Here is a 44,323-nt window from a genome sequence, read left to right as displayed (position 1 = left end):
GTAAGGCTGTTTCTTAATAATTTCCGATCTAAAGACACTGAGATTCTTTAAAAGGAGATAATCACCATTGATCATTGGACTATAATCCTTAATGGAAATGTCTCCACAGGAACAAAACCGTTTGGAAACAGCTACAGTAACTGTCGCTGATCGCGCGGTGGCTTTAGCCACAAAAAGACAACTGTGCCTCAAGCAGATAAGTTTCCGTTTTGGAAAATTTTATCAAATTGACGCTAGCCATCGTGTCAATGCGAGCGATTTGCGCTGTTTGCCACAATTTTAATAGGACTTAAGGACGTACTACGATTTTCTCTCCCAAGACAAAGCATTGAAGCAATGTTTCGGCTACGCTCAACACAAGTCTCAAGCCCTTGATTTAACGCCCTTGAGTGCCTAAGTCCTGTTTAAGTTAAGGTACGATCGACAGTGGAGTTATGTGAGCGAGCTCGAAGAACTGTATCCGGCTTCCGACACCCCACTACGACGAAGGGGTCGATCGCACTAATCGCCTGTCACGCAGCATCTTGGAGCATGGAGAGCACCATCTCGCTCTCGAAGCTGCCAAGAATTCACCGGAAATGCAGCAAAATATTATTCAACTGCAACCACTTGCAGCTAAAGGGTTTAACCAACACCTGACAAGATATTGACGGACAAGAAAGGACTTGCATTTCTAGTAAACTCTCACCCATTTAAACAGTTAACAGTTAACTTTTGACTGTTGACTTTCCCACTCCCTCACTCTCCCCGCTTTCCCCCTCTCGTCTTCTCCCCCTCCCCCGCTCTGCCATAACGAACAATTTATCGGCGTAGCAGCTTAATTTGTCTGGGCTTAACTCTCAGCAAAAATTAAATTTTATATATAAAACTTGACGTACAGCCATAAAAAATGTTATATGAGCTTTTTCCTGGAAGACAAATCGATTTTTTTGCTATATTGACCTGCAATAAAGATAATAGTTTTGATCAGATGAGGAGTTGAACGGAAATGAAAAACTTGAGTTACTGGAACAAACCCGCTGCATTGCTGGGCGCGATCGCGATCGCAGCCGGAAGTGTGCAAGCAAATGCGATCGGCGTTGCCGCCCCATCAACATCCACTGCCAGTCAGGATGCTGAAAATAGTTCATTTGAAGATAGCGCCACCTTTCAAATAGCCCAAGCTGGCAACATTTGTCGCAAAGTCACTCCCAAAGAAGGTTTGACCGTTCGCCAGAACCCAGACCCCAAATCCCCTAGAGTTGGCGGTGTACCAATTAACACTCAGGTAACGGTGTCCCAAGGCGCTACTTCTGTTAAAGCTTCCGACGGCCGCCTCTGGATTCCAATTACCGCTCCCGTAAAAGGGTATGTAGCTACCGGATACCCCAACAACGAAAGTAATTTAGGTTCGTGCACAATTAGTCAAACTCCTTCCCCAAGTCCGGCACCAGCACCTACGCCAGCGCCTGCACCAGCACCGGCACCAGCACCAGCGCCTGCACCAGCACCAGCAGCTACGCCAGCACCAGCAGCTACGCCAGCACCAGCAGCTACGCCAGCACCAGCACCGGCACCAGCGCCAGCACCCGCACCCGCACCAGCAGCTACGCCAGCACCAGCACCAGCACCAGCACCAGCACCAGCACCAGCGCCAGCACCAGAGCCAGCGCCCGCACCTGCACCAGCACCAGCAACGGGCCCAGTAAGTCTGTGCCGCCAAGTAGAACCTCGCGTAGCGCCGAGGGGTCTAGCTATCCGCACCGAGCCTTCCAAGACTTCTGCGGTTAAAGGTGGTGTACCGGCTAACGGTCAAGTAACGCTTGTGCCGAATTTCCAGTTAGTGAAAGATAAGAATGGAGAAGACCGCAATTGGGTTGAGATTTCAGCCCCTGTGGCCGGATTCATCTCGGCGGGAAATTTGATCATGTGCAAGTAAACTTGTGAGTTCGATCGCTCTTTTTGACTAAAAGAGCGATCGACACCAAAAATAGTTTTAAGATTGTCGCGCAGCCAGGGAACAACGCCGATCCCAGACTGCTTCTGGGACTTACGAATCAATAACTTATTTCTATCGGGAAGCAGCGGTAGCGAATCTTTCTGTGCCTCTGTTTTTCGTGAGTGGCGTCAAGTCCTAGGTTGGTTCCTCGCAAGGCACGCGGGATGAATAAATTTAAGCAAAAAGCCGATCGACCCTTCTACCTACACAGGCCGCTTGCCCAATCTTGGTGTCCGCGATTTGGTTGACACTTCGATTGTCGGCCAATCCAGACAATTTCCCACTTATTTTGCCTGAGTCTGAGTTCGATTCGGTGCCGCATTGCAGCCACCGAATCGTCAGCTAAACCGACGACGGTTTGGACAATTACGGCTGTTTCTCGCGTGGGATATTCAACTGAAATTTGGTCGCTTTTTCTGCCTTCAGATTCTTGGTCACTGCTAAAGAGTTTTGCGGCGATATCTTTAGGATTGGAGACGGTAATTTTGCGATCGGTAAGGAACTGTTTAGCGTTAATTGCTTCGTAGTTCGAGCGGGCGGCGGGCTGCCCCATTGCTGCGATGGGAATTTGGATGCAGGTGAAAACAGCTAGGAAAAAGAGCGATCGCTTCACCATTGATTTGTTCATGAGGCTTCAGATTGTGCGAGAAATTTTTGTCTCCTTGATGCGAAAGCCGCCAAATCTGCCTCGGTGAATTGAGTTTGCTGCCATGAGGGACGCGACATTAGTCGATCGCACCAAGCTTTAATTTTAGGATAGCCGTCTAGGGACACATCAACCCAAGATAGCAAGGGCACGACGGTGCCGGCAACGCACTCGGCAAAGGTAACAGTGTTGCTAGCGAAAAAAGGGCGATCGTCTAACAAGCCTTCAAAGAATTTCAACACTGTATCGACTTTTTCCTTAGCCTTTGCGATTTCCTGCGGTTGGGGAGTTCCCCATCCCATTTTTTCACTGCTTAGGGGGTAAAGTGCCGGCGCAAGTTCGTTAACCGTGACCATTTCTACCATCCTCACAACTGCCAAATCTTTCGGTTCTTTTGGCAGCATTGCCGGTTCGGGATACTTCGTTTCTAGATAGTCAAGAATTGCGATAGACTCGACGACAGTGAAGTCATCATCGACCAAAACAGGGATGCGGTGAAAAGGATTCATTGCGACAAACTCAGGCTGCAAGTGATCGCCGTCCAAGTGGATTTCTACTAATTCAAAGTCGAGGTTTTTTTCTAAGAGGGCGGTCCACACGCGGCGGGAGGTGGCGGAAATGGGAGTGTGGTAAAGTTTCATGGTTGCTGCGGTGGTTGTTGAAACGTCTTAAAAACTAAATAAAAATTCCCTTAATTCCTTAATATCTGCCGAATTTGGCTGCTGCTAATTGTGATGGTGGCTGACATTTGCCTGATCTCTGCTCACTTTACGATTAATCAGTATATCATCATCATCCACACAAACTTTTCAAGCTCCTTTAATTGGCTAATTATTGGCTAATAGTGACTTCCTGACGCACAGACGAGGTAATCGCCTCTACTAGAAATAATCGCTCACTAAGTGACAACTCCCTGGTTAATTTAACTAATTCTTGAAACGATATTTTTTGGGATTTTTCTGAAATTTTATCATTCTGAGCTGGCGAAGAAACCTCACCATAACTTAAAGTTTTGACTGAAGTATTCTGCTCTAAAGTTGTCGTCATGTCTGCGTGGAGAAGCTCTAAAAATTTAATATCGTTCCCTAGCTCGGCAGCCTCATCCTCCTCTACATCTTCTACTTGCAAACGTTCTTGATAAGTAAGTCGGTGGGAAAGTTTACAACTAACAAAAAATTAAGTAACCAGCTCGGAGCTAAATTTAATTCGTTTTGTACGATAGTTTCCTTTTTTCCCTCTAGCTTCTACTCCATTAATTACGGCATAAGCGAGCTCTAATTCATCCTCAAACATTTGTCCTGCTAGCTCGTCTTTTTTGATATGTTGCCACTCCAATTCTATCGGATTCATTTCTGAACAATATTTGGGTAAAAATAAGATATATAGACCCTGGCTTTCCCATTTCGACCATAATTGTTGAACTTCCTGACATTTATGTATCGGGCCATTATCCTGTACTATTACTCGGATTCGTTTACTCTCAGAGGCTTCTAGGGCTTCTGATTCCATCATTCTGATATAAGCTTTTCGATCGACACCGCCAATTACCAAACCGTAAACAAAGCTGATTTCATGTTGCAGAAGCCCTACAATACTTAATCTACGACCACGCCTCTTCGTTTGTTCGAGCCTTTTTTGTTGACCTCGTTTATAATAAGTGTAACCAGGTTCGCTCCACGCACAAAATCCTGATTCATCTAAATATTTTAAGTCGATTTCTCCCGCAGCAGCAGCCAGTTCCAGCATATCTAAGTCGGCTTGTTTAACTTGGCGTGCTACGATTTCTTGTTTTCCTTTGTGGCTCTTCCTCGCTCGTTTCCAAATAAACCCTTTTTTTTTAGTATTCGTCTTAATCGATCCGGACTTAGTTTAATAGAACGCTCTTTTTCTAATTTCTGGGCTAATTGAACGCTGTTGTAAGTACGTGGTTCATTTTTGAGGCATTCTGTTAAAAACTCTATGTCTTCTTCTTTCCACTTCGGTTTTCCCCCTCTACCTGGTAATTCCCAAAGCCCTTCCATACCTAAATGCAGCCATTTATGTAAAACCTCTCTCACAGTTTGTGGAGTCCAATTAAAATGAGCCGCTATTTTTTCAACGTACCAGCCATGTGCATTTAATCTAATTATTTCTGCTCGGTCTTTGACTTTTTGTGGAACATCCGTAGTTCTCAGTTTTAATAGGGTTTTATCTTGCTCTTGACTGAGAAATACCCTTAATCTAGCGCCCATATATTGAGTTATTTCAGTAGACGTATTCTCTATGTTTACTTATTTTAACATAGTGTGGTTTTTTCTCGCCGACTTACTTAGGCATTGATTTGATGTTCAATGGCTTCTATAATAAACCTTAAATCTTTAAATGATAGATTCATGTTAGCTTACTATCCTATAAATCACCTCTACAGGTAGTATGAGGGATCGATTTCAGAGTCATCGTCAGAGGTACGTTCGGCACGAATCTCGTCCATAATTTCTTGAAAATCTGGATCTTCTTTAAACACACCCGCAAATTGCATCCAGGTGGGTTCTGAAGCCTGAATCGGTACTTCCCAGGAAATAGCTTCCATATGCTTAAGTCTTTCTAACAACGTGGTTTGAAGTTGGGTAATGGCTTCTTCCCGAGTTGCTGCTTCAACTCGACAGTGCGGAAACTCGAAAACAGAAGCAGAAACCTGTCCTGATGAGAGAGTTTCTAACAGGAGTGTCACTTTCAATTGGCTAGATGGTTGGGATTGCAATACATTTAAGCTTGTTACCATGTTTCAATCACGATTTTTAAGTGCTGTCTTGATTGTATCGCAGAAAAAAAATCCCTCACCATTTCACGCAAGGGGCGATCGCTATGAACCCAAAGTCACACTAAATCCCGATGGATGAATGTTGGGTTTTATCCCCCAACGCAGCATACGAAAAAGCAGCAATGCCTTCGGCGGGATTCCCCAACGCACTACAGCGTCCAATCTTCGATCGAGAGTCCGGGAACTTGACAAAAGTCTCGTTGGTTGCGAGTGATCACCGTAGCACCGACGGATAAGGCAATGGCTGCAATCCGCATATCTTTTTGCAGGCGATTTTTCCGCAGGGGCGGGTGATCCTTTAACAGTTTCTTGAGACAAGTATCAGCTTCCGGTGTAAAGTCCAGTACCTCAATAGTTTGGAGATATTTTACAGTTGTCCAAAGTTTAGAATAGAGTCCAGGTAAGTTATGCACCAGGGACGGATCGTTAATCTTGCCAACCCAGCCATTGAAGAGTTCTTGAACCGTGACAATAGTGACGGAAATCTCATGTTTTGCTGCGTTGGTAATAACTTGAGGACTATTCTGGAGAATGAGTGAAACGTGATCGGTATCCAGAATACATTTTTTAGAGAGGGAGACGGTTTTTTGCGACATTTTAATCCTCAGAATTAACTGTCACCCAGAGTTAGGTTTTTGGATATCACCTCGTTATAAAGCCGTAAAAACCCAAAAAGCCGAGGCGGTTATCCGCCCGGCTAGGGTTCAGTATTTTATTTAATTATTGGTTTGGTTCGATCTTAAAACAGAAGTTTTAAGATGTCAAGAGTTTCCTGGGTTCTCAATATGTGGAATTATTGAGGAGCGGAATGATAAGAAACTATCACGTTCCGTTCTGTAACAATTATCAAAATAACAGGGCAGGCCCTAAAGCCCGCCCCATCAAACGATCGACTTAGTAATCGAAGTCGCCGCCGCCCATGCCGCCGCCAGCGCCAGCAGCAGCGCCATCCTTCGGTTCAGGCTTGTCAACGACGATGCACTCGGTTGTCAGCACCATACCAGCAATAGATGCTGCATTTTGCAGAGCAGAACGAGTCACCTTCGCAGGGTCAACGATACCAGCTTCAAACATATCGACAAACTCATTTGTCGCTGCGTTGAAACCAACGTTGAACGGCTTTTCTTTGACGCGCTCAGCAATGACAGCGCCATTCAAACCAGCATTTTCAGCAATCCGCTTCAGAGGAGCAGCCAGAGCCCGTGCCACAATCAAAGCACCGGTCAATTCTTCGCCCTTGAGAGTGCTGTTAGCCCACTCTTCCAATTGAGGAGTCAGGTGAGCCAAAGTTGTACCGCCGCCAGGAACAATTCCTTCTTCGACAGCAGCTTTGGTTGCGTTAATCGCATCTTCAAGACGCAGTTTGCGATCCTTCATTTCTGTTTCGGTAGCTGCGCCGACTTTGATGACTGCGACGCCGCCAGCCAATTTGGCCAAACGTTCTTGCAGCTTTTCTTTGTCGTAGGAAGATTCGGTTTCGTCCATTTGACGGCGAATTTGTTCGCAGCGGGACTTGACGGCGGCTTCGTTACCTTCGGCAACAATTGTGGTGCTGTCTTTGGTGATGGTGATGCGGCGAGCTTTGCCGATCATGTCGAGCTTGGTGTTTTCCAGTTTCAAACCGGCATCTTCGGTGATTAGTTGACCGCCGGTCAATACGGCGATATCTTCTAACATGGCTTTGCGTCGATCGCCAAAACCGGGTGCTTTAACAGCAGTCACGTTCAACACACCGCGCAGTTTGTTGACAACGAGGGTAGCTAGAGCTTCTTTCTCAATGTCTTCTGCAATGATCAACAGCGGGCGGCCGGAACGAGCTACTTGTTCGAGCACAGGTACTAAATCTTGTACCAGAGCGATTTTCTTGTCTGTCAGCAAGATGAACGGTTCTTCTAGAATCGCTTCCATCCGCTCAGTGTCGGTGACGAAGTAGGGAGAAATGTAGCCTTTGTCGAAGCGCATCCCTTCGGTGATTTCCAATTCGGTGGTCATAGACTTCCCTTCTTCCAGGGAAATCACGCCTTCTTTGCCCACCTTGTCCATTGCGTTGGCAATCATTTGGCCGACTTCATCGTCGTTACCAGCAGAGATGGAGCCGACTTGAGCGATGGCTTTGGAATCTTCTACTTGTTTGGCGTGTTCGGCAATTTTTTCTACCAAAAACGTGGTTGCTTTGTCAACACCGCGTTTGAGGGCGATCGCATTTGCGCCGGCTGCTACGTTACGCAGACCTTCTTTGACCATTGCGTGAGCCAAAACGGTAGCAGTTGTGGTACCGTCGCCTGCTGCGTCGTTGGTTTTGGAAGCTGCTTGACGGATCAGGGCAACGCCTGTATTTTCTACATGGTCTTCTAGTTCGATTTCTTTGGCGATGGTAACACCGTCATTGACGATCTGAGGAGCTCCAAATTTCTTTTCGAGAACCACGTTACGGCCTTTGGGGCCGAGGGTTACGGCCACTGCTTCGGCCAAAATGTCCATACCGCGTTCGAGGGCGCGACGTGCATTTTCGTTGTAGATGATACGCTTAGCCATAGTTTTTGGGGATTTGAGGGTTTGAGATTTTGGATTGGGGATGATGGATTTTAGTCATTTGCCCCCGTGTCATTAGTTGTTTGGCGGCGTTCGCTTTAAACTAATGACTGATGACTGATGACTAATGACTGATGACTAATGATTAATTAGTTAACGATCGCCAGAATGTCTTTTTCGGCTAGCAAGACGTATTCATCGGTGCCGAGTTTGATGTCGGTGCCGGCGTACTTCGAGTAGAGAACTTTGTCTCCGACTTTGACTTCCATTTCAATGCGGGTGCCGTCGTCATTACGCTTGCCAGGGCCCACGGCCGCGACTTCGCCTACTTGGGGCTTTTCCTTAGCTGTGTCGGGCAGAAGGATGCCGCCGGCGGTTTTTTCTTCGCTAGCGCTTACTTTTACGAACACGCGCTCGCCTAACGGTTTAACGGTAGAAACACTCAGTGATACTGCTGCCATAAATAAATCTCCAGATTACAGATTGTCGTCAGTCGTCAGGGGTCACGATGAAAGCAACAGCGGACTACTTACAACTGACATATTAGCACTCTCGACTCCTGAGTGCTAATTTAGCTTTAGTCAGGGGCGATCGCAACTTAGTTGTCAGTACGGGTTCCCGAACCGAGCATGAGTTGGAGGGAAGGAGAGGGGCAGAGAGTGGGGGCTATGGTGATGACTTTCGACCGCTAAACAATTACTGTTGACGAATGAATAAAATGACAGAAAATAACGATGAATATTGCAGCCAAGGCTTGAGCGCTTGCGTCCAAAGCCTGGGAATCGCTCAAATCGAGCGGCATATTTTTATCTGTGCCGACCAAACCGTGCCCAAGTGCTGCGATCGCCAAACGAGTCTGGTGGCGTGGAATTACTTAAAAAAACGCTTGCAAGAATTGGGGTTGGACAAGCCAAGTGCCGATCGACCAGCCTGCGTCTTTCGCACCAAAGCCAATTGCCTGCGAGTGTGCGCGTCTGGCCCGATTATGGTAGTCTATCCAGACGGAGTGTGGTACCGCGACGTTACTCCCCCGGTCATTGAGAGAATTATTCAGGAACATCTCCTCAACTCAAAGATCGTTCAAGAATACGCTTTCTTGACTCATCCTTTGCCTGTGCCTGCTGAGGCGGAGCAAAACGTCTAATTATAGCGCTGTTAAAGTACATGGGTATAATTAAAGGTTAAATTTAAGGTTAAGGGTGAGAATTTGAGACAGTTTGGCGTCGGGGCGATCGCACCTGCTACAGCTCAAAAAAACTGTAGTTAGGTGATTGTCTTCGTGCAGCTTCCCGTGTTCCTGGTGTTTCTCAAAAGGTACAGCCAAAAAAATCGATCGGAGGAACTGTGAAATTTTGTGCAAAAATTTCTCAGTGGCAGACACTAAGCAGGTTGCCAAACTACACTAGAAACAGTTAAATACGTAAGTAGGGAGTCTGCTTAAATTTCTCTATATCAGAAGTATCATTTAAAACCGGGGCATTAACCTGAAATTGAACCGATCGAGATTAAAGATATTTAACTTGCGCTCTGTTAGGGAATCTCCAATCAAGGCTGATCTTGACAGGGCGATCGTCCATTACAGGTTTGGGCTGCATTCGAGGTCGTAAGACACTCACAAACAGCCGTCAATTATAGGTTGGAAAGCGGTAATACCCGCCCCGCTTTCCCTCACCGCCATCCCTTCAGTCGATCGTCGTCCTCCACTCCCAGCCGGGTGGCGGGGGACTGACCGAAAAAACAGAAGTGAAAACAAGCAAGTGTGCGGGATACTTTAGCGGGAATAAACATGACAAAGGACAATAATTCAGGAGAGCAAAAACGGCTGATGCTGGTTGACGACGACCCCAACTTGATCTTGCTAGTCAAGGATTACTTGGAGTTTCGGGGTTACAACGTCATTACAGCAGAAAACGGCAGAGACGCTCTGGAAAAACTAGAACAAGAAGTTCCCGACTTGATTATCTGCGATGTGATGATGCCGGAAATGGACGGCTACACTTTAGTCAAACACATCAGAGAAGACCCTCGCACTAACTGGATTCCGGTTCTTTTCTTGTCCGCAAAAGGTCAAAGTTCAGACCGAGTAAAAGGCTTGAGCACTGGGGCTGACGTTTATATAGTCAAGCCTTTTGAACCAGAAGAACTGGTAGCCCAAGTGGAATCTTCTCTGAAAGCAGCATCCCGCTTGATTCGCCACTCAAATCCCGGTATGGAGAGTGGCCCAAAAATTAAGGCGCGCCGCAATGTGGAATTGACTCCCACTGAGTTAAAGGTGGTACAGTTGCTAGCGCAGGGTATGGCAAACCGCCAGATCGCAGACCTGATGAATGTCAGCCAGCGGACTATCGAAAGCCACGTCAGCAATATGCTGGGCAAAACAGGTCTGCACAACCGGACAGAGTTAGCTCGCTGGGCTCTTGAAAGCAAAAAGGCTTGAGCCGAGGTAGTCTGCGCTATGAAATCAGGGGAGCAAAATCTACTGCTATGCGCTTCGGTATGCCTGCTTGGCGGTACGGCCCTGCGGCGGTAGTTTGAAGGCGCCATTAACCTTGACACGCCAGCCGGTATTGAGTTACTAGGCGTATAGTTTGTGAGGGCCCCTCGCTCAAATGCAAGCAGGGTTAAAAGAACCCTCTGGCGGTAGAGCCGAAAATATGAAATACTGGGGAGATGGAGTTTTCTGAAGTCTAATCTATTGCCTCAGTTAGCTCCATGTTGCTAAAATGTGATATTTAGATTAACTTCTTTCTACAATTATTAGGTCTAAGTTTCTATGACAAACTTAATGAACCGCCTTTCTATTTTTGTGGACGGGAACAATATGTTCTACGCTCAACAAAAGAACGGTTGGTTTTTTGATCCTCGCAGGGTGCTCGAATATTTCAAAACTTCGCAGCCGAATGTCATCTTGATCAATGCTTTCTGGTATACGGGTTTGAAAGACCCCCAAGATCAAAGGGGATTTCGAGATGCTTTGATCAGTCTAGGTTACACGGTTCGCACTAAAATTCTTAAGGAATATTACGACGATGCTTCGGGCAGATATTCTCAAAAGGCTAATTTAGACATAGAAATTGTGGTTGATATGTTTAATACCGTGGATCAATACGACCAAGTTGTGCTGTTTAGCGGGGATGGGGATTTTGAGCGGGCGATCGAGCTACTGCGATCGAAAAATACTCATATTACTGTGGTATCAACCGAAGGAATGATTGCTAGAGAGTTACGAAATGCTACAGATAGGTATATAGACCTAAATGAAATTAGGGAACATATCGAGAAGATGGATTATTAGTCAGTAGTTATTAGTCATTAGTCAGCAGTCATTAGTCAGTAGTTATGGGTTATGGGTTATTAATTATTCGTTATTGGCGCGAGACAGGGGACTGGTGACTGGGGGCTAAAAACCCAGAAAAACGGACAAGTAAAAATCAGGAAAACACTTTTTTAGAGCTATGAAAACTAAACCAAGTCAAGACCGGATTATTATTTTCGATACGACTTTGCGGGACGGAGAACAATCTCCGGGTGCATCTCTGAATGTGGATGAAAAGCTGACTATTGCCCGCCAGTTAGCGAGATTGGGCGTGGATGTGATAGAAGCGGGTTTCCCTTTCACCAGCACGGGAGATTTCGAGGCAGTCCAAAAAATAGCCCGATCGGTTGGCACAGAAAATGGGCCGACAATTTGCGGTTTAGCGAGGGCGAGAAAGGAGGATATTAAAACAGCAGCCGAGGCTCTCAAACCCGCCGTAAATTCGCGAATTCATACGTTTCTGGCTACGTCCGATATTCACTTGGAGTATAAGCTGAAAAAGACGCGGGCTGAGGTTCTGGAAATTGTGCCGGAAATGGTGGCTTACGCTAAGTCTTTTGTGGATGATGTGGAGTTTTCGCCGGAAGATGCTTGTCGATCGGAACCGGAGTTTTTGTATCAGGTTCTGGAACGGGCGATCGCAGCCGGTGCGACTACTGTTAATATTCCCGATACTGTCGGCTACACGACTCCGAGCGAGTTTGGGGCTTTGATTCGGGGAATTAAGGAAAATGTGCCGAATATCGATCGGGCAATTATTTCGGTGCACGGTCACAATGACTTAGGATTGGCTGTTGCTAACTTTTTGGAAGCTGTGAAAAATGGCGCTAGACAGTTAGAATGCACGATTAACGGGATTGGCGAACGGGCGGGAAATGCGGCTCTGGAAGAGTTGGTAATGGCGCTTTACGTGCGGCGTCAATATTATAATCCGTTCTTGGGCAAGCCTGCAGATTCTGAGGAACCGCTGACAAATATTGACTCGCGCCAAATTTACAAAACCTCGCGCTTGGTTTCTACTTTGACGGGGATGTTGGTGCAGCCAAATAAGGCGATTGTCGGGGCAAATGCTTTCGCTCACGAGTCGGGAATTCACCAAGATGGAGTGCTGAAAAATAAGCGGACATACGAGATTATGGACGCTGAGTCGATCGGCTTGACAGAAAATCAAATCGTCTTGGGCAAATTGTCGGGCCGCCACGCATTTCACACTCGCTTGAAAGAGTTGGGTTTTGAAATGGCCGACGATGAGCTAAATAAGGCTTTTGTCAAGTTTAAAGATTTAGCGGACAAGAAAAAAGAGATTACTGATTGGGATTTAGAGGCGATCGCCAATAACGAAGTGCACCAAGCCCCGGAACTTTTCCGCTTAGAATTGGTGCAAGTTTCCTGCGGCGACAAATCTCGCCCGACAGCAACTGTCACGGTGCGGAATCCGGCGGGCGAAGAATTGACCGATGCTGCGATCGGCACTGGGCCTGTGGATGCGATTTACAGGGCTATTAACCGGGTGGTAAACGTACCCAACGAGTTAATCGAGTTTTCTGTACAATCGGTGACAGCGGGCATAGATGCGATCGGGGAAGTAACAATTCGCTTGCGCCACGAAGGCAAAGTATTTTCCGGTCACTCAGCAAATACCGACATTATCGTAGCGTCTGCTGAAGCATACATCAGCGCTTTAAATCGCCTGTATCAGGCATTGCAGCATAGTGCTGAAAAATCCTCCGAAAAACCAACTACGATCGGAAATCAAGTTGTTGCAAAAGCACAGCGCTGATAAATTTATTGTCAGCCATTTTTCTTGAAACAAACCGCAGACGAACCTAGATCGAAGCAGATAAATCTCAATTAATCTGCCTTGATCCGGGTTTATCTGCGGTTTAAAATTACTTTTTTTTACTCATAACCAACTCTTAAAAAATGCAAGACGAAACTTTAAAAAAAGAGCGACAATTCCACGATGCTTGGGCATCCACAATCGATATTGACGGCATTCGAGTCAATGATTACTTTGAAGCTTGCACCGCCCCAGAAAATAGATTTATCGTCCAGCAAATGGGCGATATTACGGGTAAACGCCTGTTAGATTTAGGCTGCGGCGCGGGAGAAAATAGCGTTTATTTTGCTAAAAAAGGCGCAGATTGTGTGGCTGCCGACTATTCCCAGGGCATGGTAGACGTTGCTCTGAAATTGGCAGAGAAAAACGGCGTCAAAATAGAGGGCTGCACGGTGAATGCAATGGCCCTGGATTTCCTGGATAATAGTTTTGATATTGTTTACGCGTCTAATTTGCTGCACCATTTGCCGGAACCAGAAAAGGCAATTCGCGAAATGCACCGCGTGCTAAAGCCTGGGGGAAAAGCTTGTTTTTGGGACCCGATGAAGCACAATCCGGTGATTAATGTTTACCGCAGAATGGCGACTGAGGTGCGGACGGAGGATGAAAGTCCTTTGGATATTAATATTGTGAAACTTGTTCAATCTTTGTTTTCGGAGACGGCTTATGATACGTTTTGGCTGACATCACTTTGGATTTTTTTGCGTTTTTATTTAATCGAAAAGGTGCATCCCAATGAGGAGCGTTATTGGAAAAAGATTATCATTGAACAAGAGAGATTGAAACCGGAATATTCTCGGTTAGAAGGGTGGGATGGCTTTTTGAAGAAGTTGCCTTTGATGAAGCGCTTGGCTTGGAATTTGGCTGTGGTGGCAACGAAGTAATTAAAAGAAGTACAATAAGTCAAAGCATTTAATTAAAAGGCTAATTATGCCAGAAACTATTACTGCTATCTACGAAAATGGGGTTTTTCGTCCCCTGAGTCCTTTGTCATTGAATGATGGGGAAACTGTGCAGATTCAACTCTGGCCAGATGATCCAAAAAAGCAGGCAGAATTGGCAATCCAGTTTTTAGTTGACCGAGGATTGGTGACTCCACTACCTAACGTTCCCCATAACGTCGAGGCTGTCACCGATGAAGAGGTGTATGAATTGGCTAAAAGGTTAGGGGCAAAACCGGGCAAGCCTCTATCAGAAATGATTATCGAGGATCGCGGCCCGTGGTAAACATTTATTTTTTGGATAGCAGCGCCCTCATCAAAAGATATGTGGTTGAAATGGGCAGCCCTTGGATAAAAACGCTCACGGATTCCCAGACGGGTAACTCGCTGCTTCTCGTCCGCATCACCTGGGTGGAAGTTCTTAGTGCTTTTGCACGCAGACAACGTGAAGGCGGTATAACTGCTGCGGAAGTTGCTGCACTTATTGCAAAGTTTCGCTCTGAATTCAATAGTCGGTATAGAGTTATCGAAGTGGATCTGGGACTGGTTGAAAGGGCGGGTGAATTGATTGTTCAATATCCACTGCGGGCTTATGATGCTGTGCAATTAGCGGCTGCTTTGCGGGTTCAATCTGTTTTAACATCAATGCCAGAAACTCGGCTGATTTTTGTTTCGGCGGACAACAGATTGCTGGATATTGCTCAGTTGGCAGGGTTGGCGATTGACAATCCTAATAATTATCCGTAATCAAGCTGTGTGTAGTCAGGAATGCAAGTCCTCATAAAAATCAGAGGACTAAAGTCATTACTAGCAAATAATTTTAGTGCGATCGTTATTTATAGAATTTCTTTCAAAGTTTTAACTAATATTTGATTTTGTTCCTCCGTACCTACACTAATCCGCAATTTGTCTTCTAATCGCGGCTGATTGAAGTATCGAATCAATATTCCCCGTACTTTCAGTGTTTGATAAATCCTTTCTGCATCGCCGTTTGGTGGCCTAACTAACAAAAAGTTGGTTTGCGAGGACCAAACGTCAAAGCCTAATTCCTGGAAACTAACGGCTAGTTTTGCTCGCGAAGCCTTAATCTTTTCGGCGTTGGCTGTTTTGTGGTCTTGATCTGCGATCGCACCCGCCGCCACTGCATAGGCTAAAGCGTCCACATTATAGCTGTCTTTGATTTTATTTAATTCTGCCAGTAGCGCCGGATTTGCTATGGCAAAACCCAACCTCAATCCTGCTAGGGAATAACCTTTGGAAAGCGTTCTCAAGACTATAACATTACTGTACTTTTTTGTCAAGTGCAAAGCATTTTCTTCGGCGAAATCTACATAAGCTTCGTCGATAACAAGAATGCCCGATAACTCTTTAGCCAGTTTCTCCAAATCTGCAACAGATATGGCTGTTCCCGATGGACTGTTGGGCGAAGCTATAAATGTCACTGCACCCTGGGCTGCTATTAACAAATCGACTGGTAACTTGTAGTCATCTGGATAAGGAACTTCGACAAATTGTGCATCTTGAATTTCTGCCAAAGTGCGGTATAAGACGTAGGTAGGCGCGGGACAAACAATCTGTTTTCCAGATTCGCCCACAGCGCGAACTATCAAGTTTAATAAATCGTCACTGCCGTTACCTACCGCAATCCAATCGTCAGGTACTCCTAACACTTTACTAGCCGCGATGCGGAAACTTTTTCCAGTTGGATCTGGATAGCGCCGCAGCATTTCTTCGTCTATTTGCTGAAGCAGTTTTAAGGCTTGGGGAGAAGGCGGATAGGGATTTTCATTAGAATTTAGTTTAATAATTTTTGTGCCTAGCGGTGGCTGTTCCCCCGGCACATAGCCCGACATTTCGTGGATGCTTTTGCGAAAGTAATTCATCTATTAATTGAGTTTTGTGGAAGGGGCATCTTGCCCGTTCTTGATAATGGTGCAAGATATCAAGTTAAACAAATTATATCAAACAATTAGTGACTATCCGCGTTATACCCAAATCAATTAACTTTTGCATATCCGCTCGATCGTCCACCGTCCAGGCCACAATGTCAACTCCCTGACTCCGGCTTTCTTGAATTAGTGCGGGGTTTTCCAGCAACACGCCATACAGACTGCTAATCAAATTATCCTGATGCGCCACAGCTTGAGCAAATTGAGCTTTGTATGCTTCTAGATTAGCAACAATGTGCCCGATCGCCAAATCGCCAGATAGCCGCCGCACTTGTTCCAGAAATCCATCGTTAAAGGAGGTAATAACGCATTTGTGTTGGATTTCTTCGCTCTTCAAAGTATTGACAAAATCCGCGACCTCTGCATCAGACCACTCGCAGTGCGGCTTGACATCAAAGTAAAGAAATTTGTCAACATTTTTGAAGATAGCTAATGATTCTTTTAAGGTAGGAATTTTTTCTTGTGAAAATTCATGGCTAAACCATTTTCCCGCATTAAGTGTCTGCAATTCAGACAGAGTTTTTTCCCTAACTTTGCCAGAAACTCCAGTGATTCTATCTAATGTTGCGTCGTGAAAAATCACTGGTACGTTGTCGGCGGATAGCTGGATGTCAAATTCTATCGAATGAGCTCCACGGGCGATCGCCAGTTCAAAAGCTGCTAAAGTATTCTCCGGGGCGATCGCCGAAAATCCCCGATGTGCGATAATTTCTAAATTCACTGTCTTGTGCCCTCTAAAAAATCTGCCACAGTTTGATTAAAAGTTTCTGGTTCAGTCAAAAAAGACCAGTGATTCCCCGGTACTTTTGCAACAGTAAGATTTTTTAAGTATCTCTTGTATGGCTGCATTTGCCAATCCATGCGATTTACGCCTTTTTCCGGCTGTACAAACAAAGTCGGGATATCAATATTTTCAGTTAAACCCGCAACTTTCATCACTTGGGCAAATATCTGATTTCTGGCTGCAATCGTAAATTTACTGCCCCAATTTCCGTCGAATTTTTGTTCGATTTGGTGTTGGAATACCCTTTGCTGCACGTCACTCCAATCTGCGTATTCTCCCGATTGTTTGGCTGCTGCTTCTGCTTGGGCTAAAGTCACAAACGGGCCCACACATTTGAGACAGTCTAATTTTCGGTAAACAATTGGCAAGGTGAGTTTCATCACGGCGGGCAGTTTGGTGATGAAAATGGGGTCTACTAAAATCATACTGCAAAAGCGATCCGGATTTTGCCTCGCCCAAATCGGTGCTAGTTTTCCCGTCCAAGAATGTCCTAAAATGTGGGCGTCAGGCCAATTGAGATGTGCCATCAAAGCTTCTAAATCTGCGATCGCACTTTCAAAAGTATAGCCTGTTTTTGGTTTGCTACTTTCTCCGTGACCACGCATATCTGGCGCTACAATATGATAGCGGTTGGACAAGTAATCGCCCAAGTTAGTCCAGACACACCCACTATCTGCTAAACCGTGCAGCAGCAGCAAACGCGGAACTTTTTCTTTCCCTGTTTCTGGCGGCCATTCTAGGTAAGAAAGCTCGATTTCTGGTAAGTGCAAAGTATTACGAGTTGGCATAATTAGGGTAATTTATACTTGCAGAAAACTTATTTCACCTCATTTATACTATTTTTATGAACAGGCAAGATGCCTGTTCCACAAACAGTGAATTTTCTTCTATTGTTTTCATAAACAGGGAATATCCCTGTTTCACAAAGAATAAATCTTCTTGTGGGGTGGGGTGGACTTCTAGCCCGCCCTTCTGACTTAACCTTGGCCCTTCAAACTCAACAAGATAAACTGAGTTTTCTGCGCTTCATCAAAATTGTCATCGCTGACCAAAACTAGACTCTGGCTGCCATCTGGCAAGCGGGGACCGAGGGTCATTCCCTCTAAATTATATAGCGGAATTCCGAGTTGGCTCAAGTCTAGCAGTAACTTTTTCCTAACAGGTTCGACCATTGCCACTCGCCCTTTAAAACTCTGGATTCTCGAAGTATCTGTAGCCGCCCCAACTGCTACTTGATAAATCCTAGCGCTGTATCCCGACAGCCCAAAAGAACGTTCTAAACTCAGAATCTGACCGCCACCTACAGTTACTAATTCTGTTAAACCGTTCAAAATAGTCATGGGAACTTGGTCTAGTGTGTAAAGATTTTCGGAGACTAATTGCGGCGTTTTATCGACGATGATATAATGTAAAAGACGGAGTTTGCTTGCCTGTTCGGGGTCTAAATCTTGCATTAACGGCGCTTCCGTAGCTGCGAACAAACGAAACGGATCGAGACCGCCCGGACTAAAGGTTTCTGGGTCGATGGTTAAAGATTCAAAACCTAAATTGTCCACCACTCCTTGCTGCTGTTTTTCATCGCTGGCATCGGGAATATAGCGCTTGGGTATCGGTAAATTTCCCCGCATTTGCCCTGTTTTGAGGTCAAATTCTCCGAGAAAAGGAGGGATGCCAACATGAGTAACGCCCTCGCTGGCGACAAATACTGAATTGCGGGGAGAAAGGGCGATGCCTTCGGGATTGATGGAACCCCAAGAGAAGCTTTCACCGTCTGCTTTTTTGAGGGATGTAACGCCTTCAATGGTAACTTTTTTCAGGCGAATATTGGCTGGATCGCTTGATGTGAGGTCGAGTCTGAGACTGTAAAATCTGGCTTCTCCGTTTTCGCTGGGGTCGTCGGAAAGAGCGTAAAAACGATAAGCTTTGGAAGTGACTGCGCTAATACCTTTGGGGTCGTAGGTAATTCCTGATAAACCGCCGACTGGTGCTCCTTCAAAATTCATTTTTGGCAATTGGTACTCGCCCAAAAATTCTAGGGACATTTCTGGAAAAGAGCGGTCTCTAGCAACTGCGGGAGGGGGGGCGCAAGCTGTGCAAACAGTCAAGAGAATTAGGGCTAGACTGAATAAGCGTAAAATGCGTTGGCGAAGCCCTCGAAGAGGATCGCCCAGCGTCTTTAAATGCCTATAATTGCTCAGCACGGTAATTTTTATTTTGTTGCTCTTGTGGAACAGTTTGCTTTTGTGCCATCTTTGTGACATAATTTATACCGTTTTGTAGATATGCAAAACTTGATGTTTCGAGAAGGAATGCCGAATCGCGGCAACCAAATTTTGAGAATGAGAAGTTCTTTACCAATTGGGTGCTTGCTTTTCCTGTGGCTGTGTGCTGGTTCTATTGCTAGCGCCCAAACTAATCCACCAGCCCTCGATCAATTTTCTCCTAATCCTCTAGAAATTACCACACCCGATCCCCTAACTCCCGCTAATGAATCTTTGAGCAGCACTCAGCGGGACGAACTGACAGCGGCTTTGGAGGAGTTAAACTTAGAAGCAGCGGCTAAACTGCAAGCTGGAGACGGCGCGGGTGCTTTTGAAATTTGGTTCCGAGAATTGCGGCTGCGGAGGTATCTGGGCCCGGCGGCGGAAATTGCTGCTTTGAGTCGGGTGGGAAGTGTTGCTTGGAGTAACGGTAAAAACCTCGAACTACAGCTTATTACCAAACGGTTGCAAGGAATTCAAAAAGAAGTCAAATCACAAGTACCACTTAATACTGAGTTGCTCCCCGCCTTCGCTGCGGCTTTTCAGCAGGTGCGCGCTAAAGGCCCGACTGTAGAAATTTACCAAGAAATTCTCGAAAATGCGCGCCAAAACCAAGATATATTGGCTGAAGGTCAGATTTTGAAGGCGATCGGGCTAATTCACATCAATTGGTTGAGTTACGATAAAGCTGCTCCCGTGTATGAGGAATTGGCAACTTTAATTCAGGAAAACCGCGCTTTATTTGCTGCTAATTCTGCTGTGGAAAATTCTGCGGTTGTTGCGGGAAACGGTGCGCCGCCACAACCTGTAACTCCTCCAACTGAGGTAGATACTCTGAGACAGTTGGCCTACGTTTACCAGCAGTCGAAACAACCCCTAAAGGCGATCGCAGCCAGGGAAAAACTAGCATCAGTGTATGTCAACCTGCAAAATCCCAGCGCTATACCACCGCTCAAAATTGCGATCGCCAGCGATTACCAGACCATAGGTCAAATCAATTTAGCAGCTCAATACTATCAGGAAGCCTACAATTTAGCCGTCCCCATTCAACAGTATGCCCAAGCTAGCGAAGCTTTGGATAAATTAGCTTTACTTTATCGATCGCAAAAGCAGTGGGAGCCGACTTTGCGGATTTATCAAATGCAGTTGCTGTTAGAAGAGCGGGCTTACAATTTCTACGGATTGATGAACACTTATGACAATATCGGTCAAGTTTATCAAGAGATGAAGGCTTACGATAAAGCTTTAGAATCCTATCAAAAAGGGTTAGACGTGGCTAAAAGATTGGGACACAGACAAGAGTATTTTGCTAAGAAAATTCAAAAAGTTAACAAGCAATTGCAAAGGACTTCGTAGTTGTCAGCCGGCAATAATGACAAATTGCAATGTGAGTGATTTAAAAGCAGTAAGGTGTGCATTGCACGCCTTACAAAACTACTTTTGACTCGTAGGTTTCTCGCGAGATAGAGTAATATAGTACATCAGTTTCGTAATAGCGAGCATTTTTTTCATATTTCATGCCAACTTTCTGTATCACCCGCTGCGAGGCGATATTTTCTGGTCGGGCGATCGCAACTATTCTCTCCCGATTTAATATTTGAAATCCATAATTTAGACTAGCAAAAGATGCTTCAGTCCCCAATCCTTGATTCCAATAAACTTTGTCGAGGGTATAGCCTAGCTCAACTTCCGGTGTCTTGTCCAGAAAACATAGTCCGCAGCGACCAATCATTTTACGGTCTATTTTATGTACTACAGCCCACATTCCGAAGTTGTTTTCTTCCCAATGTTTGAGCATGGTATGAATGGCGATTTCTGTTTCTTCTCTAGTTTTAACTCCTCTCAAGTATTTCATTATTTCTCCATTACTGTAAATACGGTACAGCTCATCTAAGTCGTCGGGCGTAAATTGTCTCAGATATAATCGGGCTGTCTCTATTTCTTGCATGATTAATATAATTAATACCACTAGATTATGATACCAGTTTTGATAAGTCTTGCTAAAAAAATAGTGGTGGGATTTCCTTGCTCAACTCAACTCAACTACTTCTGACTGGTAGATTTTTCGCGAGATTGAATAATATACTCGATCGGAATGGTCGAGGTTATGCTGGTATCTCATCCCCACTTTTTCCATTACCCGCCGCGAGGATCTGTTTTCGGTATGTGCAACAGATCCAATTTTTTCGAGTTTCAATACTTCAAATCCATACTTGAGGCTAGCCGCTGCAACTTCCGATGCTAAACCTTTCCCCCAATACGCTTTTGCTAACACGTAACCGACTTCTACTTCAGGTGTTTTGCCTAAGAAGCGAAGCCCCCCGTCGCCGATCAATTGGTTATTTTCTTTATTGACAATAGCCCACAAACCGAAAGCGTGTTTTTCCCAATCTGCGATTATCTGAAATAAATCTGCTGCTGTTTCTTCTCTATTTCTGACGCCTTCGCTCAAATACTTCATCACTTCTGAATCGCTGTAGATGCGGTACAGCTCATCTAAGTCGTCTGGCCTAAATTGTCTCAGATACAATCTGGCTGTCTCTATCTCTTGCATGATGACAGTATAACCTTTAACATTAGATTATAGTACCACTTTGGCGGGCTACAAACATTTTAGTTGGGTTTCGTTCCTCAACCCAACCTACTGTTACAAGAAAACACTCTTTGTGAAACAGGCATCTTGCCTGTTACTGATATTGGTGTCAAATATTGATTCTCTTTGTTACAATTATTAACTAGATATATTGTACAGTTTTTGCCATCAATGACTCTTTCCTCACCAGTAGCAGACACCAAAAACAAATCCGGCCAGGAAACAGACTGGCGGTTATTCATGAGGTTGGCATCTTACGCAACCCGCAGCAAACGCTTGCTGATTATTTCGATCGCACTATTAGTACCGCTAGCAGTCTCAGGAGCAATTCAACCGATTCTCATCGGACAGGCAATTTCGGTAATTCGCGCGGAACCTACCTACGAGTTCTTGCGGGGAGTGCCTTTATCTGCTGCATTGAATATTTTGGCAGTTTTGCTCATGCTAACCATAACACTTAGATTAGCACTGCAATCAGTTCAAGGCTATTTAGTCACGAAAGTAGGGCAAATAATTACTACAGATATTAGAAATGATTTGTTCGCCCACGTCACATCGCTAGCAGTGAGATTTTTCGATCGCACTCCTGTCGGTAAACTGATGACTCGCCTCACCAGCGATGTAGAAGCTTTGGGAGAGGTTTTTTCTTCAGGGGCGATCGGCATTGTCAGCGATTTATTTTCAATTTTAGTAATTGCCATTTTCATGTTTACCATGCAGTGGCAACTAGCTTTAATGTTGGTGCTGATGATGATACCAATTACCGCAGTCATAGTTTATTTCCAGTACCAATATCGCATAGCCAATTACAATACCAGAGAAGAACTTTCCGAACTCAACGCACAACTGCAAGAAAACCTGACTGGTATTGGCGTAGTGCAGCTATTCCGCCGCGAAAGGTTCAATTCACAATTGTTTCGTGTCACCAATAAACGCTACATTAAAGCAGTTGACAAAACTATATTTTACGACTCAGCCGTATCTGCGACATTAGAATGGATTGCTTTAGTGGCGATCGCCGGGGTTTTGTGGATGGGAGGCCAAAGAGTTTTAGCCGGTAATCTTAACTTCGGTACTCTCTCGGCATTCATTTTATTTGCTCAGCGTCTCTTCGATCCGCTGCGGCAATTTGCTGAGAAATTTACTGCAATTCAAGCCGGATTTACCGCTGTCGAGCGCATTACCGATATTCTCAACGAACCGATCGAAATTAAAGATCCAACTAGCGCGAAGAAGGAAGGGCACAACACGGATTTTGACACGGATACATGGATGTTTGAAGGGAGAGGGAAGAAGGAAGAAGGAAGAGGGAAGAAGGAAGAAGGAAGAAGGGCAGGTTATTCACCATTGTTGATAACTGGACATCCAGAGGCAACGGCTTACAACTTGTCTCCGGTCGATCGAGAATTGGCAGATAATCATCAAAATCCAGCAAGTTCAGAATATCGTTTAGTGCCTAAAAATCCCCAATCACCCCCCGCCAACCCCACCTTGCTAAGGGGAGGAGAAAATGCCAAATCGCAGAATTCAGAATCGGGAGAAATCCAATTTGACAACGTGTGGTTTGCTTACAAACAAGACGAATATGTGCTGCAAAACCTCAATTTCACCATCAAATCCGGCGAAAAAGTAGCATTAGTTGGCCCCACCGGTGCGGGCAAAAGTTCAATTATCCGTCTCCTGTGCCGCCTTTACGAACCTAGCCGAGGACGGATTCTGGTTAATCATGTCGATATTCGGGATTTGCCTCAAGCAGAGTTACGCAGGCACATAGGCGTGATTATCCAAGATGGCTTTTTATTTGCTGGTGACGTGAAGAGCAATATCAGCCTGGGAGAAAGTTACTCGATTGAGGAAATTCAAGCAGCAGCAGAAAAGACAAATGTTGCCCGTTTAATCGAACAGTTGCCTCAAGGTTATGATACGCAATTGCGGGAACGGGGAACCAATCTTTCGGGGGGACAAAAGCAATTATTAGCGTTTGCTCGCGCCGCTATTCGCAATCCCAGTATCTTAGTTCTAGACGAGGCAACTGCCAGTTTGGATGTGGGGACGGAAGCTTTAATTCAAGAAGCTCTAGAGCGTTTGATGGCGGACAGAACGGCGATAATTATTGCCCACAGGCTATCGACTATCCGAAATGTCGATCGTATTTTAGTGCTCAAACGCGGGCAGTTAGTAGAATCTGGCAGCCACGAAGAATTGTTGCAGCTAGAAGGTTTGTATGCCAGTTTGTACAATTTGCAAATGCTGGGAAGTTAATATCTGAAGGAAGGCACGACACGGATTTTGACAGGGATACACGGATGAATTATCGATAAGAGGGAAAATTTTCGGAATACCCAGATACCCGACTTATTCAAGAAGTCGGGTATCTAAAAGAATCTAAAATCTAAAATCTAAAATCTAAAATCTAAAATCGGCTCACTTGCCCGAAATCATTTTTCCCAGGGTTTCCGGCAAGTGAATTATATGTTGAAACAACTGGTTGGGCCCGATACCAAACAATAACTGCATGGCCAGCACAATTGCTGCTAAACCAATCGCTGTCCCGATGCTGGCTTTCAACACTTTAAAAGCCCAATTAAAGACTAGCCAAGATACAAGTAAGGAAGCAATTAAGATAATTAGTTCTATTGGCATATAACATTTTTAACTCTATTTTAACTCTACATAACTTACGAATCAATACCACAGCAACCGGGTTTTTTATCTGTGTTGAATGCCGGGATGCAGTATTTCCGTAAACACCGGGTTTCTGCGTCCAAGATTACTTTACTTCTTACTTTAAGCAATACTGCCGCGCTTCCGTGTTTCCTTATAAGAAATTCCGACATTTTTTAAGCCTGCTTTAATCATTTGCTGCTCTAACAAAGCGAAAAAGCGACTTCGATCGCCCCCCGTGACTACCGCTTGATTGTGAGCTTCTGCTAGCGTCACCGGATACCCGCCGCCTTTGTGTACTTGAGCCAGCATCATTCCGAATGCTAAATCTAGCTGTGCTGTATCTTGTGCTACCCATTCCGGTACTTCTATTCTAGCAATTTCTGTGCCAACGTGAACGTAACAGAAATAGACGGAATTAAGACCATACAAATCTAAAATTCGAGCTTGGGATTTCCACAAAGGGCTTCTTTGTCCCGGTGACAGGATGGTTGCCCACAATATGGCATCCCGCAATGGTTCAAATTCTTGACAAGGTGCTTTTTCGGCGAAAGAAATTGTGGCGGCAAATCCGACATTTGGGCAATTTGTCATGCAGTCTGGTACTTCGTGGGTGCAAGCTTCAAACCGTAAAAAAGATAAGCTTTCGGTGCTGCGAGAAGCGCTTAAGTATCCTAACAGCGGAATTCCTGCTAAACGCAACTTGTCCCAAGATTCTAAAATTGGCAGCAAAATTTGATCGCGCGCTTCACTTGGTAACTGTTCCAAAAACCAATAAATCAGGGAACCGTCTACCATTGCTAAAGCTGGCGCGGGCAATTTATTGTCGTTAACTTTGGCCCAATTGCAGCCCATTTCTGCTAAGGCAATTGCTTCGGAAACTGCTCGCCGATATCCCATCCATTCTTCGGTTCTAATTCCCCACTGTCGCGAACCGTACAAGTCTTCGGGTTTGTAGAAAACCTCGGGTACGCTGTCTAAAACTGGGTGGCGGCTTTGCCCGTAGTGCAGCATGACTGTGCCGACGTTTAGCAGGTAGCAGTAGGCTATTTCGTGATGGTTGGGGGAAATTTGCGATCCGTCTGTGGCAAAGACTGTGTGGGCTGCGGGGGGTGCGGTGATGTAGGTACGATCGGACAATGGCTCGATCGGCGTGGCAGCATTGAATAAAGTGCGATCGCGCCAATTCTCTTGCAATTCCACCAATTTTTCCTGTTCCGCTGCAGCTTTTACCAGCAAATTCTGAGCCACTTCCAAACGCTGGCGAGCTGCGTGAGCTTCCACATTCAAATGTTGGCTCATTCCCTGCATTGCCTTGGCTGCTTTAGTTAAATCGAGCATGGGTTTTAAGTCTCAATATTAGAAAGCTTTCAATCTGATAAATTATCAAAATACTTTTCAATTTTTTGGTACCGAAGCTTGTTTTTTTGTCATACACGCAGTTTGATCAACTAAAATACTTCCTACCAGCCCGCAGAAATAGTAAAAAAACCCGGTTTTTGAGGTCAAGAGTACCTGCAATAGTCTAAAAAAAAACACATTTTTTTTTTTCGATCGCCTTCCTTTTTTGAGGATTTCCTGTTATATTTATCTTATAATGGGATGGTGGCAAAAATAATATTTTTGCCACCATCCCATTATATTAAAATACCATGTCTACCCCGCAAAAGTCAACACAAAAGATGTAAAATTTTGTGATTTTTTTCGACTCTGAAAAGCGAAAAAAAATCCCACCCGTCAACAAATCTAACCTCAACAGTCGCTCGGCAGCCAATCTGCAAAATCTCCGGCAAACTGCGACAGAGAAAGCAATTGAACTGGTGGATTTTGAGCCACAGATTCCCGTTCTGGCAAAGTATTGTAACCCCAATCAGCCAAAAATAACCTCACCTGAGATAAATCCGGCTGCTGCTTCACCGATAGCAAGGTTTTTAACCTGTCTTCCACAAACCAAATAGTTGAATCTTTGCCAGACGCGGCCAAAAATTCCCGCAAAATTTGGTGCTTAGGCTTGTTGTATTCCTTGCCAAAAATTAACTCTGACGGCATTTGTACGCCTGCTAGCTGCAAAAGTTCCCGCACAAAACGGCCTTCCTTCGTAGTGACGATCGCCACTTTCACCGAACTCTCCTGCAAGGAGTGCAAGCGATCGGCAACCCCTGGATAAAAGCGGTGCAAAGACAGCCACCCCGATAAATCCTCAGCAATCCAATTATCGCGCAATCCGTCTAACATAGCGCCGACAGACTGCGCTTTCAAATTATTCTCGGTCAACAAATACGGTACTATATTGGGCCAATCTAGCAAAATTTGCTCTGGGGAAATTCCTGTCAGTAGTGCGCGGATCAGCAGTGGCATTTCCCAACCAGTTTCAATGGCGGGCCGCACTCGGTAAAAACTCAAAGCTAAATCTGGATCGGGCACTGTTTCGACTGGTTTCCAGATTTGACAGTAGGTACGCCAAGCGGTTTGGAAATATTCGATTAGTCCGTCACAAATCACACCGTCAAAATCAAGAGCTAGAATTGTCGGAAAATTATTAGCCATCAATCGATTTTAGATTTTAGATTTTAGATTTTGGATTGAAGAATTGAAGAATTTGAGAATTGAACAAAGCGATATCACTGATGAATCCGGGGACTGGTTATCGGATACTATTTTTTGGTTGTGCCAGGATAAAGACGGGGACTTGTACCCTGGCTGCTTTCGGTCACTGGATTGAAGAATTGACTATGCAAACACTCAGCAGTGATTGGTCAAGAGTCGTTATTCAAAAGACTGAACTAGCGGTTGATCGGCAATCGATTCTAGTCCTTGGGACTGCAACAATTGCGTCCACTCGGCCGTCAGTCGCGAATCATCGGGGGCGAGGTTCCGCATTTGGGCGAGAGTCGCAAGAGTCTCGTACCAAATCCCATTCTTAGCATAAGCAATCACCTTAGCCATAGGGTCGGGATTTGCCAAATCCTTCTTGAGATTTGCCTGGGGTTCAATTCGCTGCATCCATCCTTTAACAATATAATCTCCTGAACGCTCCAGAGGATCGCAGGCTAGTGCAAACGACCACACATATCGCTTACCAACCTCAATATTTTTTGTCTGGTCTTTCTCAGAAAGGCTAACTCCAACAATGCCGGCTTTGTCATTTTTTAAAGTAGTTTCATAAACTACTTCGGATTCATCTTCGTTTAGCAAAATAAACTCTACTTGAGCCGCCGGTTGAGAAACATATACAAACAATGTTGGCGACTCTGTGAGCGTTAAGCCAATATTGCTTTCAGGTATTAAGGGAGTAATGAATAAACCATCCCGTAACTTACAGCCTCGATGCGTCCCTCCTTGTCGGTTGTCGGGGGCTGTTACATCGGGAGGTTTGAAATTAACATTCTGACTCAGCAGAATGGGTGCAGGCACAGCCTGCATCGGTGTAAGCAAACTGGGGAGAGTAACGGCGATCGCCAATACAGTCATCGCCAATGCAGTAAAATGTATAAAACGTTTCATTTTTCCACCAACTTGTATAAATATTTATAGAGCGTATCTCTCATGTTAACCCGGAGTTTTAACCCCGGGTGCGATCGAGTAAATGGGTTAATTTTCACATCGCCATCGGCAGACCGACCAAACTTCAAGAAATAGCGAGATTTAAAGAGGCGCAACCAGTGGTTGAGCTGCAACTGATTCTAGTCCTTGGGACTGCAATAATTGCGTCCACTTGGCTGTCAGCTTCACATCCCCCGGTGTCTGGCGCCGCATTTGGGCTAAAGTAGCGAGAGTTTCGTACCAAATCCCATTTTGAGCATAAACGTTGAGCCTAGTCATCGGGTCGGGATTTGCCAAATCCCTCTTGAGAGTTGCCTGCGGTTCAATTCGCTGCACGAACCCTTTAACAACTAAATCAGCAGATCGGTCTTCTGGGTCGCAAACCATCGAAAACGACCATACGTATCGCTTGCCAACTTCAAGGGATTTGTTGTTGTCCACTGTAGCCGGAATACTAACTCCAACAATCCCGGATTTGTCAACTTTAAATGTTTTTTCGTAGACCACTTTGTCTTCCTTTTCGTTGAGCAAATTAAACTCTATTTCGGGCGAGGTGTTAGGAATATAGACAAAAATTGTGGGAGAATCTGTTAGGGTTAAACCGATATTAGTTGGAGGCACTAAAGGAGTAATAGATAAACCCGCTGGACAAAGCTTGTTGCCGCGATGTGTTCCTCCTTGTCGGTTGCCGGGGGCTGTTACGTCGGGAGGCTTGAAATTAACATTTTGACTCAGCAGAAGCGGCTGGGATTGTGCGCGCATTGGTGCAAGTGAACTGGGTACGGTAGCTGCGATCGCAGATACGGCGATCGCAAGTGTAGCCCGATGTAGAAAGCGTTTCATTTTGTTGTACCTTTCACTATAATTGCAAACACAGGCATTCGCTGATGGCGACAAATATTTTGGAGATGCTAGTCGAGGGCGCAGATACACAATTTAAACCTTGACATATCATCAATAACATTAATTAATTCGAGCGGCAAGTGGATTCTCTGTCGGAAAAATCAGGTTGCCTAGATCGCAAGTATCATTGGATACAGTTGCTCGCCAGCTACTGTAAATTATTGTAACAAAGTGGTGGGAGTTTCCGAGTGTTCTAAGATGGAGGAAGTCTCCAGCAGGCGGGAAATGTGAAACAACTGCTGTTCCAGAAACGAGTCAAACTTTTATGCTGGGATAATGAGTAAAATATCTAACAAAATTCGATCGGCAGTGACTCAAGGGAGTCAAATGTATAAACCATCACTAGCATTGGCTAAGTCTGTATTAATTGCCAGCGCGGCAGTAACATTATCCTTGATGGGAGCCCGACAGCTAGGAATACTCGAACCATTAGAATTAAGCGCTTATGACCAAATGGTGAGGTGGCGTCCCGAAGAACAGCCAGACTCGCGTTTGCTAGTTGTGGGGATTACCGAAGCAGACATTCAGAAACTGAAACAGTGGCCGATATCTGATCGCAAAATAGCTGAAATCTTACAAAAACTAGAAAAAATGCAGCCAGCCGTAATCGGTTTAGATGTGCTGCGAGACGTACCTTTAGGAGACGGGCGCGAGGAATTAACTCAAATTTTACAAAAAAGCGATCGAATGATCGGGGTATGTTTAGTCACCGACGGAAGCCCGGACAATCCCGGTTCTCCGCCTGCGCCAGGGCTGCCACAAAACCGGGTGGGATTTGCAGATTTCGGAGTCGATCCGGGTGGCATACTCCGCAGGGCTTTATTATTTATGAAACCGCCGACAATTGAGGGCTACTCCTCGGCCCAAAAACATCTTTGCAATGACAATTCTCAAGTTTTAGCTTCCTTCAACCTCCAGCTAGCACTCCGCTACCTGCAAGGGCAAAAAATCTCTCCTCAACTTGCACCAGATCAATCTTTATGGCTGGGGAAAACCCAATTAAAACAACTAGAAAGTAATGACGGAGGATACAACAAGGTCGATGCCAGGGGATATCAAATATTAATTAATTATCGTTCCAGGCGGCAAGTCGCAAACCAAGTCAGAATTACGGATGTTTTAGAAGGGAAAGTTGACCCAAATTTAGTTAAAGATAAAATAGTTCTCATCGGTTATACCACAGAAACCGTTAAAGATTTATTTTATACTCCTTACAGTGGGCGGCAACAAAAAAATCAATTCATGCCTGGTATCGTGGCACACGCACAAGTAGTCAGCCAAATTTTGAGTGCAGTCTTAGACAACAGACCGATGTTTTGGTTTTGGCCGGAATGGGCAGAAATCCTGTGGATTTCGGCATGGTCAATTGTCGGAGGAACCTTGGCATCGCGGATGGCTCACCCAGCGAAGTTGACGGTTACATTCGGAGCAGTGCTGTCCGGGTGCTGCGCGATTAGTTTTGGGATTTTTCTCTTGGGAGGGTGGGTGCCTGTGGCAGCGCCAGCCTTAGCATTAATCTTAACTGGCGGTAGCATTGTATCAGCAGATAGATTTAATAAAGCCGGATACGGGAAAGCAATTAGCGATCGAGTTAAACAAGTCTTCAAAATCGAAATAGACCAAGCCAAAAAAGAACAGCAAGTCGCAGAAATCACAGAATCTGATTTCTTTAAAGAATTGCAGCAAAAGAGAGATAAACTGAGGATTAGCAAACAAGAAACCTCTGAAAAAACACCTTCCGAACCCCAAGAAATAACTGCCAGTACCCCAGAGCTTCCCAAGGCCGAAAGTCAGACAGACGACTACTTAGCTCAGTTGCAGGAAAAAGCCAAACAGCAGAAGCAGCGAGCCCCCGTGACTGAATCGGAAAGCAGCTCACCAACGGGTGCGATCGATGCGGGCGGCGGTGCTAGTTCAGCCGAAACCAAACCGGATGACGAGTTCAGCGATTTGCAAGCCAAAGCCAAACAGATGCGGCAGCGCAGGGGCGCACAAAAGAGCATAAAAGATGAAAAAATTGATATTTTAACAGATAAGGAGAATTTGGGCGACAAGGAAGAATGACAGACAACTCGACTGCATCATCGAGAATTGCATCATAATGGGTTCTCGCCGTTTCTTACCCTAATACGCAGATCATGTCCAAAATCATCTCTGTCCACTCTTACCGGGGCGGAACTGGCAAATCGAACACCACAGCAAACCTGGCATCTATTATCGCTCGCGGCGGAAATCGGGTCGCCATTGTGGACACAGACATTCAATCACCAGGGATTCACGTGCTGTTCGGTTTCAGCGAGAGCAACATGGATCACTGCCTGAACGATTACCTGTGGGGCCGGTGTCCGATCGCGGATACGGCCTACAATGTGAGTTCCCTGCTGCCAAAATTAGCCAGTAACGGCAACCTCTACCTGATTCCTTCGAGCATTAAAGCAGGGGAGATAGCGCGAGTTTTGCGGGAAGGCTATGATGTGGGACTGCTTACCGACGGCTTTCAAGAACTGATCGAGGTTTTGAACTTAGACTACCTATTTATCGACACGCACCCGGGGCTCAACGAAGAAACCCTCCTCAGCATCACCATTTCCGACATCCTGCTGCTGATTCTGCGTCCGGATCAGCAAGATTTTCAGGGAACGGCTGTCACGGTAGATGTGGCCCGCAAATTAGAAGTTCCTAAGATTTTAATGACGATCAACAAAGCCCCAGAATCCCTGGATTTCGACGATTTGAAGCAGCAAGTAGAGAGTATTTACAAGATCCCAGTGGCAGGGGTACTGCCACACAGCGACAAGATGATGCTGCTCGCCAGCAAGGGAGTGTTTGCGCTGCACTTCCCTAACGACCCTCTAACTCAGGTTGTGGAAGGGATTGCGAAACAGATTGTGGGATAATTTGTGCAGCGAATGTCGATCGCCCGCCCAGGAGTGAGTTTCGATCTCAATTCCTGCGGAGCGATGTCCTCCTGCGTATCCGGCTGCCTGCGGCTGAGGAACTTTCTCGGTGACAATATTTGGTTAAAGAGTCAGGAGAACAGCGACAAAATGAGATACAAATAGATTATGAGAATTTGTTAAAAAACTTTAGGAGGAGAACTCATGGATTTTGACTTCCGCATACTAATAGTATTGATGCCCGTATTGTTGGCGGGCGGCTGGGCTGCTTACAACGTCGGCGCTATAGCTCTCAAACAAGTGCAGAAATTGTTGAACAAGCAAGCTTAAACTCAGCCTCTTTTGAGGTAATTTCGCAGCCGGCTGTTTTTTGAGATACAAAACAGCCGGCTGATTTGTGCATTGGCTCTGCTTAAGTGATGGCTGATTTTTGGTGGGCAATTTACGACTGCAGAGAGATGGGGCGAAAACAAAAGAAAAGTTAAATTGAAAAATTAAGCAAAAACCGGGTGCGCTCAACCAAAATACTTTGTTCCAGCAAACGAGCCTGGGTAAAAAAACCTAGCTGTGAAAGCAGGGCGATCGTGTAACTCCGGATTTTGATGTTTTGGACTCTACTAAAGAGTTGTGAGTAGAGTGCCATAAAAATATTTTGCAAGCACGTTCTGGCAGAAAATATGAGACAATCACAAAAGTATTTGCCCTGACAATTACCCTCAAAACTGCGAAGTTTAACTTGTAGGGAATATCGGTCAAATTGTCAATGTTAAATTCCTATATCTTTAGATAGATTATGCTTTTTCCCCGATCGAGCGGCATATTACTTCACCCCACATCCTTTCCCAGTCGATTTGGCATTGGGGACTTGGGAATGGAAGCATATCGGTTTATTGACTTTTTAGTAGAGAGTGACCAGCAATACTGGCAGATATTGCCGCTGGGCCCGACAGGATACGGCAATTCTCCTTATTCGTGCTATTCAGCAATGGCGGGAAATCCGCTGCTGATCAACCCAGAACTGCTGCGGAACGATCAATTGCTCGCAGATGAAGACTTCGCTAATTTGCCAGAATTTCCGTTGGATTATGTAGACTTCGAGGGGGCGATCGCCCTGAAAGTGTCTTTGCTCAAAAAAGCTTGCGAAAACTTCAAAGCCAAAGCATCGCCGGTTCAGCAAAGAGATTTCTCAGCTTTTTGCGAAAGCAAAGAGAGTTGGCTGGAAGATTATGCCTTCTTTATGGCACTAAAAGACAACTTTGGCGGTGTTAGCTGGAACAATTGGGAACCAGAAATTGCCCGTCGAGAACCAGAATCGGTAGAAAAGTGGCGCCAGCAGCTAAATGCTGAGATTTATTACTACAAATACGTCCAGTTTGAGTTTTTTCGCCAGTGGACGGAGTTGAAACGCTATGCCAACCAACGCAACATTCAAATTATTGGTGACATTCCGATTTATGTAGCTCACGACAGCGCGGATGTGTGGTCGAATCCCAACTTATTCTGCTTGGATGAAGCCAGCGGAGAACCAGCTTTAATGGCGGGAGTTCCCCCTGATTACTTCAGCAATACAGGTCAATTGTGGGGGAACCCGGTATACAATTGGGAGAAGTTGCAAGCAACTAATTTCGAGTGGTGGGTGCAGCGTTTTGAAGCGATTTTCTCTTATGTAGATGTGACTCGGATCGACCACTTTCGAGGATTTGACGCTTACTGGGCGGTGAAGCGCGGGCAAGAAACTGCGATCGAGGGAGAGTGGATTAAAGCGCCGGGAACAGCTTTGTTGGATCTAATTAACGAGAAGTTTGGCAACTTGCCGATTATCGCTGAGGATTTAGGGGTAATTACTCCAGAAGTGGAAGCTTTGCGCGATCGATACGAGTTTCCAGGAATGAAGATTTTGCAGTTTGCTTTTGGCGCTGGTCCGGGCGATCCTTTTTTGCCTTTCAATTACGATCGCAACTCCGTAGTCTACACCGGCACCCACGACAACGACACGACTGTCGGCTGGTTCAATCAACTGCAAAACTACGAAAGAGATGAGGTTTTGCGTTATTTTGGCTGCATCGATCCCCAAGGAATTCACTGGTCTTTAATCCGCATGGGTTGGATTTCTATTGCTAATATGGCAATTGTGCCGTTTCAAGATTTGTTGGGTTTGGGTACAGACGCGCGGATGAATTTTCCGGGGAAACCACAGGGAAATTGGGGCTGGCGGTATCGGCCCGAAGCTGTGAATTGGGAAGTGCGCGATCAGCTCAAAAGCATGACTTACATCTCCGGCCGCGCTCCTAATAAACATTGATCGTCGGTAAGGGGTAATTGGTAGTTGTTAATGGGTAATATCAAATCTGTTAGCATCGGAATTATTCCTATCTCTCTACTCTTGATCTGCGTGAATCAGCGTCAATCCCTTGTCATCGGCGGCCCGATAAATTATCTTTCTTTACCGCAGATGAGGGCAGATTAACACAGATTAACGCAGATGAATTAGATCAATTCCGGTTGCACCATTCATCCGTGATTGTTGACTGTTGACGGGATTTGACTATTCCGATGCAACCGGAATTTATCTAAGGGGTAATTGTTAATTGGTAATTGGTAATTGGTAATGAGTGAATCAAGACGGACATTCTAATTAAAAGCTGTGGACTGCCCGCTATTCCCGATTACCCATTAACAATTACCAATTAATACTCAACCTTCATTCTTGGGCGGTGCTGAAGGCTTGAGTTCGTTTGCTTTAAAAACAACTTCTTTGGCGACTCCAGGATCTCCGAGTTGTTCGGCTTGTCCGTTATTAACAGCAATCATTACCCCGCCGGCGTTACCTGCTACCACTACCAATTGCTTTTGAGCTTCCCACGTGCGAACAGTCCCGGTCGGCAAAATTCCCTCAAACTCTGTTTTGCCATCAACTTCAACCTGCATCCAGGATTCTGCTTTAAAAGTGACGCTAACCATCACTGGTTTATTGCCAGATTGATTTAAATTTTGACCGGTTCTTGCTGCTTCCACAGCGGTGTAACTATCCGGTTTCTGATTTTTTGAGGATCTCGATGCCTCAGCAGCTAAACGGGCTTGTTCTTTCTGCCCAAGGGCTAGTTCTTCGGCTCCCGCACCGTTTTTTGCGGTAACAGAACCGCTCATCAACTGAGATAAGACATTGACAGAACAGATAATTAGAAATGTGTAAAAGAGGTACAGGTGCATCGGCCGCAACTGAGGCCCATCTTGCCAGGATAGCTTGGTTCTCGATCGGGGGGACGGTTCGATCGGGAAAAATTCAGCAAACTGAGTTGAGTCCAAACCCATTGCTTCAGCGTAGCGCTTGATCAAACCCTGAGTGTAGACGGGTTCGGGAAGTTGGTCTAGTTGACCGTCCTCGATGGCTTGGAGCAGATTCCGCCGAATCATTGTTACCACGGCTACTTTGTCCAAACAAATCGACTGCTGTTCGCGGTACTGACGGAGTTGAGTTCCAATTTCCGCTAGCTTCTTCTGAGCTGTTTCTGGCTCTTGGGAGTGCAGTTTCTGCTTAGTGGTTTTGAAGAATAAAAACAATAAATTCTTTGTCATATGCTGTGCTCCGGGGAATTTACTGGCACGCTTATTGATGTTAGGTTGACTAGATTCCATAAATAAATAATTTCCGCATCTTCTAGGGGTCGGCAGCAGCCTGGTGGCAATATTGGCGCACCGGGCCGCTGCAATTGAATCGGGCCGATGGCTGTGCGGTGCAGGCGCACCACGGGATATCCCAACTGTTCGGCTGTTCGCCGAATCTGTCGGTTTCTGCCTTCTGATAGAATGATTTCTAACAGAGTTTGGTCTCGCGCGCGATCGAGAACTCTAACTTTTGCGGGCAAGGTCTTTCTGCCTGACAAGACAATGCCCTGACGCCACGTTTGTAGTATGGGTTCCGGGGGATCGCCAAGTACCCAAACCTGATAAGTTTTGGCGATCGAGTGACGTGGATGGGTCAAAGAAAATGTTAGCTTACCATCATTGGTGAGCAAGAGGGCGCCGGTGGAATCTGCATCTAAGCGTCCTACGGGGTGGATGCCTTGACCCGATCGCAATTTGGGCGGCAGCAGGTCGAGAACTGTCGATCGGGCTCTGGGATCGCTGCAAGTAGAAACTACCCCTGCCGGTTTGTTGAGCAACATATAGATCTCTGCCGGTCGATCCGTTGGTTTCACCGGGACTCCATCGACTTGGATGAGATCGCGCTCCGGATTCGCTTTTTGTCCTAAATGAACAATATTGCCATTAACTCGGACTCGTCCAGCTACAATCATCTGTTCTGCAAGACGGCGAGAGGCAATGCCCCACTGGGCGAGGATTTTTTGCAGCCTTTCATCAGACATGACGGGAGGGTGGAAACCCCCAACTCGCGAGCGGTGGGGGAGGAAACACGACACGGTTAATTGCTTAACCTTACTACTAAGGCTCAATTCCTGGTTGGGAATAAATTATAATGCTGACCAATCATTACAGCACGCCCGGTAAAAGTGCAGATTGTCCTGATGGCATGACCCTGAATGTTGTGCAAAAACTACGAGGAAAAGACTCGCGGTAGGCACAGGCTTGCACCGTTGCTGTGCGGCTGCTTTGAGAGGTGTGGGTTTGACCTGACCCTAAACCAACACTACCATAAATCCCGTACTGCTGGTTAAATTTATACGCTCGATCGCGAATTTTTCATCGGGATCGCACAACTCGTGAACTAAGGAGAGATCCCGAGGGGAAAAGGATGAGAATTTTTCTGCTTCTGGCATTGCTGATTCGAGATGTCTGCTTGCTTCTTTCATTAATCGGACTTGAGTTCATCAACCCGGTTTCTACGGCAAATCACAGGTTGACAGCGGTATATCTGTGCAGAAATCGGGTTTTTGAGGCCAGATGTGCAAGTTCTAGTTAAATTTCTGTGCTTGAATATTAAGGTTTATATTCTGAAAGTGTGTATGACTGTCGATCGAAACTCTCTTCAATTTGACAATTTAGATAGCGCTGCTGGCTCTGGTGGGACTGTTAATCTCGGCGAGCAGCGGGAGAAACCTTCGCCGAGTCAAGGCAGCCGGATCGCGAGCGCGGTGCTGTCTCCGGCGGTGCAGTTGTGGCTGCGATCGCAAGTTCAGCAGGTGGACGAGTTGAAGGTGAAAATTGAGGGGAGCGATCGACAAATCTTCAGCGGTGCGATCCCCAAAGTCACGGCTGCTGCTCGCGGTGCTGTGTATAAAGGACTACACCTAACTGAAGTTGCCATAGAGGGCTGTGGCATTCGCATCAACCTCGGTCAAGCTCTCAAAGGCCAACCCCTGCGCCTCCTGGAATCCGTTCCCGTGACAGGCGTTTTGAGGCTCAGCCAAGCGGATTTGAATGCGTCCCTGAAAGCGCCTTTGCTTGGCTTAGCTTTGAGCGAATTTTTGCTGCCCATGCTGCCACTGACAGATAGGGAACAGTCGCTGAAGTTGCAAAATTCGCAGATTGCAATTGAGGCGGGTTTGTTGATGCTTTCGGCTGCAATTTTGCGCGCTGGCGGTAGGCAAATTCCTTTTGTATTGCGGACTGGTTTGCGGATAGCCAGCAGTCGCGAATTGATGTTTGAAGCACCAAAAATTGAAATGGATGGAGAATTAAAGAGCAGTGATTTCAATGGTTTTAAAATTGATTTTGGGCCGGAAGTTGAGATAGAAGAGTTGATTTTGAGTCCGGGGGAGATTGTTTGTCGGGGGGGAATTAGAGTTTTACCTTAGTTAGTTGACAGTTGACAGTTGACTTTAACCTGATTCCTCGGCAGATCCTGGGAATACATAGCCCATGCCCCATGCCCAATTCCCCATGCCCAATTCCCCATGCCCAATTCCCAATTCCCAATTACCGATTAATTAAAAAAGAGTCGATCGCGGGCAACAGTAAAGTGACAAAATAGTAGACTAACGGTGCGGTAAAAACATAACTGTCGGTGCGATCGAGAATGCCGCCGTGACCGGGGATCAACTGTCCCGAATCCTTAACGCCGGCGTCTCGCTTCATCATCGACTCAGTTAAATCTCCCAACAGGCTAGCAACCCCAATCAACAGACCAAAAGCAGCCCCAGTATACGGCCACTCCGGCCAGTGTAAATACCAAGACCCAGCGACGGCCACGGCGATGCTGCCACAAACTCCAAATACGGCACCTTCAACGGTTTTTTTGGGACTGATGTGGGACAGGCTAGTGCGGCCGAAGAATTTGCCGACAAAATAAGCCCCAATGTCAGCGGCCCAGATGCAGAAGAAAGCCAGCAGCAGCGAAGTCAATCCTAAAGATATGTGGCTGGAATTTGTCCAAGACGGGGACGGGTAAATGTTAACCGGCAAATTGCTTGCTACTGCTTGCGAAAGTTGGGTTGTAGCAAGATTGCCTGGATCGAGGCCGACTCGCAGCCGTACCCAATAGCTGGGCAAATAACCGCCGTAGAACAATCCTAAAACTGAAGCGGCAATATCGGCGATCGTCGATAATTTAGGTTGGAACAGTAGGTAAAAACAGATGAAGGTTCCAGCGAGGGGAAACATCGCATCTACGAGTTGCGGTGCAAGGGCCGCCGTAATTAGCAGAACTTGACTGACAACTAAGGTAGTTTTGGCAGCGGGTGCAATGCCTTTAGCCCTGGCTAATTGAAAATATTCCAATTGACCTAGGTAAACGATGATCCCGAAGCCGACGGTGAAGTACCATCCGCCCAAAATAATCATTCCCAAAGCAAGGGCGATCGCAACTATTCCACTCAGGATACGAGACCAAGGCATAAAATGAATTTCTCTTGCAGACGGCGGTGGGTAATTCGATTTTAGATTTTAGATGTGAGATTTGAGATTCTAGATTTACTCCACAGATGAATCTGGGAGATTGAACTAGGGTCTAAAATTTTGGGTTGTTCACGACGATTGTCGGCGGCTTGTATCCGTTTTTGGGCGGTGTCATTCGACGCAAGGATGCAAGGATGCAAGGATGTAAGGATTGTTAGGGTACGGTTTTCTCCCTTGCACAGCCAAGCCCAATACCCAACTGGCGATGATCCAAAATCTCAACTCAGGGGGTCAATCCAGCTATGGTCGCCCTTATTCTAAGTATGAAGGTTAATTGAACGTAAAAAAGGTTAAGAATTACATTTAGGAATGGGCATAGGGCCTAAAAGCATGGGACATGGGGCATTGGAGGCAGACCCTGGAAGGGGATGGGTAACAAATAACCAATAACAACTGTCAACTGTCAACTGTCAACTGTCAACTAACTTCTAATCCAGCTTTTCGCCGCTGAGAATAAATATGGGATTGACGGCGGCAAAGGTTTGACTCAGGCCGCGAGTCTCCAAGCGGTTGACGGCGGACTGGACTACTTCAATGTTGCGGACTTGCAATTCGGCGAACCCTTCGGAAAGGGCGTAAAGATTCTCTAAATTCGAGGCTGTGGCGACCACTCTACCGTGGGGTTGCAAGTAGCGCCAGACTTCTTGGAGAATGGCTTTAATGGGGCGACCTCCTTCGATGCAGACTCGGTGGGGGGGTTGGGGCAGGTTTTCCAGGCATTCCGGGGCACTGCCTTCTATGACTTCTACGTTGTTGAGATCGAATCGATCGCAATTTCTGCGAATCAAGCTTGCTACTTCTTCGTCCCTTTCGACGGCAATAATCCGACCTTTGGGACACAGCAAACCTGTTTCTACGGCGATCGTACCAGTACCTGCACCGATGTCCCACACCACTGAGTCTGCTTGCAGCCGCAGGTGGGAGATTAACAGCAGCCGGACTTCTCGCTTACTCATGGGAATGCCCGGTAAACGTTCAAATAAGTCATCCGGGATGCCTGGAGTGACGTAGGGCCAAAGCATAGTTATATTTTTGATTTTTGATTTTTGATTGAAGCAATACGGCAGTTGGAACTCGCGGAAGAATGTAGAAATTCTCCCTATTTCCCCCAAGCCTTAATATTTACTGTCGCACAACCTTGAGAGTTTGGAGGCCGGGATCGCTGCAACCTGTGATTTTTCCGCCGGCGGCCAGGATTTGTTGCAGGTAGTCAACGGCTGCTGGGGTAATGATTTCACCGGGCATCAGGACTGGTATTCCTGGGGGATAGGGACAGATGAGTTCGGCGCACAGGCGATCGACTGCTTTGCCTGCAGGTAGTGTTTCCGCTGGGAAAAAGAAGGCCTCGCGGGGGGAGAGTGGGGGAGGGGAAAATCGGGGGAAGGAGAGAATCTCGTCTTCTTTCTGACTTCTTCCATCTAAGTGAGATGTTGCACGATTTTCAAGAACAGGCAAGATGCCTGTTCCACAAAGAGTGAATTTGATTGTGGGGTGGGCATCTTGCCCGCCCATCAAAGACTTATTGACAATCCTGTCAGATGTGACTTTTAAAAGAGTAAAAGCTTTAACTAGATTGTCAATATCTGATTCTGTATTTCCCAAGCTGATAATAAATGTTAGATGTTGAGGCATGGGAAGTTCTGCGGTGACTGCGAGTTCCGAGTGCAGAATTTCATCGGCGGCAAATCCTGTGATTCCTAAATCTGATACTTTTACTGTTAGCCTGGTGCGGTCTAATGCTGCAAAACCCGGTGTATTTAACGGTTCTAAAACTGATAAGCCGGGAATTTGACTGATGTGCGAGCGCGCTTTTTCTGCTAGCTGTAAAGTTTGCGCCATTAATTCTTTGCCGTGGAGTGCTATTTGTTGGCGGGCTGCGTCTAGGGATGCTAATAGTATATAACTCGGACTGGTAGATTGTACTAGCTGCAATGCTCTATTTAATTTTTGGATATCTATGCGATCGCCCTTTACGTGCAGCATCGATGCTTGTGTCATTGCACCGAGGGTTTTGTGGATTGATTGTACTGTTAAATCTGCGCCGGCTGATAGTGCCGGTTCTGGCAAGTTTGGATGAAAGTTAAAGTGCGCGCCGTGGGCTTCGTCTACTAATAACGGTATGTTGTATTGATGGGTAATTTGGGCGATCGCCCGCAAATCCCCGCAGACGCCGTGATAGGTTGGGTAAACTATCATTACTGCTTTCGCGTCGGGATGTTGTTCTAATGCTGCGGCTGTGGCTTCTGGGGTGATGCTGTTGGCAATATCCCAATCCGGGTTGTACTCTGGATTGACAAAAATTGGAATTGCACCGGATAAAATTAAACCAGAAATCGCCGATGAGTGGATATTTCGAGGCAAGATAATTTTATCTCCTGGGCCGCAAGTTGCTAAGATAGCGGCGATAATTCCGCCAGTCGAACCGTTAGCCAAAAACCGAGTTGATTGGGCTCCAAATGCTGCTGCGGCCAAGTATTGAGCTTCGGCAATTGCACTTTCTGGGTTAAAGAGATTGTCTAACTCCGGCAATTCCGGCAAATCCGATCGAAATACTGCCGCACCGAATAAGTCAACTAGCGGCCCTGAGATTCCTTGTCCGCGTTTATGTCCGGGGGCGTAGAATGGGGCGTGCGGATGATTTGTGCGATCGCGCAAGGCATCTAATAGAGGCGTTTGTTGTTGAGAGTTTGCTGCTGACACGCTTAATCCTGATTTGATTATTTGGAATTATAGCAACCGCCAAGGTTTCACTGGAGGTTATTAATTGCTGAAACCATTGCTGGCAATTCCGCGATCGCATCGACGGCTGCCTTTTTCCTTGCAATCGCCCACAAGCAACACTGTCTCAATTTTAAACTTCTCTAAAATGACTGAATATCGACTGCTTAAGTATGATACTCAAACAGTTGAAAATTCGGGCTACTGCTTTAGTTATGGTTTGTCTAGGGGTTGTGGTTTCAGTTAAAGCACAAAATCATACCACAGTCTGCAGCTATTTCTCAGCGAAGACCGGCTTTCGAGTCAATACAACGTGTTCGATAATATCGGCCGCTTTCTTAACTCCGCGCGATCGCGTCTTGGAGGGCGATCGCCCTTTGTTTATACGAGGCTTCTGTTGTACCTTGGCGATCGCATTGCATTGGCGTTATTGTTAAACTGATCGGCAAGTAAACTAAGTAAGTCGGCGCCAAAAAACGCCTCTATGTAAACGAGGGCCAAGTCTCCAAATGCTCTCTACTGGCTAACTTAAACCTGTTTACATAGTGTTACATTATTCGGTTTAATCTTGCCTACCTACTTATAAGATGCTAGGACTTACTCACCAAAACGAAGTTTCAAGGGTTTGAGACCTACTCCTGGCCGAGAGAGATGCCTGAAAACCTCATGGTCTCGTTCCTGTTTGGTCTGGGTGCGTAAGTCCTAGATACTACTCATGAAGTACCTCTGGCAAGCCAGGTTAATTACACTCTAATTTAAGCGATTGCCTGACCTATGATGAATCTTTTAACTGTCTCTCGTATATAGTCAGGATTCTTTAACTTTTCAAGCTCGATTTTGAAGAAAACTTCTTGAGTCGCTTGTTTTTTGTATGTTCTGAATGCCTCTTGAAGACGCTGCTTTTCTTCAAGTTGAGCTCCTGTTGCCAAGAAATGATTCACAGTAGCTAGCATTGAAACTGTAGTAGTTATAGCAGCAATAGCGGCGGGGATATCGATCACTCCTGTGGGAGGTATGAATGACTGTACGAACAGAAAAACATTAGAATAAATTGCCTCACTTGCAAAAGAAGGTAGCAACGAAATAGCAGCTTTAGGAGCAAGTGCTTTGCCATTGTAAAGATAGTAAAGCGAAGCAATTGCAGAAACCTGGGTTGCTAGAATAAAAGCTGCACTGCCTGGGAGAAAAACTTGACTTGAAACAGCGACTAAGGCACTTGCTATTATCTTGATTGCATAGGATTGCTTCTCAGTCATATGTCGGGCAAGTAAAATATTCTTTCCCTGTCCCTGCAAAAAACTCTCTATGTCTATTCTAAGTTCATCCACACCTCGTACATCTAGTGGCTCATCAGATTTAGTTTCGGGATCGTAACCAAACGCACAGACTGGATAAATTTTGTCAATATGAAGAGCCGTCTTCCATTGCTCTTTGATACCTTCTAAAGTAGAGGGAGTATTCCTATCCCACTGATCGATCTTGTTCAGAACTACAAATATACGACTACAGCTTGGGCGAAGATCGTCAATGTATTTTTTTTGGGTTCCATCTGAAGAGCCAGTAACAACTAATACTCCTACATCAATGTTTTCTAGAAATTCTTTTGTAACTTGGCTATTTTCAGAACGAACATCATCAAGACCGGGTGAATCTATAAGTCTGACACGATCGTCCAAGTGGAATTTTTTTAGCTTAGTCGTAACTCCTGACTTCCCACCGACTGCTGCGAGAATATCTGCCCGATCTCTCTTTAAAAAAGCATTAATTAATGAACTTTTACCGGAGCTAACTTTTCCAATAAAAGCCATATTTAATGTTTTAGAAAAATCGGGATATTTTTCTTCAGTCAAGCTTTCTACCTTTTTGAAAAAACTTTCGTCATCCCAAGCAGAATCGTATGCAGTAGATACATCGTTTGCCATACCAACCTCGTTGAATTTGGGTTCTATAAAACTACTGTACGGGGTTCAACCCAAGAAAGGGTCTAACTCATAGTTGAGTTTTCAGCCTATAAAAAAGCTCTGGCATTAGCTAGCCCTAAAGGGGGGAAACAACCTGAACTTTTGGGTAGGTGTCGTCCTGGACTACAGGCTGGCAAATGCTTCGCTGAATGGCGGATGAAAAGAATTACTGATCCGCAATTTCAAGGTTTATTCAGAGTAAGCGGTGGCGATCGCTCGTCTTGGCTACAGCTTACTGTTGTGAAGGAGGAAATTTTGGGGCGATCGCTTGTTGCTAGGAAGAGAGCGCTCTTTTTTTATACGACTATGGGGTTAGCCCCAAAGCGATCGCATCTCGCAGTTGAGTCGGTTATTCCTTGTGCTATCTTGAAAGCCTTCTCCGGTGATGTAGTGTTTGATATCCTTTGTGAAGCATGGATATCTGCTGGTTTTTTAGCCGCCTCAATAGCAGCCGCCTTAAAAAGGCTCTTATCTACTTCATTTGTAAGCCACCTTGCACCAGCAATTCCGACAAGAATAGCAAACAACTTCTGTCGTGTCCCTCCAAACAACCTGGGTATAGTGACCAACATCTTTTTCGTCATAATTGTCCTTTGCAAACCACGAGCGCTGCTTTAACTTTTTTAATGGGTATCCTGGCAGTATAAAAAAGAACCATATCCCATTTATTGGTTGAGCAGCCGCTTGATAAATCGGCGCTCCTGCTTCAGTCACTTAGGATAAAAACGATCGTAAAATTTCATCAGTATCAGCGCCGCAAACAACATACAACACCCTCCTGCCGCACTCTCCAGGTTGATTTTTAAACCCATAAGCTCAACACCAGTCTTCTCGTTACGGTTTCCTGACTTCATTAGGTTGTAACCTACCCAGATCAGCAGTGCTGAGATAGCAAACGATCCCAAAGTCGCAATCAATCCGGCAGCTTGATCTGCTACTGTTGGCTGCGCTAATAGTATGTCGAAAATTTGTAGAGCCATATACCCGACCTTAATCATTCTTAGGTTTGCATCAAGAAAAATAAAACACTTAGATGGGGTTTTCTTCAAAGCTCAATTGATAGAGTAGACCTCTTGCAAAATAATTTTATGATATAATGGAAAGTTTTGCTTGACTGGATTGAATCCCAACTATTAACTTAT

46 protein-coding genes are annotated in these 44,323 nt (G+C 45.6%); 17 read left to right on the top strand and 29 right to left on the bottom strand.

Features of this window, described 5'->3' with window-relative positions; genetic code table 11:
* Nucleotides 1-97 precede the first annotated feature (97 nt).
* Nucleotides 98-283 (top strand): hypothetical protein, encoded by a 186-nt coding sequence (locus tag QUA70_RS20435; protein ID WP_333410647.1) that lies wholly within the window; start codon nt 98-100, stop codon nt 281-283.
* Nucleotides 284-988: 705 nt separating this feature from the next.
* Entirely contained in the window at nt 989-1,918 is a 930-nt protein-coding gene (locus tag QUA70_RS20430) for an SH3 domain-containing protein (protein ID WP_333349457.1), read from the top strand.
* A 259-nt stretch (nt 1,919-2,177) separates the two neighbouring features.
* On the opposite strand, the gene QUA70_RS20425 is transcribed toward QUA70_RS20430, so the two are convergent.
* The 8 genes from QUA70_RS20425 to groES all read right to left on the bottom strand — a co-directional run bounded on the left by QUA70_RS20425 (nt 2,178) and on the right by groES (nt 8,417).
* Nucleotides 2,178-2,606: a hypothetical protein gene (locus tag QUA70_RS20425; protein WP_333349458.1), complete on the bottom strand. Its 429-nt coding sequence runs from the start codon at nt 2,604-2,606 to the stop codon at nt 2,178-2,180.
* Entirely contained in the window at nt 2,603-3,265 is a 663-nt protein-coding gene (locus QUA70_RS20420) for a glutathione S-transferase family protein (protein ID WP_333349460.1), read from the bottom strand. Before QUA70_RS20420 ends, QUA70_RS20425 begins: the two co-directional genes overlap by 4 nt.
* Nucleotides 3,266-3,455: 190 nt before the next feature.
* Nucleotides 3,456-3,752 carry a hypothetical protein gene (locus QUA70_RS20415; RefSeq protein ID WP_333349462.1) on the bottom strand — a complete coding sequence of 99 codons (297 nt, stop codon included), beginning with the start codon at nt 3,750-3,752 and terminating at the stop codon, nt 3,456-3,458.
* Between the two features lie 48 nt (nt 3,753-3,800).
* Nucleotides 3,801-4,855, bottom strand: a protein-coding gene (locus tag QUA70_RS20410) for an IS630 family transposase (RefSeq protein ID WP_333349464.1) whose coding sequence is annotated in 2 segments (ribosomal slippage) — nt 3,801-4,460 and nt 4,463-4,855 — 1,053 coding nt in all. Because the reading frame shifts where the segments join, the coding sequence is not laid out codon by codon here.
* Nucleotides 4,856-5,025: 170 nt separating this feature from the next.
* Nucleotides 5,026-5,385 carry a hypothetical protein gene (locus QUA70_RS20405; protein ID WP_333349466.1) on the bottom strand — a complete coding sequence of 120 codons (360 nt, stop codon included), beginning with the start codon at nt 5,383-5,385 and terminating at the stop codon, nt 5,026-5,028.
* A 188-nt stretch (nt 5,386-5,573) separates the two neighbouring features.
* A complete protein-coding gene (locus tag QUA70_RS20400) occupies nt 5,574-6,020 on the bottom strand; it encodes a type II toxin-antitoxin system VapC family toxin (RefSeq protein ID WP_333349468.1) in 447 nt (148 codons plus the stop codon).
* 298 nt (nt 6,021-6,318) lie between these two features.
* Entirely contained in the window at nt 6,319-7,959 is a 1,641-nt protein-coding gene (gene groL / locus QUA70_RS20395) for a chaperonin GroEL (RefSeq protein ID WP_333130301.1), read from the bottom strand.
* A 146-nt stretch (nt 7,960-8,105) separates the two neighbouring features.
* Nucleotides 8,106-8,417, bottom strand: coding sequence for a co-chaperone GroES (gene groES / locus QUA70_RS20390; RefSeq protein WP_332945088.1), 312 nt, complete (start codon nt 8,415-8,417; stop codon nt 8,106-8,108).
* Between the two features lie 257 nt (nt 8,418-8,674).
* On the opposite strand from groES, the gene QUA70_RS20385 reads away from it, so the two are divergent.
* Nucleotides 8,675-9,100 (top strand): ferredoxin, encoded by a 426-nt coding sequence (locus QUA70_RS20385; RefSeq protein WP_333349470.1) that lies wholly within the window; start codon nt 8,675-8,677, stop codon nt 9,098-9,100.
* A gap of 30 nt (nt 9,101-9,130) precedes the next feature.
* Here QUA70_RS20385 and QUA70_RS20380 read toward each other — a convergent pair whose 3' ends face one another.
* A complete protein-coding gene (locus tag QUA70_RS20380; protein ID WP_333349471.1) occupies nt 9,131-9,316 on the bottom strand; it encodes a hypothetical protein in 186 nt (61 codons plus the stop codon).
* Between the two features lie 426 nt (nt 9,317-9,742).
* On the opposite strand from QUA70_RS20380, the gene QUA70_RS20375 reads away from it, so the two are divergent.
* The 6 genes from QUA70_RS20375 (at nt 9,743) to QUA70_RS20350 (ending at nt 14,800) form a co-directional block, all read left to right on the top strand.
* The gene (locus QUA70_RS20375; protein ID WP_333349473.1) at nt 9,743-10,393 is read left to right on the top strand and encodes a response regulator transcription factor; all 651 of its coding nucleotides are present in this window, start codon (nt 9,743-9,745) and stop codon (nt 10,391-10,393) included.
* A 336-nt stretch (nt 10,394-10,729) separates the two neighbouring features.
* Nucleotides 10,730-11,251 (top strand): LabA-like NYN domain-containing protein, encoded by a 522-nt coding sequence (locus tag QUA70_RS20370; protein WP_006633075.1) that lies wholly within the window; start codon nt 10,730-10,732, stop codon nt 11,249-11,251.
* Nucleotides 11,252-11,411: 160 nt separating this feature from the next.
* Nucleotides 11,412-13,052 (top strand): 2-isopropylmalate synthase, encoded by a 1,641-nt coding sequence (locus QUA70_RS20365; protein ID WP_333349474.1) that lies wholly within the window; start codon nt 11,412-11,414, stop codon nt 13,050-13,052.
* Between the two features lie 143 nt (nt 13,053-13,195).
* Nucleotides 13,196-13,996 carry a class I SAM-dependent methyltransferase gene (locus tag QUA70_RS20360; protein ID WP_333349477.1) on the top strand — a complete coding sequence of 267 codons (801 nt, stop codon included), beginning with the start codon at nt 13,196-13,198 and terminating at the stop codon, nt 13,994-13,996.
* A gap of 46 nt (nt 13,997-14,042) precedes the next feature.
* On the top strand, nt 14,043-14,339 hold the full coding sequence (locus QUA70_RS20355) for an antitoxin AF2212-like protein (protein WP_333349479.1): 297 nt from the start codon (nt 14,043-14,045) through the stop codon (nt 14,337-14,339).
* On the top strand, nt 14,333-14,800 hold the full coding sequence (locus QUA70_RS20350) for a type II toxin-antitoxin system VapC family toxin (protein WP_333349481.1): 468 nt from the start codon (nt 14,333-14,335) through the stop codon (nt 14,798-14,800). The genes QUA70_RS20355 and QUA70_RS20350 overlap by 7 nt, the downstream gene beginning before the upstream one ends.
* Before the next feature lie 89 nt (nt 14,801-14,889).
* On the opposite strand, the gene hisC is transcribed toward QUA70_RS20350, so the two are convergent.
* The 4 genes from hisC to QUA70_RS20330 form a co-directional block, all read right to left on the bottom strand.
* The gene (gene hisC, locus QUA70_RS20345) at nt 14,890-15,936 is read right to left on the bottom strand and encodes a histidinol-phosphate transaminase (protein ID WP_333349483.1); all 1,047 of its coding nucleotides are present in this window, start codon (nt 15,934-15,936) and stop codon (nt 14,890-14,892) included.
* 73 nt (nt 15,937-16,009) lie between these two features.
* Nucleotides 16,010-16,723, bottom strand: a complete 714-nt coding sequence (locus tag QUA70_RS20340) for a glycerophosphodiester phosphodiesterase family protein (RefSeq protein ID WP_333349485.1) — start codon at nt 16,721-16,723, stop codon at nt 16,010-16,012.
* Nucleotides 16,720-17,574, bottom strand: coding sequence for an alpha/beta hydrolase (locus QUA70_RS20335; protein ID WP_333349486.1), 855 nt, complete (start codon nt 17,572-17,574; stop codon nt 16,720-16,722). Before QUA70_RS20335 ends, QUA70_RS20340 begins: the two co-directional genes overlap by 4 nt.
* A gap of 189 nt (nt 17,575-17,763) precedes the next feature.
* Nucleotides 17,764-19,047: an esterase-like activity of phytase family protein gene (locus tag QUA70_RS20330; protein ID WP_333349488.1), complete on the bottom strand. Its 1,284-nt coding sequence runs from the start codon at nt 19,045-19,047 to the stop codon at nt 17,764-17,766.
* 21 nt (nt 19,048-19,068) lie between these two features.
* Between QUA70_RS20330 and QUA70_RS20325 the strand changes: the two genes are divergently transcribed.
* Entirely contained in the window at nt 19,069-20,403 is a 1,335-nt protein-coding gene (locus QUA70_RS20325; protein WP_333349490.1) for a tetratricopeptide repeat protein, read from the top strand.
* A gap of 70 nt (nt 20,404-20,473) precedes the next feature.
* On the opposite strand, the gene QUA70_RS20320 is transcribed toward QUA70_RS20325, so the two are convergent.
* Complete coding sequence (locus QUA70_RS20320) at nt 20,474-20,995, bottom strand: GNAT family N-acetyltransferase (RefSeq protein WP_333410646.1); 522 nt, start codon at nt 20,993-20,995, stop codon at nt 20,474-20,476.
* A gap of 81 nt (nt 20,996-21,076) precedes the next feature.
* Nucleotides 21,077-21,601 carry a GNAT family N-acetyltransferase gene (locus QUA70_RS20315; protein WP_333349494.1) on the bottom strand — a complete coding sequence of 175 codons (525 nt, stop codon included), beginning with the start codon at nt 21,599-21,601 and terminating at the stop codon, nt 21,077-21,079.
* 210 nt (nt 21,602-21,811) lie between these two features.
* On the opposite strand from QUA70_RS20315, the gene QUA70_RS20310 reads away from it, so the two are divergent.
* Complete coding sequence (locus QUA70_RS20310; protein ID WP_333349495.1) at nt 21,812-23,902, top strand: ABC transporter ATP-binding protein; 2,091 nt, start codon at nt 21,812-21,814, stop codon at nt 23,900-23,902.
* Nucleotides 23,903-24,064: 162 nt separating this feature from the next.
* Here QUA70_RS20310 and QUA70_RS20305 read toward each other — a convergent pair whose 3' ends face one another.
* The 5 genes from QUA70_RS20305 to QUA70_RS20285 all read right to left on the bottom strand — a co-directional run bounded on the left by QUA70_RS20305 (nt 24,065) and on the right by QUA70_RS20285 (nt 28,690).
* Nucleotides 24,065-24,283: a hypothetical protein gene (locus QUA70_RS20305; RefSeq protein ID WP_242720424.1), complete on the bottom strand. Its 219-nt coding sequence runs from the start codon at nt 24,281-24,283 to the stop codon at nt 24,065-24,067.
* A gap of 144 nt (nt 24,284-24,427) precedes the next feature.
* Complete coding sequence (locus tag QUA70_RS20300) at nt 24,428-25,645, bottom strand: DNA double-strand break repair nuclease NurA (RefSeq protein ID WP_333349497.1); 1,218 nt, start codon at nt 25,643-25,645, stop codon at nt 24,428-24,430.
* A 411-nt stretch (nt 25,646-26,056) separates the two neighbouring features.
* A complete protein-coding gene (locus tag QUA70_RS20295) occupies nt 26,057-26,851 on the bottom strand; it encodes an HAD hydrolase-like protein (protein ID WP_333349499.1) in 795 nt (264 codons plus the stop codon).
* Nucleotides 26,852-27,070: 219 nt separating this feature from the next.
* Entirely contained in the window at nt 27,071-27,808 is a 738-nt protein-coding gene (locus QUA70_RS20290; protein ID WP_333349501.1) for a DUF928 domain-containing protein, read from the bottom strand.
* Between the two features lie 141 nt (nt 27,809-27,949).
* The gene (locus tag QUA70_RS20285) at nt 27,950-28,690 is read right to left on the bottom strand and encodes a DUF928 domain-containing protein (protein ID WP_333328498.1); all 741 of its coding nucleotides are present in this window, start codon (nt 28,688-28,690) and stop codon (nt 27,950-27,952) included.
* Nucleotides 28,691-29,026: 336 nt separating this feature from the next.
* On the opposite strand from QUA70_RS20285, the gene QUA70_RS20280 reads away from it, so the two are divergent.
* The 4 genes from QUA70_RS20280 to malQ all read left to right on the top strand — a co-directional run bounded on the left by QUA70_RS20280 (nt 29,027) and on the right by malQ (nt 33,949).
* Nucleotides 29,027-30,814, top strand: a complete 1,788-nt coding sequence (locus QUA70_RS20280; protein WP_333328495.1) for a CHASE2 domain-containing protein — start codon at nt 29,027-29,029, stop codon at nt 30,812-30,814.
* A gap of 74 nt (nt 30,815-30,888) precedes the next feature.
* Complete coding sequence (locus QUA70_RS20275; RefSeq protein WP_333328492.1) at nt 30,889-31,647, top strand: MinD/ParA family protein; 759 nt, start codon at nt 30,889-30,891, stop codon at nt 31,645-31,647.
* A 204-nt stretch (nt 31,648-31,851) separates the two neighbouring features.
* Nucleotides 31,852-31,977 carry a photosystem II protein Y gene (locus QUA70_RS20270; protein ID WP_333053037.1) on the top strand — a complete coding sequence of 42 codons (126 nt, stop codon included), beginning with the start codon at nt 31,852-31,854 and terminating at the stop codon, nt 31,975-31,977.
* Between the two features lie 463 nt (nt 31,978-32,440).
* Nucleotides 32,441-33,949, top strand: a complete 1,509-nt coding sequence (gene malQ / locus QUA70_RS20265) for a 4-alpha-glucanotransferase (RefSeq protein WP_333328489.1) — start codon at nt 32,441-32,443, stop codon at nt 33,947-33,949.
* Between the two features lie 392 nt (nt 33,950-34,341).
* On the opposite strand, the gene QUA70_RS20260 is transcribed toward malQ, so the two are convergent.
* The 3 genes from QUA70_RS20260 to QUA70_RS20250 all read right to left on the bottom strand — a co-directional run bounded on the left by QUA70_RS20260 (nt 34,342) and on the right by QUA70_RS20250 (nt 36,458).
* Nucleotides 34,342-35,223, bottom strand: a complete 882-nt coding sequence (locus QUA70_RS20260) for a RodZ domain-containing protein (protein WP_333328486.1) — start codon at nt 35,221-35,223, stop codon at nt 34,342-34,344.
* Entirely contained in the window at nt 35,220-36,014 is a 795-nt protein-coding gene (locus tag QUA70_RS20255) for a pseudouridine synthase (protein WP_333328484.1), read from the bottom strand. The genes QUA70_RS20260 and QUA70_RS20255 overlap by 4 nt, the downstream gene beginning before the upstream one ends.
* 270 nt (nt 36,015-36,284) lie before the next feature.
* Nucleotides 36,285-36,458 carry a hypothetical protein gene (locus tag QUA70_RS20250; protein WP_333349503.1) on the bottom strand — a complete coding sequence of 58 codons (174 nt, stop codon included), beginning with the start codon at nt 36,456-36,458 and terminating at the stop codon, nt 36,285-36,287.
* Between the two features lie 153 nt (nt 36,459-36,611).
* Between QUA70_RS20250 and QUA70_RS20245 the strand changes: the two genes are divergently transcribed.
* Nucleotides 36,612-37,403, top strand: a complete 792-nt coding sequence (locus tag QUA70_RS20245; RefSeq protein WP_333349505.1) for a DUF2993 domain-containing protein — start codon at nt 36,612-36,614, stop codon at nt 37,401-37,403.
* Nucleotides 37,404-37,524: 121 nt separating this feature from the next.
* Here QUA70_RS20245 and QUA70_RS20240 read toward each other — a convergent pair whose 3' ends face one another.
* From QUA70_RS20240 to QUA70_RS20220, 5 genes are all read right to left on the bottom strand, one after another.
* Nucleotides 37,525-38,442 carry a phosphatidate cytidylyltransferase gene (locus tag QUA70_RS20240; protein ID WP_333328478.1) on the bottom strand — a complete coding sequence of 306 codons (918 nt, stop codon included), beginning with the start codon at nt 38,440-38,442 and terminating at the stop codon, nt 37,525-37,527.
* 488 nt (nt 38,443-38,930) lie between these two features.
* Nucleotides 38,931-39,524, bottom strand: a complete 594-nt coding sequence (gene cbiT, locus QUA70_RS20235; protein WP_333328475.1) for a precorrin-6Y C5,15-methyltransferase subunit CbiT — start codon at nt 39,522-39,524, stop codon at nt 38,931-38,933.
* A 100-nt stretch (nt 39,525-39,624) separates the two neighbouring features.
* The gene (locus QUA70_RS20230; RefSeq protein ID WP_333349507.1) at nt 39,625-41,202 is read right to left on the bottom strand and encodes an aminotransferase class I/II-fold pyridoxal phosphate-dependent enzyme; all 1,578 of its coding nucleotides are present in this window, start codon (nt 41,200-41,202) and stop codon (nt 39,625-39,627) included.
* 356 nt (nt 41,203-41,558) lie between these two features.
* Complete coding sequence (locus tag QUA70_RS20225; protein WP_333328468.1) at nt 41,559-41,693, bottom strand: hypothetical protein; 135 nt, start codon at nt 41,691-41,693, stop codon at nt 41,559-41,561.
* A 282-nt stretch (nt 41,694-41,975) separates the two neighbouring features.
* Complete coding sequence (locus QUA70_RS20220) at nt 41,976-43,142, bottom strand: GTPase (RefSeq protein WP_333349509.1); 1,167 nt, start codon at nt 43,140-43,142, stop codon at nt 41,976-41,978.
* Between the two features lie 195 nt (nt 43,143-43,337).
* Between QUA70_RS20220 and QUA70_RS20215 the strand changes: the two genes are divergently transcribed.
* On the top strand, nt 43,338-43,799 hold the full coding sequence (locus tag QUA70_RS20215) for a hypothetical protein (protein ID WP_333349511.1): 462 nt from the start codon (nt 43,338-43,340) through the stop codon (nt 43,797-43,799).
* Between the two features lie 92 nt (nt 43,800-43,891).
* Here the strand turns inward: QUA70_RS20215 and QUA70_RS20210 are convergent, their stop codons facing one another.
* A complete protein-coding gene (locus QUA70_RS20210; protein ID WP_333410644.1) occupies nt 43,892-44,230 on the bottom strand; it encodes a hypothetical protein in 339 nt (112 codons plus the stop codon).
* Nucleotides 44,231-44,323 lie beyond the last annotated feature (93 nt).

Origin of the sequence: Microcoleus sp. LAD1_D5, from assembly GCF_036702115.1 — a bacterium.
GTDB lineage: Bacteria > Cyanobacteriota > Cyanobacteriia > Cyanobacteriales > Microcoleaceae > Microcoleus.
The sequence above is the reverse complement of the archived record's forward strand: the minus strand, read 5'-3'. Positions and strand labels throughout refer to the sequence as shown.

What these genes read in the sequence shown, in the direction of transcription:
- QUA70_RS20310 (WP_333349495.1), top strand. Translation starts at nt 21,812, where the DNA reads ATGACTCTTTCCTCACCAGTAGCAGACACCAAAAACAAATCCGGCCAG.
- QUA70_RS20220 (WP_333349509.1), bottom strand. Translation starts at nt 43,142, where the DNA reads ATGGCAAACGATGTATCTACTGCATACGATTCTGCTTGGGATGACGAA.
- QUA70_RS20280 (WP_333328495.1), top strand. Translation starts at nt 29,027, where the DNA reads ATGAGTAAAATATCTAACAAAATTCGATCGGCAGTGACTCAAGGGAGT.
- QUA70_RS20385 (WP_333349470.1), top strand. Translation starts at nt 8,675, where the DNA reads ATGACAGAAAATAACGATGAATATTGCAGCCAAGGCTTGAGCGCTTGC.
- QUA70_RS20285 (WP_333328498.1), bottom strand. Translation starts at nt 28,690, where the DNA reads ATGAAACGCTTTCTACATCGGGCTACACTTGCGATCGCCGTATCTGCG.
- QUA70_RS20315 (WP_333349494.1), bottom strand. Translation starts at nt 21,601, where the DNA reads ATGCAAGAGATAGAGACAGCCAGATTGTATCTGAGACAATTTAGGCCA.
- QUA70_RS20435 (WP_333410647.1), top strand. Translation starts at nt 98, where the DNA reads ATGTCTCCACAGGAACAAAACCGTTTGGAAACAGCTACAGTAACTGTC.
- QUA70_RS20260 (WP_333328486.1), bottom strand. Translation starts at nt 35,223, where the DNA reads ATGACAAAGAATTTATTGTTTTTATTCTTCAAAACCACTAAGCAGAAA.
- QUA70_RS20370 (WP_006633075.1), top strand. Translation starts at nt 10,730, where the DNA reads ATGACAAACTTAATGAACCGCCTTTCTATTTTTGTGGACGGGAACAAT.
- QUA70_RS20295 (WP_333349499.1), bottom strand. Translation starts at nt 26,851, where the DNA reads ATGGCTAATAATTTTCCGACAATTCTAGCTCTTGATTTTGACGGTGTG.
- QUA70_RS20360 (WP_333349477.1), top strand. Translation starts at nt 13,196, where the DNA reads ATGCAAGACGAAACTTTAAAAAAAGAGCGACAATTCCACGATGCTTGG.
- QUA70_RS20320 (WP_333410646.1), bottom strand. Translation starts at nt 20,995, where the DNA reads ATGCAAGAAATAGAGACAGCCCGATTATATCTGAGACAATTTACGCCC.
- QUA70_RS20365 (WP_333349474.1), top strand. Translation starts at nt 11,412, where the DNA reads ATGAAAACTAAACCAAGTCAAGACCGGATTATTATTTTCGATACGACT.
- QUA70_RS20245 (WP_333349505.1), top strand. Translation starts at nt 36,612, where the DNA reads ATGACTGTCGATCGAAACTCTCTTCAATTTGACAATTTAGATAGCGCT.
- hisC (WP_333349483.1), bottom strand. Translation starts at nt 15,936, where the DNA reads ATGAATTACTTTCGCAAAAGCATCCACGAAATGTCGGGCTATGTGCCG.
- malQ (WP_333328489.1), top strand. Translation starts at nt 32,441, where the DNA reads ATGCTTTTTCCCCGATCGAGCGGCATATTACTTCACCCCACATCCTTT.
- QUA70_RS20270 (WP_333053037.1), top strand. Translation starts at nt 31,852, where the DNA reads ATGGATTTTGACTTCCGCATACTAATAGTATTGATGCCCGTATTGTTG.
- QUA70_RS20255 (WP_333328484.1), bottom strand. Translation starts at nt 36,014, where the DNA reads ATGTCTGATGAAAGGCTGCAAAAAATCCTCGCCCAGTGGGGCATTGCC.
- QUA70_RS20300 (WP_333349497.1), bottom strand. Translation starts at nt 25,645, where the DNA reads ATGCTCGATTTAACTAAAGCAGCCAAGGCAATGCAGGGAATGAGCCAA.
- QUA70_RS20355 (WP_333349479.1), top strand. Translation starts at nt 14,043, where the DNA reads ATGCCAGAAACTATTACTGCTATCTACGAAAATGGGGTTTTTCGTCCC.
- QUA70_RS20430 (WP_333349457.1), top strand. Translation starts at nt 989, where the DNA reads ATGAAAAACTTGAGTTACTGGAACAAACCCGCTGCATTGCTGGGCGCG.
- QUA70_RS20335 (WP_333349486.1), bottom strand. Translation starts at nt 17,574, where the DNA reads ATGCCAACTCGTAATACTTTGCACTTACCAGAAATCGAGCTTTCTTAC.
- QUA70_RS20275 (WP_333328492.1), top strand. Translation starts at nt 30,889, where the DNA reads ATGTCCAAAATCATCTCTGTCCACTCTTACCGGGGCGGAACTGGCAAA.
- groES (WP_332945088.1), bottom strand. Translation starts at nt 8,417, where the DNA reads ATGGCAGCAGTATCACTGAGTGTTTCTACCGTTAAACCGTTAGGCGAG.
- QUA70_RS20290 (WP_333349501.1), bottom strand. Translation starts at nt 27,808, where the DNA reads ATGAAACGTTTTATACATTTTACTGCATTGGCGATGACTGTATTGGCG.
- QUA70_RS20420 (WP_333349460.1), bottom strand. Translation starts at nt 3,265, where the DNA reads ATGAAACTTTACCACACTCCCATTTCCGCCACCTCCCGCCGCGTGTGG.
- QUA70_RS20325 (WP_333349490.1), top strand. Translation starts at nt 19,069, where the DNA reads ATGCAAAACTTGATGTTTCGAGAAGGAATGCCGAATCGCGGCAACCAA.
- QUA70_RS20425 (WP_333349458.1), bottom strand. Translation starts at nt 2,606, where the DNA reads ATGAACAAATCAATGGTGAAGCGATCGCTCTTTTTCCTAGCTGTTTTC.
- QUA70_RS20215 (WP_333349511.1), top strand. Translation starts at nt 43,338, where the DNA reads ATGAAAAGAATTACTGATCCGCAATTTCAAGGTTTATTCAGAGTAAGC.
- QUA70_RS20330 (WP_333349488.1), bottom strand. Translation starts at nt 19,047, where the DNA reads ATGTCACAAAGATGGCACAAAAGCAAACTGTTCCACAAGAGCAACAAA.
- QUA70_RS20305 (WP_242720424.1), bottom strand. Translation starts at nt 24,283, where the DNA reads ATGCCAATAGAACTAATTATCTTAATTGCTTCCTTACTTGTATCTTGG.
- cbiT (WP_333328475.1), bottom strand. Translation starts at nt 39,524, where the DNA reads ATGCTTTGGCCCTACGTCACTCCAGGCATCCCGGATGACTTATTTGAA.
- groL (WP_333130301.1), bottom strand. Translation starts at nt 7,959, where the DNA reads ATGGCTAAGCGTATCATCTACAACGAAAATGCACGTCGCGCCCTCGAA.
- QUA70_RS20250 (WP_333349503.1), bottom strand. Translation starts at nt 36,458, where the DNA reads ATGAAAGAAGCAAGCAGACATCTCGAATCAGCAATGCCAGAAGCAGAA.
- QUA70_RS20405 (WP_333349466.1), bottom strand. Translation starts at nt 5,385, where the DNA reads ATGGTAACAAGCTTAAATGTATTGCAATCCCAACCATCTAGCCAATTG.
- QUA70_RS20400 (WP_333349468.1), bottom strand. Translation starts at nt 6,020, where the DNA reads ATGTCGCAAAAAACCGTCTCCCTCTCTAAAAAATGTATTCTGGATACC.
- QUA70_RS20375 (WP_333349473.1), top strand. Translation starts at nt 9,743, where the DNA reads ATGACAAAGGACAATAATTCAGGAGAGCAAAAACGGCTGATGCTGGTT.
- QUA70_RS20240 (WP_333328478.1), bottom strand. Translation starts at nt 38,442, where the DNA reads ATGCCTTGGTCTCGTATCCTGAGTGGAATAGTTGCGATCGCCCTTGCT.